This is a genomic window from Streptomyces sp. NPDC026500, assembly GCF_055567635.1.
This window is the reverse complement of the sequence record NZ_JBVHQB010000034.1, coordinates 1-57671: the sequence shown is the minus strand read 5'-3', so window position 1 is coordinate 57671 and position 57671 is coordinate 1. Positions and strand designations below refer to the sequence as shown.

Here is a 57671-nt window from a genome sequence, read left to right as displayed (position 1 = left end):
GACCACCCCTGCGTTGGAGATGTCAGCGAACGTGCGGGGGCCGCCGTCCTGGTGGATGGCCACCCCGACCACCACCCGCCCGTACAGGGGTGAGAGCCGATCCAACTCCAGGACCATCACCTCGACGAACCCGAAGCCCATGCCGGTCTGGCTGTGCCGGCTCATGTTGATGGTGCCGTCCGGCGACCGACTGTCGTAGTGCACGACATACGCCGGCGGCCCGTAAGGGGCGTCCGCCGGATACGTCGTCGCGATGATGTCGAGGTGCCGAGGCGGCTCCCCGTACGGACTCGGATCCCACTTCAGCCGCACCTCGACCTTGCCCAGCCCCTGGACTCCGCCACTCACCTTGCCGCTCCCCCTCAGGATCACCGCGAGAACCTTCCCGCACGATCAAGTATGTTCCCCTGATGACCCTTTGACGCATCCTTGGCGGTCAACATCCGACGCAGACCCAGGTCCGACCTGCCGGTCGCGAATGCCGCGAACCCGTAGCCCCTCCACCAGGATGGCGCGCGAGCCGCGTGCCGTGCATGATCAGTTCCCGAACTGGTCGTGCGCAACCGAGGTTGGAACTACGGGGGAATCAACATGAGACGTCGCTGGGTGAAGGTCCTCGCGATCACGGTGGCGGTGCTGGCCGTACTCTTCACCATCGCGGACCGCGTCGCCGTGCACTTCGCAGACAAGGAAGCCACGCACCTCGCAGCAGAGAAGTACGGCTACCAGAACACCACCGACGGCCACCTCAACGTGTCGGTCGAAGGATTCCCCTTCTTGTCTCAGGCGCTCAGCCAGACATTCGACCACATCAAGCTGACAGCGGGGCAGTTCACCCTCGACACCACGAACAACGCTCAGGGCGGCTACCTGCCCGTCAAGCAGCTCCAACTCGACCTGCATGGCGTGCAGGTGACCTCCCTCACCGCACGCAGCGCCGAGGCGAACCTCGCCACAGGCACACTGACCCTCTCGTACGAAGCACTGTCCGGCGTGGTCACCCGTCTGGCGGGCAACGGCGGCCCCATCCACATCTCACAGGCCCCGGGTTCGACCGGGCAGGCCGCGCGGCTCAAGGTCACGGGCACCGTCGGCGGGCGGGAGCTGAACAGCACGGGCACCCTGCTCGCCCAGGGAACGGAGATCTCCCTGAACCTCCCCGGTACGGAACAGCCAACGGCCACCTGGCGGGTTCAACTCCCCGAAAACGTGGACTTCACCGAGGCGCGTGCCACTTCGGACGGAGTGCAGATCAGCATGGTCGGCCACCTGGTGAACCTCGGCTCTTCACGCTTCACCAGGTAAGCCGGCCTGACCTTCCCCTCGTAGCGTAGAGAGGGAGTGTCTAATAAACGGCGGATCTGTTGATCATGGAGACGCCAAGTGAGTGAGAAGACGGTCGAGCACGAATCCGCGGCTGAGTCGGTCGGTGTGGCCACGTCGGACGAACAGTTGATCGCGATCACGGGAGCGCGCCCGGAGTGAGGGCATGCAACTGACCGGTGCGGGCGGGCTGCTGCAGCAGTTGACCAAGCGGGTGCTGGAGTCCGCTCTGGAGGGTGAGATCACCGATCACCTCGGCTATGACAAGCATGATCCTCATGGGAAGAACAGCGGCAACAGCCGCAACGGCACCAGAGCGAAGACCGTGCTGACCGACGTCGGGCCGGTCGAGGTCAAGGTGCCCCGTGACGTCGAGGGCAGCTTCGAGCCGCAGATCGTCAAGAAGCGGCAGCGCCGGCTGACGGGTGTGGACGAGATGGTGCTGTCACTGTCCGCGAAGGGTCTCACCCACGGGGAGATCTCCTCGCACCTGGTCGAGGTCTACGGCGCCGAGGTCTCCAAGCAGACCATCTCTACCAGCACCGACCAGGTGATGGAGGGCATGGCCGATTCCGTCTCGTCACCCTTCCCCGCGTCGAAGAACTCGCCGACGCGGTAACGCGGATCGCCACGTTCCTCGACGGCTACAGCCAGCCCTGACGCCAGGGCTGATTCAAAGTCCTGGTGATCACGGGAGTGCGCAGGTCGCAGCGGTGTGACGATCCGGCGGAAGGCCGCCACGCACGCAACGAAGTCCGGTTGACGGGGTGACCTTGCCAAGTCGCCCTGCCCATCCGGAGCTTCGTTGTCTGCGTGGCGGGTCACCGAGACACCGTCGTACTGATGGTGTCCCGCCGCGTGGTGTAGGCCGTGAGCATCTCCGCGGGGGTCCGGTACAGCACACACTGGCGTAGCGGCCCTTCGGGCACGCTCGGATCCTCGAAGTCGTCGGCCGGGTCCCAGGTCATGCCGATCCGGCGCATCACCGCCTGGGAACGAAGGTTGTTGACGGTCGTCGACGCAACCACCTCCGGCAGCCCGAGGGCCTCGAAGCCGAAGGCAAGGCACGTCAGGGCGGCCTCTGTGGCGTAACCCTGACCCCACGCAGAACGCATCAACCGCCATCCGATATCCACTCCCGCGAAGGGCATGTCCTCGTCCACCTCGTCCAAGCCGACGCGGCCGATGAACTCACCGGTCTCCCTTGCTTCCAGCGCCCACCATCCAAATCCTCGGTCGTCGAACTCGGCCTGCATGACTGCCACCGTGGCATCGCTTTGCTCCCGCGTCAGCAGATCCCCCAGGTGTTCTCGGACTTTGGGATCGGCGTTCATCGCCGCCCACGGCTCAAGGTCGGACTCCCGCCACCGGCGGAGCAAGAGACGATCAGTGCGCAGTTCAGGCATGCCCCACAGCTAACGCGATCAGGATCCGGGTGGCGATCGCTTATATCCAGCCGTGCAGTCCCCGCCAATGCCAGACCCGCTGCGTAGATCCTCACGGCCTGCACCACACGGCGGGACGCCATCGTCGTACTGCCGTGACCTGCACAGATTCATGAGCACCAGGACTTTGAAACCGACCTGGGCCTCCAACTGCCGGTCCCGCTCGTCGGGATCTGCGGACGGTACCGCCTCCCGGCGTGGGGAGACCGGCTTCGCAGCCGCGGCGCCGGCGTCACGGCGTTCGCGGTCCCGCGGCCGTGGGGACTGCGCGTCGACGACCGACCCGAATCGCAGACAGCTCACTCGGTCCAGTTCGAACTCTCGCAGCACCAGGTGCCGGCCGGCGTCGGCATCGTGTCGACGGACGCCTGGAATCCACCCTCGGCGGATTCCGGCAGTGTGGCACTGCGGGGCTTCAAGGCGCTCCTCTCCGTACTGGGCCTGCTGACGGCGACCGCCGGAGCCCTCTTGGGCATCGTTCGCACCTGCGTGTCTGCCTCAGTGCGCCGACGCGGCGCGTGGACCGTCTGGCTGTCCTACGCCCTGCTGTCGTGCGCGGCGCTGGCCACGACGGCGTGGGACGTGTACCAGGCTTCGTGGGCCGAGGTGTCCTGGCTGTTCACCCGCGGCGCGTATTACGGGATCTATCCCGAGGATCCGTCCTCGCCGATGGAACTGAAGATCCAAGGCGCGCTCCTCGGGGCCTTGTTGTTCGCAGTGCCCAGCCTCACGGTTTCCGCCGTGTACGCACTGCGCGTCGGCAGACCGCTACGGGCAACGCGCGTGCTGATGGTCACCGCGCCCGCACCCGTGCTTGTGCTCACGGCGTGGGTGATGGGCGGGCCGGACTGGACTTCGCCGGTATCAGGTTGTCTGCTGGCGGCATCGCTGGCGGCCATTCCGGTTTTCCTCTCCGTCCGGCTGGGACTCGCCGGACGCGCGGTACGCGGCTGGGCAACCACACTCGCGGCCACGGTCTGGGCTGGCGTGGCCTCGACGAACGCCCTGCAGTACGTGCCCTGGGAGTTCCAGCCACTCGAATCAGGTGTGCCGGCAACCTTCGTCTATCGCGCCCTGCTGGCGTCCTGGCCTCTGTCCTTCCTCTGCCTCACCCCATGGGCGGTGGCCCTCCTCCTGCTCCCGACGACGCTGCTGCCGTGGTGGTCACCACTGCGCCACTACCTTCTCGATCAACCGCCCACCGCCGTGCTGCTGGCGCATCTCGTCGGGCAGGACCCGGGCAATGTCTTCTTCACCGGTGTGGACGTCATCGCTCCTGCTTTGCAGGTGATGTGGCTGGCCACCGTCGTCGTGGGCAGCAATGTGCCCGGTGCAACTGCTGCTTCCGTGGCCGCGGTTGCGCCTGCCTTTCGACCAAGCCGCGCTGACCGCCTTCCTGCTGCTCGCCCAGGGAGCGGTGATGACGCTCGGGCTCGCGCTGTACTGGGAAATCCGGCTGGTCCACCGTGCCGACCTTCTGTGGTGACACATACGGAACTTCCGGCGGCTTTCCTCATTGGCCGCCCCGGTGAGTACCGTGCTGGTAGCGGCCGTGGCCGCGGCGGTCACTGTGCTGGTCGGCGCGTGGGCGGACAATCTCACGGCCCCCGCAGAACCCCGCCCGTCATCGTCTTCGAGCACACAAGCTCCCTGACCGTGCCGTCTGGGCCGTTTCTAATGGCTCTTGGACTGGCCGTCCGGGCGGCCGACCATGCGGGCGTCCAGGGCACGACCGCAGCGTCGCTGCAGACTCACCAGGCCCGTGTCGGCCCCTCCCCCACGAAGGGCACCACCAGGCGCCCCAGGATGTCCCCTTCGCAGCATCCCTGCCGGATACACCCTCCTCCCCCTGACCACTGGCCATGCGCAACCGAGCATCCTTGCTCTGCCTCATCGCAACAGCGAGCCGTATCGGCACACCATGCAGGAAGCCACCCATCCCGATCCTCCGCTCGGGGTCAGCTCACCAGGTCAGCGTCGACAACCACCTGTTCGTCCCCCACGATCAGAACGGCAGCCCCGGGCCAACTCGCCCTCCAACAACACGAACTGTGCATCGGAAAGCTTGGGAAGCTTCGCGGGCACCGACGACTTCAGGGCCGCTGTCCCGCCCTCGCGCCAGGCCCGGCGCCACAGTTCCACCGAACGTTCGCTCACCCACAGATCCCTGGCGATCACCGCAGTCTTCTCACCTCGGGAGAATCGCTCCCCCACCTCCATCCGGATCCCCTCACGGACAACCTGCCAGCACGTTCCCGAAACCAACGGCTGCCGGCCGCCTGCGACGCGCCGACCGCGATCGCGGTCTCATCGCTGGTGAGTCCCTTGCCGATCTCACGCCAGAACAACCGCTCCGCGTCGCGTCGCAGTGACGGCGTGTCCGGCGACTTCATCGGTGACCTGCCGGTCGACTCCGTCATCCAACCCGCTGGCCTGCCCATCAACACCTCCATGACCGAGGTGTTGCGACGACCACTCGAATTTGCCCTGTGACCCGCGTCGGAGTGATGTATCAACTCACCTCTCCGATAAGGGTGTTCTTCTCGTTCGCCTTGCCACAGGGCCGTCTCAGGGGTGTCCAGGACGAGCGGTGTCTCCTTCGACGTGGCTGCTGACCAGCCGACGATGCGGGGGGAGAGAGAAAGGGTCCACGACGAAGGAGACGTTGGCCACAGCCGCGAACGTGGCGACGTGGGTGAAGTCGGCGCCCCAGCACCGGTTCGGGGCCGGGGGGTTGCCACCTTTCCGGCGTGCCCTGCGATGTAGCGGCTGGGACGTCAGCCTCCTCGTCGGGCCACCCCGGCAAGGATCCATGCCTCGACCGCCTCGTACTGCCGGCGCTGTTCCTCCGCATTCCGCCGCCCGGAAAGCATGGTTCCTGCCCAGCCGAGCGCGAAGCCCAGAGGTATGGAGACCAGGCCGGTGGTGGTGAACGGGAACCAGTTGAAGTCGGAGTGAGGGAAGGCGGAGAAGGGGGAACCGGAGACCAGGTTGGTGCCGGTCATGAGGACGATGGTGACGAGCGTGCCGCCGATCAGGGTCCACAGCAGGCCCGTACGGGTGTAGCGGCGCCAGAAGAGGCTGTAGACCAGTGCCGGTGCCAGTGCCGATGCGCCGAGGGAGGCCGACAGCAGGGCCAGCGGCTGCAGGTTGTGGTGCTGCACGAGGGTGGCCAGCAGGATGGTGGGGGCGCCCACCGCCAGGGCGGACACCCGTGCGAGGGTCATCTCTCGGCGAGGGGTCGTCTCCTCGCGCCGGCTGGCGAACACGTCGTGCGCGAGGGTGTTGGCGCAGGCCAGGATCATGCTGGCGACCGATGCCAGCAGGGTGAGGAAGAGCGCCGTCGTGACCAAGGTGAACAGGAACGATTCGGCCGACGAGACGTCGGCCCCGAGCGCGGCACGCGACCCCAGAAGATAGGCGGTCCTGCCCGTAGGGTCGGCACCTGCGATCGTCGCGCGCCCGATCAACGCCGTCGCGCCGAAACTGACGATCATGGTGATCAGCATGAAGAGGGCCACGCACGGCACCGCCCAGGACATCGACCGGCGCACCTGGCGGGCAGTGTTCGCGGTGTACATGCGCATGGTGACATGCGGCAGGCAGGCGCCGCCGAGGACGACGGTCATCTCTGAGCTGATCATGTCGAGCCGGGGGTTGGGCCCGTCGGCGAACTCGAGACCGGAATGCAGGAAGGACAGCCCCACCCCGCTGTGTGCCGCTGCGGCGGAGAACAGCTTGCCCATGTCCCAGTCGAACTGCCGCAGGATCAAGGCGGCGACTATCGCACCGGAGCCGAACAGCATCACGATCTTCAGAATCTGGATGAGAGCGGTGCCCTTCATCCCGCCGATCGCCGCATAACTGATCATCAAGGCTCCGACGCCCACGATGCACCCGGTCTTGAGCGAGTCGCCGGAGAAGCCGAGGATGAACGCCAGCAGATCACCGGTGCCGGCGAGCTGAATGAGCATCATCGGCACCAGCGCCGCGATGGTCGCGGCGCACGCGGCGATGCGAACCGCGCGTCCGGGCGTCCGCCGCGCAAGCACGTCACCCATGGTGAACCGGCCCGCGTTGCGCAGCGGTTCGGCCAGCAGGAACATGAGCAACATGAGGGAGAGGGCTATGCTCAGCGCCAGAACCACGCCGTCGTACCCGTCGAGCGCGATGACCCCGCCCGTGGAGAGGACCGTCGCGGCGGAGATGTAGTCACCGGCGATGGCGAGGCCGTTGCGCATCGGCGACAGCGATCCGTACCCCGTGTAGAACTCGTCGAGGTCGTCTCCGTCGGGACCTGTCATCACGCACAGCAGCAGGATGATCGTGGCGACCGTCGTGAAGGCCATCAAAGACATCGCCTGCGCCGAACTGCTGAAACCGGTCAACGTCCGGCTCCCCGCTGGGCGTCCAGCTCGGCCTGCTCGCGGATCCGGTCCGCGATCGGGTCGACCCTGCGGCGCGCCGTGGACTCGTAGAGCCCGATCGCCACGAAGGTGACCGGAACCTGGATCAGCCCGAGCAGCAGCCCCGTGGACAGACCGCCCGAGACGGTGCCCCTCATCAGCGAAGGCGCGAAAGCGGACAGGACGAGGAAGAGGGTGAAGTACCCGAGCGCCGTGCACGTTGCCACGCGCCGGAGGGAACGGTAGGCAGTGCGCAGGACACGCAGGTCGCTGTGGTGGCCGAGTGCCGGATAGCGCGGCGTCGTTCCCCTGTCGGGCTCCGGATGCGGCTGCCAGGGGTAAGTGAGATACGAGGGGGACAAGTAGGGCGCGGGGCCGTGCGGCGCTGCCCGGTGGTGCGGCGGGTAGTCGGGGAATCCGAACTCGTCTGGCATCCCGTTTCTCCTTGTGTGACTCAGTGCGCGTGTGGGACCGAAGGGAAGCGGGGGTGAGCGCACGCTACTGGTACGCGTCAGGTTTTGGCGAGAGTAAGTACAGACCAATTGGCCATGGGGTGCCCGTGGGTTCGGTCGGCTTCCGGGCCGCGGTTCGGAAGCCTCTGGCGCGGGCTGCCGCCGAACGCGAGAGGCTGAGCTCGGGAACCCGGTGCAGCAGCCGGGAGCTCTCTGCAGCTGCGCAACTGTCGACGGCGAGGACGAGTGCGGTGGCGGGTGCCCTGCTGGTTTCGGCCGGCCCGTTCTGAGGCCGGCCGCTGATCATCAGGGTGAGACCTCCTCCAGCGGCTTGTGCTCCGACTCGACGCCTGGTGGATGACGCCGGCATCGCTGCCCCGCTCGTACTCAATGATGAACGGCGAGCCGTCAGGCGCCTGCCGACGACTGTGTCTCGGCCGCCGCACGGTACAGCCGGCGCAGCCGCACCACGCCCAGGTCGTGTTGGTACAGGTTCTCCCGCCGGTCGGCGTCGCCCGGCATGGACTCCAGCATGACGCGGTCCTGCTCCAGGACCTCCCAGTGGCGCTTCTCGATCAGCGTTCGGTAGAGGAAACGCCAGGAGGCGCGCTGCCAGTCCTCGACCCGGCGATAGCGCCAGAAGAAGACGCCACTGCGCTGCTCGTCCACCGGGCAGACCATGCCCACGATCCCGAATGGCCCGCCGGGGCCGGCCGACGGTGGGTACGGGATGGACAGGTCGGCCCAGTCCACGCCGGTGCGGCACAGTTCCACCCAGTCGAAGTTGACGCCGCGCTGGTCGGTCTTCTCGAAGAAGTAGCCGCGCCCGGTCTCTCGGATACGGAACTTGGCCGTCGTTTCACCGTCGAACATCGTGTGCGAATCATGATGGAGGAAGGCGCCGTGCATCGGGTCGAGCAGGTTCTCCACGGCGTAGCGCCATGGTGAGTTCCACTCGGCGTAGCAGAGGAATGCGTCCACTTCGGGATCCGTCAGTGGCTCCGGGAGCACCAGTTCGGCCGGCTCCGGGTGCTCTTCGTCGCCGAAGTAGGCGAGGATCGCGCCCGCGACCTCGCGTACCGGCAGCGAGGTGACCAGCTTCTTGCCCTCCAGACTGCAGCCCGGCAGCCCGGGGACGGAGGAGACCATCCCGTCGGGCTCGACCTCGACACCGTGGTACCAGCACGCCACCCGGTCGCCGAGGTGCTTTCCGAGCGACAGCGGTGCCCCGCGGTGCGGGCAGCGGTCGGCGAGCATGGACAGGGCGCCGTCGGAACGGCGGAAGAGCAGCCACTGCTCACCGAGCGCGGTCACCTTGCGCATCGCGCCGGGGGCGACGAAGTGCGAGGGGACGACGGGGTGCCACTGGTTGCGCAGGCCGGTGGCGTAGATGTGGTCAGCCGTGGCGGAGGACGACAGCGTCATGGTCAGGCTCCCAGTCGGTTCATCTCGGCGCGGAAGGATTCCTCGGTCCACGGTGTGCCATCGCCGGCGTGGACCTGGCGGGCGTTGAGTCCGCGCACCACGTCGCTCAGCTCGTGGCCCGCTTCGGTGAAGACTTCCTCGAGGGTTGCGGCCAGCTTGTACTCGTACGGGGTCGGCTCGCAGGTACGTGACTGGTGGACGTCAAGGTACGGCCAGGTGTCGCTCACGGTGTCTCCTGAAGGTGTGGGGGAATGTGTCACAGGTCGAGGACGAGGCGGCTCTGTGAGGCGCACCGCGAGACACAGATCATCATCGTGGCGCAGGTGGCGCGTTCGGCCTCGCTGAGCAGGAAGTCGCGGTGGTCGGGGGTGCCCTCGATCACCCGGGTCTCGCAGGACCCGCAGATCCCGTCGCGGCACGAGTTCGGTGCGTCGATCCCGGCGCCCTCGACGGCGTCGAGGATCGAGGTACCGGCGCCGACGGTGAGGGTCACGCCCGAGGTGCGGCACTCGACCTCGAACTCCTCGTCGTCACTGGAGCGTTCCACCATCGGTGCGGCGAACCGTTCCAGGTGCAGCAGGTCCTCGGGGCAGCGCGCCTCGACGGCGGCGAGCAGGGGTTCGGGACCGCAGGAGTACACCAGCGTGCCGTCGGGCAGGTCCGCGAGCGCGGCGTCCAGGTCGATGTGGCCCAGTTCGTCCTGCGGGACGAGCGTGACATCACCGCCGAGCGCGGCGAGTTCCGAGGTGAACGCCATGGACGCCCGTCCCCTGCCTCCGTAGACCATCCGCCACTCGGTACCCCTGCGGGTCGCCTCCCTGGCCATCGCCAGCAGCGGAGTGATCCCGATGCCTCCGGCGACGAACAGGTAGGCGTCGGCGTCCGCCAGCAGGAAGTGGTTGCGCGGTTCGGAGACCGTGACCGGCTGCCCGGGGCGCAGCTGTGTGTGCACGAACCGCGAACCGCCCCGCGAGGCGCGTTCGTTGAGCACGCCGATGCGGTAGACGTCCGGCACGCTCGGGTCACCGCACAGGCTGTACTGGCGTACCTGGCCCCCGACGTGGACGTCGAGATGCGCACCGGGCGTCCAGGCGGGCAGGGGTTTGCCGTCGGGGTGGGTCAGTTCGACGGAGATTACGCCGTCCGCCTCCCAGGTCATTCGATGGACGACCAGCTGCAGCGAATGCTCGCTCATGGCCTGTTGCCTCCTTACCGGCAGTACACGCGACCGGGCTACTGGCCCGGGATCCTCACGGGCGGGGTGAACGGGACCTTCATCGGTCCGAGTGCCGTCAGATCGACCTCGACGAGCGTGGGTCCTCCGGAGGCGATGGCTTCATCGAGCACCGGGCCCGCGTGCTCCTTGGAAGCGATCCGCAGATACGGCAACCCGCAGGCGCTCGCCAGCAGTTCGAAGTCGGGAGTGGCGAGGTCGACCCCGGAGCGGCGCTCGCTGTAGCGGTCCTGCATGTTGCGCAGGACTCCGTAGCCGCCGTCGTTGAAGACGATCAGAGTCAGCCGGGGCCGTTCCTGGGCAAGGGTGAGGAGCTCGCCGAGGTGGACGGCGAGTCCGCCGTCGCCGGCGATGACGACCGTGGGCGCGTCGGGTCGTGCGAGCGCCGCACCGATGCCCATGCCGAGCCCCTGTCCGATGCCGCCGCCGCGCGGGAAGACGTTGTCCCGCGGGTCGTACATCTCCAGCAGCCGGTTGCCCCAGCTGCTGGAGGGGATCGTGACGTCGCGGGCCACGACCGCCTCGCGGGGCAGCGCGGCGCGGATCGCGTCGCAGATCGCGGCCTGCGGTCCGACGTTGTCGTGCAGGAGCGCCCGCACCTCGGTGCGTACGGCGCCGACGCGGTCCGTCCAGCCGCTCTCCGCGGGCCGGGCGTGCGGCAGCAGAGCAGTCAGAGTGGCGGCGGCATCGCCGTGCAGCCCGTGGACGACGGGGTACACCCGGCCCAGCGCGTCCTCCTCGATGTCGATCTGGATGTGCGCCCCGGGGAGTTCCAGCGTGTAGTCGGCGGTCTCGTTCGAGCGGAAGTGCGTGCCGATGGTGAGCAGCACGTCCGCGTCGGCGAGCAGGGAGCGCACCGCGGGGGTGGTGGCGAAGTTTCCGATGACCTGCTCGTGGTCCTCGGGCACCGCGCCGCGCCCGGAGTTCGAGGTCAGCAGTCCCGCTCCCGTCGCCTCCAGCAGCCCTGCCAGCTCGCTTCCGGCGGTTGCCACACCGCCGCCTGCCCAGATCAGCGGGCGGCGGGCGGTGGCCAGAAGGGCTCCGGCTGCGGCCAGTTCACCTTCCGCGGGAGCCGGGACGGCGGCTGTGGGGAGCTCGGCCGGCTCATCGGTCTGCGCCGCGAACTGGAGGTCGATCGGCCACTCCACGCTCGCCGGGCCGCCCGGCGCGGTGAGCGCCGCGCGGGCCGCCTCGCGCAGGATCCGGCCCGCCTGCTCTGCGTCCGGCACACTCGCGGCGTAGGTGGAGACCGCGCTCAGCATGCCGAGCTGGTCCTTGGTCTCGTGGATGAAACCCCGTCCGCTGCCGAGGAATTCGCTGTCCACCTGGCCGGTGATGTGCAGGACGGAACTGCCCGCGCTGAGCGCTTCGATCAGCGATCCGGCCGCGTTGCCGGCTCCCGTGCCGGTGGAGGTCAGTGCGCAGCCGAGGGTGCCCCGGGCGCGCCCGTAGGCGTCTGCGGCGTTCACGGCGGACGCCTCGTGCCGCACCGGCACGAAACGCAGTTCGCGGTCGACGGCCTCGACGAGCGGCAGGTTGTGCACGCTGACGATGCCGAAGACGGTGTCGATGTCGAGTTCCCGCAGGACGGTGACGAGGAGATCGCCTCCGTTGTCGTAACGCATGGTGTCTCCTCAGAGGATGGAGCGGCCGACTCCGCCGCAGACGTCGATGCTGGTGCCGGTGATGTACGAGGCGAGGGGCGAGAGCAGTGTGAGAACCGCGTACGCGACCTCTTCGGCCCGGCCGAGGCGGCCGAGGGCTATGCCCCGGTCGGCGGCCAGTTCTGCCTGCCATTCCTCGTAGGTCTTCCCGGAGTCCGCGGCTGCGTGGCGCCTTGTCCACTGGCCGGTGTCGATGAGGCCGAGGCAGACGGAGTTGACCCGGATGCCCTCGCCGGCGAGTTCGGCCGACAGGGACTTGGAGAGGTTGAGAATGCCCGCCCGGGCGGCGCTCGTCGTGATCAGCCGGGGCTCGGGCTGCTTGGCGAGCACCGCGTTGATGTTGACGACGCTCGCCGCGCCGGAGGCGGCGAGATGGGGGCGCGCGGCCTGCAGGGGGTTGAGTACTCCGGCGAACTTCAGCTCCAGCTCGTCGCGCCAGTCCTCGGCGGTGGAGTCGTCGAGACCCTTCATCCGGGACTGTCCGGCGTTGTTGACGAGTCCGTCGACGCCGCCGAACTCCTGGGCGGTGCGGCGGACGAAGTCGGCAACGGCGCCCGCGTCGCGGACGTCGCAGACTCCGGTCAGCAGACGGTCGTGTCCGGCGCCGAGGTTGGCTGCCACCTTGGCGAGCCGGTCGGCGTCACGGCCACAGGTGGCGACGCGGGCGTCCTCGTCGAGCAACGCGCGGACCGTGGCCAGGCCGACGCCCGAGCTGCCGCCGGTGACCACGATGGTGCGGTCGGCGAGTCCCAGATCCATAACTCGTCTCTCCTGCAGTTCAGTTCATGGTGAAGCCGCCGTTGACGGCGATCACCTGTCCGGTCAGGTAGCGGGATTCCTCGCCGAGCAGGAAGGAGACGATCCCGGTGAGGTCGTCCGGCTGCTGCGGCCGGGAGATGGCCCGGTTCATGCGGTAGAGGTCGTGCCGTTCGGCGGGCACGGCCTCGGTCGCCTCGCACTCGGTGAGTCCGGGGGCGACCGCGTTCACGGTGATCCCCTTGTCGCCGAGTTCGCGTGCCATGGCCCGGGTGAGCGCGATGACCGCACCCTTGGAGGCGATGTAGTGGGCGAGGCGGGGAGATCCGTACAGTGCGGCGTCCGATGCGATGTTGACGATCCGCCCCGGCGTCGCGAAGAGCGGGTACAACGCTTTCGACACCAGCCAGGGGCTGCGGGCGTTGACCGCCATCAGCCGGTCCCACACCTCGATGTCGAGGTCCTGGAACTCCTTGCCGCCCACTCCGTTGGCGAGGGCCGCATTGTTGACCAGGCCGTACACGGGGCCGATCTCGCGTACGGCGGCCGCCAGCGCGGCCACTGAGGCGGGGTCGGCGACATCGCAGCGCACGAAGTGCGCGTCGATGCCCGCCGAGCACAGTTCCGAGACAGCGTGCTCGCCCCGTTCCCGTTCCAGTTCGGCGACGACGACCCGGAAGCCGTCGGCGCCCGCCCGTCGGGCCATGGCCAGTCCCAGGCCACGGCCGGCGCCGGTGACGACGACAGTGCGTGCGTCGGCTGGGGGCTGGTCAGCCACGGGTGACGCCGTGCATCGGCGAGTACTCGGGGTAGGTAGGCACCTGCGGCTTCTGCGTGCCGATGACGACGCAGAAGAGGGCGTCGGTGTCGCCCTCGTTCTTGAGCGAACGAGTCACACCGGCGGGGACCACGATCATGTCGCGGTAGCCGAGGGTGCGGTACTCGGCCTCGTCGGGGCCGCGGTGGATACCGACCTTGACCTCGCCCTCCAGGACGAAGAAGGCTTCTTCGACATCGTGGTGGGTGTGGGCCGGGCCTTCGGCGCCGGGCGGCAACAGCATGTTGGAGAAGGTGAACCCGCCGGACGGGAGGATCCGGCTGTCGCTCTCGTGGTTGCCGGTGGCACCTGAGCCGACGTACCGGATCTGGCCGCGGCGGAACTGTGCGCCGGCCTTCTCCTGGAAGGAAAGGGTGTCGAAGTCCGCCACACGGGAGGCCTTGGTGGCGATGAGGGAGTCGGTGTACGCGGAGAGGTCGTCGCCGTTGTCGTACGCGTCGGTGGTCAGAGGCATGGTGGAGGCTCCTATTCGGGGATCGATGCGGTGATACGGAGGTGGGAGAGCACCCAGGCGTTGAAGTGGCCCGGCTGCTCCTGGTTGGCCAGGTGACCGGCGTCCTTGACGATCACGTAGGCGGTCTTGTGGATGGCGCCGGCGATGACCTGACTCGCTTCGATGCCGGTGACCCGGTCCTGCTCGCCGCACAGCACGAGGGTGGGCGTGGCGATCGAGGGGAGTTCGGCGCGCAGGTCGGCGGCGGCCATGGATTCGGCTGCGTACGCGTAACCCGGCAGGCGTACCGAGGCGGCCATGGTGTCCACGACCCGGCGCACCAACTCGTCGGGGGCGCCGGGCGACACCAGCCGCGGTCCGCGGGCCTCGGCGAAGGCGCGCGGGCCGAGCTCTGCCAGCTCGGTGGCCCGGGCCCGCATGCCCTTCGCCTTCGTCTCGTCCGTGCCGGAGCCCGCACTGGAGTCGGCGACGATCAGCGAGGCGACGAGCTCCGGGTGGCGGGCGGCGAGCCGCAGCGCGATCACGCCGCCCCAGGACACCCCGAGGACGTGCGCGGTCGATGCGCGCTCACGGATGAGAGCGGCTGCCGCGTCCGCGAAGTCGTCCAGGCCGAGCGGGCCCTCCGGGTCGGGCGACTTGGCGTAGCCGGGCGCGTCCCAGGCCACGACCCGCACGTACGAGGAGAGTTCGGCCAGCTGCGGGGCGAACGCCACCGACGACGAGCCGATCCCGTGCAGGCACAGCAGCAGGGGGCCATGGTCACCGGCCTCTTCGACATGGACGTCGAACCGGACGACGTCGGCGCGGGCGTTCATAGGATCTGGCCCGTCTGTCCGGCGAGCGCGGCGAGACTGCGCAGGACCGCGTACGGCACCACCTGGCTGGTGGCCGGAGTGCCCGGGTCAGGCAGGTGGGCGACCTCGAAGCGGTACGCGCCGTGTGCGCCGGACGCTTCGATCACATGGCGTGTGTGGTGCGCCGCCGGGTCGGCTACGACCTGGACCCGCACAGTGTCCAGGTCGCCGACGGCCAGCGCGACCGACGCGGCCACGTTTGTCGACTTGGGGAACTTGACCGGGATCTCACGGGCGGTGCCCGTCATGACCACGACCGGTCCGGTCGCCGACCGCATCCGGGCCAGCAACTCCTCTTCCATCCAGGGCTGTTCGAGTGTGGAGGGAAGCTTCGTAGTGGTGAGGCGCACCTCGTCGAGCGGCCCCAGGGAGCGTGCCGCCTGGAGAAGGTCGAGACCGCCGACGGCACCGCTGGTGAAGTACACGCGGCCGGGTCCCGCCGCGAGCAGCCGCTTCGCGAGGTCCTCGTCGGTCAGCGCCCCGGTGGAGGCGATCAGCAGATCGGTGCCGGATTCCAGCACCCGCTCGCCCCACTCCCGTACGACGCCCTGCCCCGCGGCCTCGACGATCAGGTCGCAGGCCTCCAGGGCCTCCTCGAAGGTGGCCTGCCGTGCCGGTGCGGCTTCGCCAAGCGGGCGGTTGTCGACGACGCACACCAGCTCGGCGCCACCTACCCGGCCCTCGGCGAGGGCGGTGCCGACGACCCGGCCGATCGCGCCCCAGCCGACGATGCCTACCTTGCGTACGGTGCTCATGCGGTGGCCTCCTGCGCGTCGAGGGGAGCGAGCGGGCCGGGGTCCGGCGCGCCCGCCATGTGGCAGCGGATCTCCTTGGACGGCGGTCCCGCCGTCCCCCACAGGTCGGACAGGTCCGGCACCCGCCGCCAAACCCTGGCTATCCAGGCGTCCTCGACGACCTGGGCGACCTCGGAGGTGTACTCGCAGACCAGCCCGGACGGGTCGGTGAAGTAGGAGAAGGTGTTGTTCCCGGGGCCGTGTCGGCCGGGGCCCCACTGGGGGGTGATGCCGTGGTGGCGGAGCCGGCCGAGGCCCCGCATGAAGTGGTCGACCGAGGTCATCTCGTAGGCCACGTGGTTCAGGGAGATCCACTCGGCCTGGTTGAACGCGATGCAGTGGTGGTCGCTGTTGCAGCGCAGGAATGCCATCTGGTGCTCGGACCAGTCGGAGACGCGCAGCCCCAGTACCTCGCAGTAGAAGGTGACGGCTGCGTCGATGTCGGTGGTGTTGAGCACGGCGTGCGTCACCCCGACGGGCACAGCGCCGTCCCGGCCGCGCGGGACGACCGCCTCGACATGGGCGCTGATCTCGATGAGGCGCCCCTCGGGATCGGTGAACCGCAGCCCGTAGCCGCCGCCCGCCTGATGCAGCGGACCGGGCCCGAAGACAGGGACGATGCCGCGTGCCTCGAGGCGCCGCGCGGCCTCGTCGACCTCGGCAGGGGTCGCGACGGCGAACGAGAGGCGGCCGAGGCCGACCCGCTCCCGCTCGGCCAGGTGGAGGACGTGGTGCTCGTCGCCCGTGCCGCGCAGCCAGCGGGCGCCGGTGTCGGACACGACGGTCTCCAATCCCCAGACCTCCTCGTAGAAGTCGGCGGTCTCGGAGAAGGTCGGGGTGTGCAGCTCGACGTAGCGCAGTGAGCGGAGCCGGGCGATCGGACTGGGGGGTGGTTGGTGCATCAGTCTCTCCAGACGGACGGACGTGCGTGCGTGCCGGGTCAGTTGGCCCAGGGAAGCGGGTGGCCGGAGGTGCCCCAGTAAAGGGACTTCTGGCGCTGGTAGGCGCGGATCGCGTCGCGGCCCTTCTCCGTACCGAGGCCGCTGTCCTTCCAGCCGCTGAACGGGGTGGAGGCGCTGAACTGCTTGTACGTGTTGATCCAGACCGTGCCGGACTCGATCCGGCGGGCGATCCGCCAGGCGGCCTGGAGGTCACGGGTCCAGATGCCGCAGGCCAGCCCGTAGACGGAGTCGTTGGCCTGGCGGACCAGGTCGTCCTCGTCGTCGTAGGGCAGGGCGACCAGGACGGGACCGAAGATCTCCTCCTGGCAGGTGCGGGAGGTGTTGGGCAGTCCGTCCAGGACCGTCGGCAGGTAGTACGCCCCGTCCTGGTACCGCTCCCCCTCGGGCGCCGAGCCTCCGCAGAGCACCCGTGCGCCCTCGGAGCGGGCGAGGTCCACGTAGGCGGCGACGGAGTCGCGGTGGCTGTGGTGCACGAGGGGGCCGACCTGGGTGCTCGGCTCGGTGCCGGGGCCGACGCGCAACTTGCGGACGCGTTCGACGAGTTCACCGACGAAGGAGTCGTAGATCTCCCGGGCCACGAAGAGCCGTGAGCCGGCGATGCAGGACTGGCCGCTGGAGGAGAAGATCCCGAACATCACGCCGGCCAGGGCCTGCTCGATGTCGGCGTCGGCACGCACGATCGTGGGCGACTTGCCGCCGAGCTCCAGCGAGGCGGGGACGAGCTTCTGGGCGGCGACCATGGCGATGGACCGGCCGGTCTCCGTACCGCCGGTGAATCCGATGCGGGCGACGAGGGGGTGGCGTACGACGGCGTCACCGACCACCCGGCCGCTGCCCGGCAGTACCGACAGCAGGGCGGTGGGCAGGCGGAACTCGTCGAGGGCCCGGGTGATCAGTCGGCCGAGGGCGAGGGAGACCAGAGGTGTCCAGGCCGCCGGCTTGAGCAGAATCGCGTTCCCGGCGGCGAGCGCGGGCGCGATCTTCTGCGCGTCGCTGGCAACAGGAGAGTTCCAGGGGTTGATCGCGCCGACGACGCCGAGCGGCTCGTACACGCTCATGGTGACGTAGGAGCCGCGGGACGGCGTGACCGAGTCCTCGGCGCTCTCCAGGACTGCCGCCATGTAGCGGAAGGTGCCTGCCGCACTGAGCGCGAGGGCGCGGGTCTCGGTGAGGGTCTTGCCGGTGTCGGCGGTCTGCACCGCGGCGAGCTCGTCGGCCGACCGTTCGGTCAGCTCGGCTATGCGGTGCAGCAGCCGGGCGCGCTCGTGGGCGAGCAGGTCCCGCCAGGCCGGGTCCGCCGCTGCCTTCGCCGCGGCTTCGGCCGCTTCGTCGACCTCGCCCGCCGAGGCCGTGTGGACGGTGACGAGGACACGGCCGGTCGCCGGGTCGACGGTGTCGAGGGGCTCGCCCGCACCGCGTCGCCACTGGCCCGCGATCAGGATGTCGGTGGGGAAGTGCGGCACGGGTGTACCTCCGGGCGAGGTGGTGGGGGTGGGCTGCGGGTGCGAGCGAACTGGCGTGTGCCGTCACCCGGAACCGTCGAAGTGCTAGAAATCTAAGCGCATAACTATTCTTCCGCAAGGGCGCAGGCTGAAATCGTTGCCATCCACGCCTTGAGCAAGCCATCCGTCGCGTCGATGATGGACACCAAGTTGCCGGAAGCGAGATCCCTAAGCCCTTAACCATTGACCACCTAGATATCGGAACCTACTGTCTCCGCAACTGCTCTGCCCGCGGAAGGAACCCCTCCATGACGACTGTGGCCGGCAAGCCAGCCCTCGGCTCCATAGCCGCGAGACTTGAACGACTGCCGCAATCGCGCTGGCACGTCAAAGTCCGGTTCCTGATCGGCGCCGTGACCTTCTTCGAGGCGTTCGACCAGCTGCTGGCCGCCTCCGCACTGCCCGCCCTGATGAAGGAATGGCACCTGACCACCGGCCAGGCCACCTTCGCCGTGACCTCCGCCTCCATCGGCATGCTGCTCGGCGCCGTGGCCGCGGGCTGGCTGGGCGACCGGATCGGCCGGGTGCGCACTGTCGCCCTGGGCGTCGCCGTCACCGGTCTGGCCAGCCTCGCCGTCGCCTTCTCGGGCAGCATCGAGACCTTCTCGCTCTTCCGGTTCCTCCAGGGTCTCGGCATCGGTGGTGTCGTGCCCGTCGCGGCCACGTACATCAACGAGATAGCCCGCTCCGACAAGCGTGGCCGTTTCGTCCTGCTGTACGAGATGATCTTCCCGGCCGGACTGGCGGCGGCCACCCTGGTGGCCGTGTGGGTGGTCCCCAACTTCGGCTGGCGCGCGATGTTCCTCCTCGGCACTCTCCCGGTACTGATCGCCGCCGTGCTTCCGCGCCATGTCGCGGAGTCCCCCCGCTGGCTGCTGGCCCGTGGACGTACACAGGAGGCGGAGGAGGCCATCGCCCGCATCGAGGCCGAGGTCGTCCGCGCCACAGCCGAGCCGCTGCCCGCACCCGCCGCCGACGCGCCCGAAGAGGTCTCCCAGGGCCGCCTGCGCGACCTGTTCCGGGGCCGCTACCTTCGGCGTACAGCGGTCCTGTCGGGCCTGTGGTTCGTTGCCTACTACGTGAACCACGGCATCTCCACCTGGCTGCCGTCGCTCTACACGAAGCAGTTCGGCCTGGATCTGACCACCGCACTCCTCTTCACCCTGCTCAGCAACATCACCGGTCTGCTCGGCACGTTCGTCGTGGCCCTCCTGGTCGACCGTATCGGCCGGAGGCCCGCCCTGTTCGGCGCGCTCGTCGGCACCGTGCTCTCGCTGGGCGTGCTCGCCCTGCTCGGTGCGACCTCGGGCGCTCAGGTTGCCGTCTTCGCCTCGTGCACGACGTTCTTCCTCTATGCGATCAACGCGGGGCTGTACCTGTACTCCCCCGAGCTGTACCCGACGTCCAACCGTGCCAAAGGGGCGGCGTTCGGCGGCCTGTGGAACCGGCTCGGCGTCATTCTGGGCCCGGTGACCGTAGGCGCGATCATCGGATCCGGAGGCAGCCTGGGCCTCGTCTTCGCACAGCTCGCCGTGGTGGCCGCGGTAGGTGCGGCGATCGCCTGGTTCGCCGTCGAAACCAAGGGAAAAACGCTGGAGGAGCTCAACTCCTGACGCGCCCGGCAGCCCAGGCCAGGGGCCGGTGCCCCGGAGCAGTGATCACTGCTCCGGGACACCGGCCCCCAGCGTTTGCCCCAGGGCGCCGAGAAGCCCCGACAGCCGGCGCCGGTCTGCCGGCCCGAGCCCGGCGAGCAGCTCACGCTCCTGGGCGGACCGTGCGGCAAAGACCCGCCCGGACAGCGCGATGCCCTGCGGGGTGAGGCACAGCCAGACGATCCGGCGGTCATCGGCGTCGCGATCCCGCCGGATCAGGCCCACCGCCTCCAGTCGGTCCGCGTGCTGGGTGAGGCCGCCCGCGCGGACCTTACCGGCGGCCGCCACCTCGCCCATCGTCCGTTGGTAGGGTTCACCCGCGTCGCGCAGAGTGGCGAGCACCTCGTAGGCGGGCAGGCTGATGCCGTACTCGCGGACAGTCCTGCCGACAAGCCCCTGATAACGCTGGGCGCACTCGCTCAGCATGTCGAACAGGGACGAGGCGGAGTCGTCCGCACCGGGGGGCGTCGGCGCGGACCGCCGGGATTCCGGGCGCTGCGCTTCCGGGCTCTCGGCCTCCAGGCTCTCAGGGCGAGCGGGTACGCCCTCGCCCGTACCCTCGGTGCCGCGCACCTGCCGGCGAGCCGGATCCAGGGCATCACCGAAGGCGGCGCTCAGCACGTCCGTCAGCGCGGGAGCGAGTTCCCCGGTCGGGACTCGGAGCGGCCGCGCTGCCCGTGCTGCTCAGGAAGGTTGCCGTGCCGACGGCGGCAGCGCTGGTCGCCGTCGGGGTGATTCAGCGGCTGAGGCGACGTTCCCCCAGGTAATTCGGGCTGCGCAGCCCCTCCCCCGGTCCGGCCTATCACTTCAGCGGTAAGATTCTCAGTGCCATGAGAAGGTGGCGGGCGCTGTACGAGGGGATGGGCATGGCTGCATCGAGGCCGGCGGACCGGGACGCCGTCGCGAACGTGATCGAGGACTGGGCGCGCGAACGCCCCGAGCTGGACACCAGCCCGCTCGAGGTCCTCGCGCGCCTCCACCGCTCCTTCCTGCGCTACAACACGAGGCTGACCACATCGATCGAGCGTCATGGGCTGTCCGTGGCCGGCTTCGACGTGCTGACCGCCTTGCGGCGGTCCGGCGATCCCTACCGGCTGACGGCCGGACAGCTCGCGGACACCGGACTGGTCTCATCGGCAGGGGTGACGTTGCGGATCGACCGTTTGGAGAACGACGGTCTCATCGTCCGCGAACGGGACGCCGGTGACCGCAGAGTCGTCTACTCACGTCTCACCGACAAGGGCCTGACGACGGTGGACGCCGTCTTCTCGGAGCACCTCGACAACGAACGCCGGATGCTCAGCGGACTCTCGCCCTCCGAACGCCGCCAACTGGCGCGACTGCTGCGCAAGCTGGAGGTTTCGATCCTCCGTTCCGACGAGGAACCGAGCGACGCCACGGCGTAATCAGCGGTGAGCCGCCCATCATCCGATGAAGGCCGCAGTGGCCGCCACGAACGCGTCGGCATCGTCCAGCCACGGGAAGTGCCGTCCCCCGGACTGAACGACCACCTCGGCGTGCGGAAACAGACCACCGAACTCGGTCACCGCGGACGGACGCGAATTCAGATCGACCTCTCCCACCAGCAGGAGGACCGGCGCGGTGAACCGTGCGAGCGCCGCACGCGTGGCGTCCGAGTCGAAGGCACCCTCGGCCGCGAAGATGCCAGACGCCGACGACTCCGCGGTTGGTGTCGAGGTAGTCCACGAAGTTCCGTACGGCCGGGGTGCCGGTGCGGGTGAAGGGCCCGGTATAGGAGGTGGCGCCGCAGTTTCCCGTGACGGAGACGTCGGGGGCTCCGTCACCGGTGACGTCGCCGACGGCAGGGCCAGCCGCGGACCGGTCGGCGTCGGCACGCCAAGCCACACCGCACCGGACGGTCTGCGACCGGCAGGCGACACATCGCCGACAAGCCACCGCGCACGGGGCAGCGAAGAAGCGAGTCAGCCCTCCGGTGGCAGGATCCTGCCACCGGAGGGCGACACATCAAGGACGAATCACCAAACGCGGCATCAGCCCTTGTCCACCCACCGATCGGCAACAGCCTGACATTGACGCGAAGAAAGGCGCCGCGGCCTCGAGGATGTCGTTGGCCCGCGTCAGCTCAGCGTTCTCCGCCTCCAGCCGCTTCAGCTCGGCCGACTCCTCCGTCGTGGTGCCCGGACGGGTCTCGACGTCGATCTGGTCCTGCCGGACCCACTTGCGCAGCGTCTCGGTCATCGACAAGTCGACCGCGGACCGCTGGCGGGCCCGGTTCATCGCGAAACGCCTCGATGGTCTGCATGACGAGCCCCGCTCAGGCCGGCCGCCTTCGATCCTCCTCGACCAGGTCGAGGAGGTCGTCCTGGCCACCCTGGAGTCGGTCCCGGGCCAGGACACGCACTGGTCACGGGCCTCGATGGCCCAGCGCACCGGCCTGTCGAAGCCGACGATCGGGCGAATCTGGAAGCGGTTCGACCTCAAGCCCCACCTGCAGGACTCCTTCAAGCTGTCCACCGATCCGCAGTTCGTCGCCAAGGTCGTCGACGTTGTCGGTCTGTACCACCACCCGCCCGAGAAGGCGGTCGTGCTCTGCGTGGACGAGAAGAGCCAGATCCAGGCGCTGGACCGGTCCCAGCCGGTGCTGCCGATGATGCCGGGCATGCCCGAACGCCGCACCCACGACTATCTGAGGCACGGCATCACCAGCCTGTTCGCCGCCTTCAACATCGCCGACGGCACCGTCATATCGGCACTGCACCGCCGCCACCGGGCCATCGAGTTCAAGAAGTTCCTGATCCGGATCGACAAGGCGGTGCCCGCCGGGCTCGACGTGCACCTCGTCTGTGACAACTACGCCACTCACAACACCGCCGACATCAGGACGTGGCTCGGCAGACACCCCCGCTTCCACGTCCATTTCACTCCCACCGGCTCCTCTTGGATGAACCAGGTGGAGCGGTGGTTCGGCCTGCTGACCGACAAGCTCATCCGCCGCGGCGTCCACACCTCCGTGAAGGCACTGGAGGACGACATCACTGCGTGGATCAACGCCTGGAACGAGAACCCACGGCCCTTCACCTGGACCAAGACCGCCGACGAGATCCTCAACTCCCTCGTCAAGGTCGGAACCACCGGCCAGAAGACCGAGCAGAACTAACCCTCAGGATTTCTGGCGCATCACACTAGCCGCTGTTGGGACGGGACCGCTGACGAGCGCTGGCATTACGCCAACGCGCAGTGCGAACCTCTGACGTGCCTCTGAGTCTGGCCATCTCTTTCGTCCCCTGAACGAGCCGGCATGCCCCGGTGTCCTGGTCGACGAGGATGGGCCAGTTCCCCCCCCGTTACCTTTTTCGTGGCTCCGCAATGGGGCCTCCGGCCTTCGGGTCCGGCATGACTTCCCCCTCCTGTTGTTCATGATCCGGGGGGTGGTGTCACCGGACCCGGAGGCATCGACGGACCGCTGATGAGGGGCTTGAGCACCGGCTTCACCCAGGCTGGAAGAGCTCTCCGTAACGTGGATGTGGCAGCTCGGTGCCCAGGCAAGGCCGGACGAAAGCGTGATGGAGGGGCCTGCACGTGATCGACACCGGCGACATCGACGTCTTCCTCGGCCTGGACGTCGGCAAGGGCGAACACCACGCCACCGCCGTCACCCCGGCAGGAAAGAAGGCCTTCGACAAGCGCCTGCCCAACACCGAACCCAAGCTCCGCGAGCTGTTCGCCAAGCTGAAGGCCAAGCACGGAACGGTGCTGGTCGTAGTCGACCAGCCGGCCTCGATCGGCGCCCTGCCGCTGGCCGTGGCCCGGGACATGGGCTGCCCGGTCGCCTATCTGCCCGGCCTGACGATGCGGCGGATCGCCGACCTCTACCCCGGTGAGGCGAAGACGGACGCGAAGGACGCGTTCATCATCGCCGACGCCGCCCGCGCGATGCCCCACACGCTGCGGGCGATCGACGGCGAGGACGAGACCATCGCCGAGCTGGAGATGATCGTCGGCTTCGACGACGACCTGGCGGGCGAGGCCACCCGGGTCACCAACCGGCTCCACGGCCTGCTGACCCAGATCCACCCGTCGCTGGAACGGGTGCTGGGGCCGCGGCTGCAGCACCCGGCCGTCCTCACGCTGCTGGAACGGTTCGGCTCCCCGACCCAGATCCGCAAGGCCGGCCGACGCCGCCTGGTCACCCTGCTGCGGCCGAAGGCCCCGCGGATGGCCGAGCGACTCGTCGATGACATCTTCGCCGCGCTGGACGAGCAGACCGTGACGGTCCCCGGCACCGAAGCGGCCGCACTGATCGTCCCGAGCCTGGCCGCCTCACTGACGGCCGTGCTCGACCAGCGCAAGCTGCTGGCCGGGCGGATCGAGGAACTGCTGGAGGCCCACCCTCTTTCGAAGGTCCTGACGTCGATGCCGGGAGTCGGCGTCAGGACCGGAGCCCGGATCCTGATCGAGGTCGGCGACGGCAGCACCTTCCCGACCGCCGGCCACCTCGCCGCCTACGCCGGACTCGCCCCGGCAACCAGGAGCTCAGGCTCCTCGATCCGCGGCGAACAGCCCTCCCGGAGAGGAAACAAGCAGCTCAAACGGGCCTTCTTCCTCTCCGCGTTCGCCGCCCTGGGTGACCCGGCCTCACGGGCCTACTACGACAAGAAGATCGCTCAGGGCAAGCACCACACCCAGGCCCTGCTCTGCCTCGCCCGACGCCGGGCCGATGTCCTCTTCGCCATGCTCCGCGACGGCACCTTCTACGAACCGCAGCTGTCGGCCGCAGTCACCTGACCTGCGGGTCTGCGAGGAGAACGACTCGATCAGCCTCGACGTCGAAGCCGAGCACCGAATGGCCGGAGTCGCCCTCCGGGTCCATCAGCACCGGCTTGCCCAACCGTCGTCCGATCGCCCGGAGAAAGCCGCAGAACACGTCAAGCCGATCCTGGCCCTGCAACTCCCGCAGGTCGACGTCGAAGTCGACTTCATCCTCGGCATGGAAACGGAAGATCGCCAACACATCGTCCGTCAGCCAGACCCGCAGATCCGGGCACTCGGCATCCGCCGGGCGGGACAGCACGGCCTCCGCCCGGGGCACCGGAAGCACCATCTCTCCCTCGGAGTACTGGCACTTCCAACCCTTCTCCGCGACGAGATCGAGGACCGCCTGCCAGTCCTCCACCGAGGCATCCGGGACACGCACGTCCGGCAACGACCCCACCAAGTCCGGATCGAAGAAGCACTTCACGTCATCCCACAGCCGGTCAGTCACCCCGCCATGTTGCCCGGCCCCCGGGTTCAACGCAGCCCTGTTTCCCATGACCAAAGACATAGGGGCACCCCCCCCGATGCGGATCTGGCGCCCTTGTTCGTCTTTCGCCGTGGGATACGAGGTGAAGCCATAGATGCCCGTAACAGCCGGGGTCGCCCACAGGCCGAGATTGAAGGCCCACTCGTCCCAGCGGTCGGTCAGAGTTCGGCCGAACTCTTCCGCACGTCTCCGTGCTTCGTTCTCTTCCAAGAGATCCCCCTCACTGCTCTCCAACTCTTGAGAGAGAAGACGCTACGGGACTGAGCCAGGCAACGGAACGAGACCTACCTCTGTGCACATATCTCTGTACTTGGCGGTGCACAGAGAGCGCGGACACCGCGAACGCTTCCCGCCGGACATCGTGATGCAGCAGACTCATTCCCCCACGGCCTTCGCGCTGGTCAAGTGCCTCTTTGTCGGACCACAGGATCAGACGGAGGCCGTGTTCACGTCCCCGGAATCCCCGTACGAGCGATCACGTTCGGGGCATCGTTCGAGGTCAGAGCATAAAGAAAAAGCTGCTGCGCTGCGAAGCTGGCCGACGCCTGCCTGCAATCAGGACTTGCGGGCCAGCCCCGCGGCGATGAGGTGTTCCCAGACGGTGAGTTCCCTTTCGGCGCCGTCGTTCCACGGCCTACCGACCCGTTCGGGGCGCCATAGCGTGGCGGGGACGACTCCGGGGTCGAGGATCTCCAGACCGTCTAGCAGGTGCGCGATCTGCTCGTCGGTGCGCCAGCGGCCACGGCCGAATGTCTGTTGGAGGACTTTCTCCGCCTCGGCCGTCTCCGGGTTGTTGCCGGAACGGAAGTGGCTGACGAAGAAGTAGCTTCCGGAGGGTACGCGGTCACGCCAGTAGCGGACGATCCCGGCAGGGTCCTCGTCGTCGTTGACGTGATGAAGGACGGCACTGAACACGACAGCCACTGGGCATTCGAAGTCGATCATTTCCCGGGTTTCCGGGTGATTATAGACGGCCTCGGGATCGCGGACATCGGCCTCGACGACCCGGGTCCGGTCGTTCTCCTCCAGCAGTGCACGTCCATGGACAAGTACTTGGGGGTCGATGTCCACGTAGACTCCGGCGCGTGCCGTTGCGCGACTTGGTGAACGTTGTTGGCGGTCGGCAAACCACTGCCCAGGTCAATGAACTGGGACACGTCGGTGGTCGTCGCGATCTCCGCGACTGCCCGGGTCAGCGCCGAGCGGTTGGCGGAGGCGATCGCCACCGAGCCGGGAAGGTCGCGTTTGAATACATCGCCGATCTCCCGGTCGACGGCGTAGTTGTCCTTGCCGCCCAGCAGGTAGTCGTAGACACGGGCGATGCTGGGCCTGGTGGCGTCGATCGAGGTGCCTTCGCTCGTCATGACGACCATCCTCCCTTGCGAGAGGACCCGCTGCCCAGCACTTTGTTCCATCGAACGGGTAAGTCGATGTCGACGTTCAGCCCGGTTTTCACCCCGCTGCCGATGGACGGAGCTGCTGTCGGTCCGGGTCAACGCCTCCACCGCTTCCTGAGTGGCGCGGTCGTGTTCGGTGCGCTGCCGGCGGCGATGCTCGGCCAGCATTTCCCGGGCAGCCCTGGCGTCCGCTTCGTCACCATGGCCGGTCAGCGGTCGATGAACCCGCTTGAGAGGTCGTTTTCTCGCGATGTTCTATTAGGACTCCGTTAGGTCTTTCTAGTCGGTGCGTGATGCTGACCGGCCGGGTCGGGGTCACGTTCCTGGACACCAGTCCGCGGGTCTCCAGGTCCGCGAGGCGGCTGGAGAGCACTCGGTGGGAAATGCCGGCAACGGCTTCCTGGTACAGGCTTGTCGGGCGGTCGCATCGCGACAGCGCGCCATCTGATCTGGAGGAACGCCCCAGAAGTCAGTGTCCGGGGCCCTGGCGGATCAGCGCTACGGGCGGCGTTGGGGCATGACCACGCAGGCGAGGCCGCCAAGGGCGATGTCGACGATAGGCTCTGGCTTCGTCCAGCTGTTCCGCGTTCATCTGACCTGCCGGCCGTCCGGAGTCGTGCCGGTGACGGTAGTGCGTGCGTGTCGCGTTCTCATCAGCACGTGGTCACAAGGGACCGCAGTGCCGGCAGTTGCCGCCCGGGACGCGGTGCGCGCCGACGCCCGTCTCCTGGGTCGGGCCGTTGGTTCAGACGTGACCGACGCAGGCAAGACAACCTGTGCACTTGGCTGGGGCAAGTCGCCCTTTTGGCCAGGCGGGCAGATTTCCGCAAAGATGCACCAACTATGCATTCTGGCCCCTATCCTGACTCTCCATCCGTTTGGCTCAGTGATGGTGTGTACAGGCGTGTTTGGGTACGGGGGGTCCGATGCCGCTGGTTTTCGTTCATGGGGTGGCCAACCGCTTCGGCGGAGAACTCGTGGCGGAGAGCGCGACCCGCGACGCCTATATGAGACGTTTTCTGCTGAGGCCGCCTCTGTGGCCCGAGGGCGTCGAACCCACGATCCACAACCCGTACTGGGGAGGACTCGGCGCCAGGCTGGCCTGGGGCGGTGCCAGCGTTCCAAAGCCCGGAGAAGCAGTCGAGGAGCTGGGCGTGGACGAGTCCGCGCGGATGGCTCTAGCAGCAGCGGTCGCGGCGTTCGTGCCGGCCGGGTCCGACGAGGACAATCCGCTTCTGGCCACCGCGCAGGTGCAGTTGACCGACGCCGTCGACTTCCTGTGCACCGCTGTCGCGCTTGAGTCAGACACCGGTGCGCTGGGTGGGGTGAGTGCTGCATCGCTCGCGGAGACGTCGGCGGCCGTCATCGGGTACGCACTGCGCCATCCTCGGCCCGACTGGCTGGACTCCACAAGGGACGACACGCAGTTCCTGACTCGGTTACACCGGGCCGTGACGCAGGATGCAGCCGAGCGGGGCGACGCCCCGGTCACGGCACTCAGCTCGGCTGACGGCGACAGTGCGACGGGCTGGGAGCAGCTCGGGGTGGACAAGGTCTGGGGCGGCTTTCGTGAGATAGGAAACCGCATCCGCCGACGCGGAGTGAACCGTGCTGTCGAGCAGCCGGCCGACCGTCTGCGTACCGCCCTGGTGCCGAAGATTACCGAGTTCCTTGGCGACGTCTTGGTCTATCTCGGACAGCAGGGGCGGACGGCGTCCAAGGACACGATCGCGACCGGGATCGCGCGGGTTCTCGCGGATGCCTGGGCCCAGAGGCGCGATGACGACCCGCTCATGGTGATCGCGCACAGTATGGGCGGCAACATCGTGCACGATGTGCTGACGCACCACCCCGCCGCGCGTGAGGTGGTCATTGACACGCTGGTCACGGTCGGTTCTCAGGTCGGCTTCTTCGAGGAACTGGGGCTGTTCGGTACACACCCTGGCGTTCCCGGGCCCACGGCGGTTCGGCTTCCGCGACCGCGTTCCGTGCGTCGTTGGATCAATGTCTTCGACTACAACGACCTGTTGTCCTTCAGGCTCGCGCCGATCATCGACGATGTCGAGGACTGTGCCTACCGCACCGGGCAGGTGCGGGCCCACAGCGCCTACTTCCTCCAGCCGCGGTTCTACGCGCATCTCGCCGATCGTCTGGGGCAGCAGCGGTGACGTATTTGGTCGAGCCGCCGGCAGCCGGCCCCCATGGGCCGCTCGTCCATGCCCTGATCATCGGGGTGGGGGGATACCGTCACTTGCCCGGTGGCTCGGAAGAGGTCGACCATGACACGGTCGTGACCAGGCAGCTGCAGTCGCCACCGCGGTCGGCTCTGGCGTTCGCACGCTGGGTGCGCGACGAGATGCGTCATCCCCGAGCGGCCCTGGGCAGCGTCGACGTCCTTCTGTCCACCCCCAAGCCGCTGGAGGACCTCGACGCCACGGAGCTGGAGTTGCCGGACACGGACGCGGTTGTCACAGCGGTCAAACGCTGGAAGAACCTGTGTTCCAGTGATCCCTCCAACGTTGCGGTGTTCTTCTTCTGCGGCCACGGGATCACGTTGAACAGCCAGTTGCTGCTCCTGGAAGACTTCGGCGGCGATCCAGACCGCCTTCTGTACTCAGCTATGGACCTCGACCACCTGGTAACTGGCATGAGTGCCTGCCGTGCCTCGACGCAGTACTTCTTCATCGACGCCTGCCAGGAGATCCCGCGTCAACTGCGCGGCTTTCTACCGGGGCAGACCGTCCCCCTCCTCAACGCCATCCTGACGGAGGACGTGCGAGAGGAGTGGGGCGTGGTGAGCTCCACCCGCTTGGGCCATGTGGCATACGGCCGGCACGATCGCCTGACCCTGTTCACCGAACAGGTCCTGGCAGCAATGCGCGGCCAAGCGGCCATGGAGCGGAACGGCCGCTGGCTCGTCTCCTTCAGCGCGCTGCACGAGGCCGTCAGCACGCTGACCAGTCGTCATTCCCCCAAGCAGCGCACACCGCAGTTTCCCGATTCCCGTCTATCGGGTACGCGGCCCCTACATGTATTGCCCGGGCCTCCGCAGGTGAACGCCGGTGTCTGCTGTAACCCAGCGACTGCCACACCCCGGGCCCGCGTGCGCATCGCGCCGACCCGCGCAGCGGGCGCTGCAGGCGAGCGCACGGCGCCGGATCCCGTACTCAGCGACGGCTGGTGGAGGACGCCGCTCACAGCAGGCATCCACGGGGTGTCCCTCACATTCCCCGAGGGGGGATACGCCATGACGCCGCCCTCTCCCAACTGGGTCTCCATCACGCCCTTCAACCCCGACCACACCGTCGACGTGCGGGAGAGCTGGTGATCCGGTGAGCGTGCTGCACATCTCTGTGGACGCCACGGCCGCCCGGACCGGCGCCCTGATCCCCGTCGAGATCACCGGTACGGCAGAAGGGCAGCCGGACCGCAACCTGGTTGTCACCGCGGGCCGGAGCCAGAAAATTCAGCTGCCTCCCGGCATGTATGTCCTCCGTGCCACCGCCCCGTCGGGTGGGCGCTGGTCCTCGACGGTGGTCCTGGATGCCCGCCTGTCGGTCAGCCTCCTGGAGCCCGTGGCGGGAGAGAGCGCCGCAGATGCGTCGTTGCGCGCCGCTCCCACTGGCAACCGCCACCTGCCAGGTCACCCGCACCAGGACGTGAAGGGGGCGCTGGCCGATATTCAGACGCAGCCTGTGAACGTCGTGACGGCCTTTCTGTGCGACCTCGACCATCTGCTCGCACCCGCCGAGCAGGTCGTCCCGGGCGACAGCGCGTCGTTCCGGGTCGCTCTAGCGGCGCAGCAGCGCCCCGTCTACTGCGCCATGGCGTGCCGTGGTCGTCCGGTGTCCTTCGTTGCCGTGCCGCCCGAGGCTGCTGTACGGGTGCAGGAGGACGGCTCGGGCGACACGTCACGCTGGCGTTCGACGGTGCAACTGGCGGACGCTGGCGCCCAGACGCTGCTGAATCACATGACCGGCCAACGCGCGTTGACGGCCAGCCAGGTCGCTGGCGTGGTGGTGGAAGCAGCACTGCGGCAGTCGGGCGAGCGGGGCGCGGATCCCAACGTGGCGTGCGTGGCGGGCTATTACGCGCTGACCGCCGAAGTACGTGATCTCGATCTGAGCTGGTCGGCGACGGCCGTGGCCTCGTTCGCATGGTCCGCGGACCTCCTGGTGATCCGGGCGGCGCTGCTTATCCGCCGCCGTGGTGCCGAGGGCGTCGCCGAGGCGCGGACCCTTCTGCTGCAGGCGGGCGAGCTCCCGCTCGGCCTGCCCCGCTTCACACAGGGACTGCGACTTCTGTACAGCCTGCTCCGACGGGTCGTGGCGCATGAGGAAGCGTCAGCGGTGATCGATCCCGCCGCGCACGCGACCCTGATGGTGGTGGAGCGATACCTGCGTGCCGCCGACTGGAGCCGGTCGTTCACCACCTTCGAGGGGGCCAGCCCCGCCCGTCCTCAGGCGCGTGAGGACAGGCTGCCGTTCGCTCACAACGGCTCGGAACTCGGCGTCATCGGACGGCGCGAGGTCAGGCACGTGTGGGCCCACTCCGCGGACGCCGTGGCGAGAAGCGACCGCGGCCTCGCCCTGCGGCATGTGGATCGCATGGAGTACCGCCAGGCGGCCGCGGATTCCACGTCGGCTGTCGTGCAACGGGTGAGTGCCGGACAGCTCACCTTCGATCTGTCGGAGCACAGCGACCGCGACGACGGCACCTCTGTATGGCTGCTGACCGCCCGCGCGCGTACAGACAGCGGTGGCTGGGCCGTGGTGTTCGTAGGCGACGGAAGCGGTCCAGAGCCAAGGTATGCGCAGTACATCATTCCTCTGGAGCCGACCCCATGGACTCGCGGCGCGACAGGATCCCTGGTCATGGGCACAACCAGCCAGCGCCTCGACTGGTACGCCGCCGAAGAGCTGGTCACCGACCTGGACACAGTCGGCAACCGCACCGCACTGGAGCGGTCTCTGGCACGGGCCTCCTCTCCCGCGGTCCGCAACCGGCTGCGCGACGCCCTGGCGGAGTGGCCCAATGAATGAGAACGAACATGTCGCGCCAGCACGCCGTCGTCTCCCTCGCCTGAGGCGGGCGCTGGCCACCGTCTACAGGGCCCTGCGAGCCTGGGTGCCCAGTACGTGGCGTCTTCGGCACACCGTACGGCTCCCGGTGGTGACCGTGGGCCAGCATGAAGGCATTCACGCCACCGTCGGAACACTGACCCTGCGCCGGGTCCGCGGCACACGCCAACGTGCGGGAACACCGGCGCTCCTGGTGAATGAGGGCGGGCTCACCTCGACGGATGAGGCGTTCGAGGTCGCCAAGAGCAACGCCCTCGCGTGGTCTACCGGACCGCGTCCGCGTCGGCGTCGTGGCACCGTCGTATGGACTTGGACCGACGCGCACGGGCAGCCCGTGCCCTCTGTGACGGGGAACTCAGCCGGTGCGGCGTTCGCCGTCGGCCTGGCCTTTCTCTATGGGCTGTCCCGCGGCGCCCGCAGGCCGGTCGACGGCCGAGCCGTGATCAGCGCGGCGGTGACTGAGGGCGGCCTGCTCAGGACGGTTGCCGGACTGGATCACAAGGTACCTGCGGTGGGGGAAGCCGGCCATCGCCTCGTCGTGGCGCACGACGACGGGCTGGCGGCCCATGCGGCCCGGCACGCCGGCCGTCCCCACACGGACACCGCCGTCTCCGTGCACGAGGCGGTCGGACAGGCCGTTCTGCGGCGCAGCCGGATCGTTCCGCTCCTGGCCCTGGCCCTCGTCGCCGCCGGCCTTGGCACCGGTCTGCTGCTGCGCAGCAACGACGCCGCCCAGCGCAGCGAGCGCGCCACCACCATCCAGCAACTGGCCGACCGGTCCCGGATCGCGGTGGGCGCTGCTCCCGACACCGCGGCGCGGCTGGCGCTGCAGGCCGCGGGGACCGACCCAGAGAGCATGACGGCACGCACCGCGCAGCTCAACGCGGCCTACTTCGATCCTCGGCTCACGGCCGTCCTCGACGCCGGTGCGTCCCCGCAGGCCGTCGCATACGATTTGGACGGAACCGCCCTGGCAGTCGCGTCGCGCTCCGGTGTGGCGCTGTACTCCACATCTGGTCACCGGCGCCTGGCCCGCATGCCCGCGATCCGCGGCACCGTGACTGCCCTCGCCTTCGCTCCCGGCCATCGCCTCCTGGTCGCCACCGACCAGGCCGTTGTGGGGCTTTGGGCACCGAGCCGTGGGCAAGGTGGCGCCCGGACACCCTTGAAGGTGCTGTTCCAGGGCGGGGGCCGGGTCCAGGCGATCACCGTGTCCCCCGACGGATCCCTCGCCGCCTGGGCCACAACGGGCGACGGCACCTACACGGCAAGCCTGGCCGGCACCGCCCCGGCAGTCCGGGCCGCGCCCGCCGATCCACGAGTTACGTCCCTTGCCCTCCCCACCGACGGCCAGCTCGTCATCGGGCGCATCTCCGATCGACAGAAACCCGCCCTGCTGCTGTACGACCTGGCACACCGTCAGGCCCAGCCCCGCGTGCTGCTCAGGCGGGGCACGCTGGAGCTGACGAATCAGGCCGCCACGGCGCTGGTCGTGGCGGATTCGGGCCACCGACTAATCAGCGCTCACTTGGACGACTCCCTCCGCATCTGGGACACCGCCACCTACAAAGTGCTGAAGGAAATCTCCGTCCCGGGCAGCGCCGTGGCACTGGCCCTGTCTCGCGACGGCCGTACGGCCACAGTGGCGGCGCAGAGTTTCCCGGCCGTCGGCACCATCGACCGCCAGGCTCCGGGAGCTGAAGTCGTCATGGTTGACCTCTCCACCGGCCGCCAGCTGGGCGCACAGTACGCCGCCGACTACGCCTGCCTCACGGCGGTCCTGGCAACGGCACCGGGCGGCGACGAGGCCGCCGTCGTCACGGTAGCCGGGAGGGTCACGTTCTGGCAGCGAACAACCCAACCGCCTCCTCGGGGAGCGGTCCACCGCATCGTCTCCGACCCGTCCCACCCCGCGTCCGTCCTTGTGCTGCACCGCCCCGGAACAGTGTTGCGCTACCAAGCTGCAGCGCTGAGCCGGTCACCCGCGCGGGTCGTCGACGCGAGCACATACGGTATGGGCCTGGACATGGCTCTGTCCCCCGACGGCCGTATCCTCGCCGTGAGTCACCAATCCGGTGCCATCAGCCTGTGGAAATACCCACAGGGCACCCCCCTGGGCAAGGCCCTGGACACCGGAGCCGAGCACGGGGCGAACCATCTGGTATTCGCACCGAACAGCCGTACCCTCGCCGCGGACGACGAAAGCGGCCACGCCATCCTGTTCGACCTGCGCAGCCATCGCCGCAAAGGCGCGATCACGGACTCCGACACCGCGGCAATCAACGCCCTCGTGTTCAGTGCGGACAGCCGCTCGCTGGTCATCGCCCGCGGCGACGGCGCCACGCATGTGATCGACTCCGCGACCGGACGGCCAGTGTGTGAGGTGACGATGAGTCCCGCCGCTAGCACTGTGACCCGCCACGGCGACGACTACCTCATCGGATTCACCGATGGCCATCTGGGCCGCTACGACCAGTCTCTGCGCCTGGTGGGCGCCCTTGGGGGTGCGCCTCCGCAGAATTACGTGGTCGAGGCTACCGAGAGCCCCAACCATTCCCTGATCGCCACTACCGGGCCGCAGCAGGACGGCGCCCTGACCGACACATCAACCGGCGCAACCGTCCTTTACCTGCCCGCCAATGAGTCTCCCGACAGCAACAGCGACCAGCTGTCCACGTCCTTCATCTCCAATGGCTTTTCCGCCGACGGCCGCTACGCCGTCTTCGGTTCGGCTCGTGGCCAGTTGACGTCCGTCGCACTGCAGGGCGCACGGCTGCGCGACCGCCTCTGCACCCTCGTGGCCCCTGCGGCGAAGGAGTGCCGATGACCGCTTCACTCGAGCAGGTCCGGGCCCTGTTGCGAGACATGCTCGAGGACGTCCTCGGTGCCGACCACACCACCGTGGCCGCCCGGCTCTGCGACGACGGCTGGTGGTTTGACGCCTGCCAGGCGGCAGTCCGCGACAAAGACCTTTGGCTGGACGCCTCCACAGCCGCCTCAACCGACCATGAGCCCCCTGCGACCAGCCCGCAGCCGGCAGCGGACCCCACCCGCGGCGGTAGCCTCGCCCTGCGTCTCATCGCACATGACCGCCCCGACTGTCTCGCCCGGGCCCGCGCCGTCCTTTACGCCGGACAGGCTGTGCGCGCTAGTCGCCGCGGGCAACCGGACGAGCAGCACCGTCAACTACAGGCGGCCACGCACGCCTGGAACGAGCAGCGCCCACCCGGACACCTGACGCCATCGAACCCCGCCCCAGCAGCAGAACCCCCAGCACCGCAACCGGACCTCACCCACACCGCGCGCTCACAGCTGTACATACGAGAACTCGTCCACCTGCTGGAACATGGCCCGCGCACCATCACTCGCAGCAGCCCCACAACATTACTGCTGGACCTCCCCACCGGCCCCGCTCTGCGCACCCTGATCCTGCACGACGTCGACGACCCCGATGAGACGATGCTGCCCGACATGACGGCGATGCTCTTCGCCGAAACCGGGGACCTGGCATCACACCTGCAAACCGCCTTCGACTGGATCCGCGCCCAGGAGCACTTTCCGCGCGGACATGGCGTGCGCTGGGCCGTGCGCAGCCCAGGAGGCAGACCGGTCCTCGACTTCTCCGCACCACATCCGGAAGCGGCCTCGGCGGTGGCCCTCGCCCGCCTGTTCCCGCCCCGGCGCCTCTTCATCGCCCGCCTGGGATGGGCCCCACAGGACGCCGATGCCCGGATCGTCGTACACGCGGGCATGACACCTGCCGGAACACTCATTCCGCCCGCAGACCCAGCGAACGCTGCCACGGCCCTACCCGCAGGGCACACCCTGCTCACCGCCGCCAACCCCGTGAACACCGACAGGCCCACCTCGCCGAACGTCCGAACAGCCCACACCGTCGCGCAGGCCGTACGGCAAAGCCGTCTGCTGTCACGGGGCCGCCGCTGGGCCGCGGTCGGCTTCGTACTCACCCTGCTCGCCGCCGGGCTGTCCACGGCGGGAGCCACGATCCTCTCCCGGCAGGACGACGACCAGCGCATCCACCTCGCCGCCGACGACTACAGCCAACGCGCGGTCCAGAACGCCGTGGACGCGCCCCGCACCGCGCTGCGGAACGCGTTGGCGGCCCAGGTCTTGGCCCCCGGTAGCGTGGCCGCCCGTTCGGGACTCATCAACGCCGTCAACCGCAACCTCAAGATCAAGCGCCTGTTGCCGGCCCGCACTTCCAGAATCACCGCGCTTGCCCTGGACCGGACCGCCCGCGACGCCGCCGCCGTCGGAGCCGACCGGCGTCTGCGCGTATGGGACACCTCGTCCGGCACGGAAATGACTGTGCCGCGGTCGGTCAGATCTGGTGTACGGGCCATCGCCTTTCCCGCCGTGGCCGGCCCCCTGCTCATCGCGACCGACCACGCCGTCACGCTCTGGAACCCCGCCACGCCACACGCACCCGCGCGCGAGCTGGCGAGCGCCACCCAAGTAAGCACCCTTGCGTACTCCTCTGACGGGCACACCGCCGCCTGGGGAAGCCGCGACGGCGACGTCACCGTGATCGACACCGAAGGCAACGCTCCCCCGCGCGTGCTCCCTGCCGCCCACGGGCACATCGACGCCCTCGCGCTGGACAGCGGCGGAGACACCGTCGCCTGCGCCGGCGCCGACGGATCCGTGGCCCTGTGGACCTGGCGCACGGCCGACCGCCCCGCTCACACCAGCACCCGTCTCCAAACCCCCTTCACCTCGCTCGCCTTCGCCGGCAAGTCCCACTTGTACGCGATCGGCCGCACGAAGCTCTACATGATGTCCGCGCGCAACGCCGAGCCACTCCACAAGCCGCTGAACGTTCCTCAAGGCACCACCGTCGCCTACCGCCCACAAGCACACACGCTGGTTCTCCCCAGCGACAACGGCGCGAAGGAAGTGAGCGAGGACCCGAGCAACAACCTGGGCCGCGACGACGACACGGACGTGTCCGACGCCGACGACTTCGTCAACTTCGGCACCCATCTGCAGTCCGTGCTCGCACTCAGCGGTGACGACAAATTGGCGGCCGTGCCCACCGGAGAAGGGTCGATCGCCGTCTACGACACCGCGTCCCACCCCGACTCCTCGGTCCAGCTGGGCGCCATCAAGGCGGTCCACGCCGTACCCGGGACCCGCAAACTCCTTTACGTGAGCGGCGATTCCGGCAGGCCCAGCCAGGTCACGGTGTACGACACCGGCCAGAAGAAGGCGGTGTCCACCCCTGTCACCGACCATGGCCGCCTGCTCACCGTGACCGGCGGCTCCGCCTTCAGCGCCCGCCACTCGCTCCTGGCGGTGGCGACGTTGGAAGGGAAACTGCTGCTGTACCGGTTCAGCCTGGGCCGACTCGGCTCACCCACCGTGCTCGACGGCCCGGCGGTCGAAGGCTCGGGGCGGCAGAACGGCGTCACCGCCCTGTTCGATGACAAGGCCGGGCGAGTCATCGGCGTGTGGCGCGACTCCCTGATCGTCTACACCATCGGCCGATCCGCCACCTCCACACGGACCCCCCATTACCAGATCGACTTCACCGAGTCCATCGGCTCCGGCGCGATATCCACTGATGGCACTCAACTGTTCCTCGGAGGCAGCCGAGGCCTGTGGTCCCTGCCTCGCCTCCGTCAACGCTACAGCTGGACCAACCGCAGCACTCTGTCCTCACGGTTCATACTCAACGTAAAACCCCTGCCCGGCGGGGCCGCTGCAGCCATGACGTTCAGCGGCTCCGTCGGAACGTACGAACGCGCCAAGGGGGCCACGACTTGGACCGAGAACATCCTCGTCGGCAAAGGCCGGACCACCGAGGTACTCGCCGTTGGCCCACAGACCGTTGCAGCCGCCGGCGTCACTTCACTGCGGCTCTTCGACTCCCGCCAGGGAGAGCCTCTGGCCACCCTTCGCATCGGCAACGTCTTCACGGAAGGCGCCTGGTACAACAAGCCGAATCTCCACCTCTTCGGAGACGTGGCGGGGGTGGGCGCCCAAATACCGCTTGATACAGGTGAGCTGTTCCGCCGGGCCTGCTCCCTCCTCGGAGGACAAACGGCAGCAGGCCGTGTCCACGACGTCTGGTCCTCAGCCCCCGATAAAGTCAAAGACCAACCTCTTTGCGATCCGTAGGACGGGTCCTGGTCGACGGCGCTCGCCACCACCTCGACCTGATCCAACGCGAGGCCGCCCGCAGCGGCCGCCCCGTCAACGTGCTCCTTGACTTCGTGCACGTCACCGAGTACGCCTGGGCGGCGGCGCACACGTTTCAAAAGCCCGGAACCGCTGAGGCAGATGCCTGGGTCGACGTCCATCAAAAGACGATGCCTGCAGGCCGAGCCGACCGCGCCACCAGGCACCGACCGCTTCTAGTCCGCTTAGCTCGGCTGTCTGGATCCGGTTCCGGAGCTGGGCCGTGATGGCGGTGAACCATGACGTAATCTGGCGCATCACGCGTCAGCCCTGCGGGTCGGCAGCTGGTGCGGCGACGGCTCGGGCTGCCGTCCGGCCGGTTCCGGGGTGGCTGTCGATCCTTGACAGGCTGCCGAGGTCGAGTCGGCTGCGGGCACGGGTGACGGCGACGTGGGCGAGGCGGGCGTCGGTGTCGCTCACAGGTTCCGGAATCGGGCGGCCCCGGTGGTCGTGCTGGTCGGTGTCTTTCGGCTCCGGGAAGTCGTCTGCGATCTTCACGGTGAGCCATTCGCGCCCCTTGGCCTTGTGGCGGTGGAGACAGTGACGTCGGCGGTCGACTCGTCGGCGAGTTCATTGACGGCAGCGAGGATGGCCTCCAGCCCTTTGTCGACGAGATCGACAAAGGGCTGGAGGTCACGGCCGGCCGGGTTGTAGGCCGCGTGCACGATGGGGTCGGTGACCAGTTCGCACAGGATTTTCGCCTGCGCCTTGGTGGAGCAGGAGTACAGGTCCTTCGAGCCCTGCCCGCGACGCAGCTTGACGACGAGCTTGCAACCGCCGGGGACCTGGTCGATCTCGTCCGGCAGGAACGTCGCCGGAGTGGAGATGCGGTGCCTGTTGACCACCTGGCCGAAGACCGCCTTGTCGATCGAGGCTTTGGCCGCGGCCGGCGGCGGGAGCAGTGTGCTCACTCCGAGGCCCGTCAGTTCCTCCCCACCGGCCTACTGCAGCTATGACCCGCCGTCAACAAACCACCGCTAGTTCGGAGGCTCCGGGACTCGCCGCTGCACGTCGTAGGGGGCCTGTCGATGCCAGACCCGTCCCCACTCCCGGGCAAGAAGTACACCGACCACGAGAAACAGGACCGATCCGGGCCAAATGAGGTGGGGCACCTCTACAAGTGTGGAGATCGGGGCGGCCACCCAACCGCAAGGCGCCAAGGCAAGCACAACAATGCGCCCTGCTCGCCCAGGGAACCTGGCCACATCCGCCAATGCCGTCGTCCTCCATGTTTGCTCCTCGAACTGCGAGCGGCAGTGTACGCGCGGTTGGCGGAACGGCTTGGAGGTTGGCCTCATCCTTATCAGGTCGATCGCGGTCCCCCTGGAGGTCCGAGGGATGTCAGCCTTGCGAGGATGGGGTGACCGTTGGAGGCCGCGCTCGTCCGGGTCGGTCCGTCGCTGTTGGTGTCAGTTGCTGATGTCAGGCGCCAGGGCCTCTCTTGACAGACCGCCCATCGCGCCCAGGTACGTCGGAAGAGCGTTCTGACAAACTGCCCGCTTTGTGAAGATCGTCCTGCGCGCGTCCTTTCCGGTCTGGTCGCTTAACTGTCACGTGCCAAGGTCAAACCCAGCGCCGAGGCACGATCACCCACGGGCTCTGGGACCACGTCACGCACGACGGGCTGGCCGGGACGTCACTGGGCTTCGCCGTACTCGGGAGGCCGATGGTGCCCGGCATACCGTGGTGGATCGGCCCTGCACAGGCGTCCACGCTGGTCGGAATCGTCGGCTCGGTCTGGGCGACCGTCCCCGTCGGGGGTCGCGGGCTGCTGAGGCGCTAACACGGCTCGCCTCCACTGGGCATCGTGCGGCCCGTACTGTTCTGGGCGCCGGTGGCGGTGAAGACGACGCTGGGCGCCGTCGCCTCCGCCCTGTTCCCCGATGGGCGTATCCCGGTCGTCTTCTTCGAACGGTTCCTGTGCGTGTTGCGGGCCCGTTGGTGCTGACCGCGACTGTCGTCGTTCCGCTTGCGGATTACGTAACCAGATACGTGGTTCTACGGAGGTCCGTTCCCTCCCGGCCATCTATGTTCGACGAGTCGAATGGCACGGCGGTGTGAGGGGACTGAGTGACAAGCAACGCCCATGGGATGCGGGGCAGTTGGATGACGCTGCTGGTCGCGGGGACTCTGCTGGCCGGGTGTTCGGCCCAGGGGACGGACAACCAGCTTTCGCGGCAGAGCGATTCGCCCTCGGCCGGTACTTCGCCGCGCGCCTCGGCCAGTTCCTCGCCGGTCAGGGGGGAGACCCCGTCGGCCGGCGCGTCCGCCGCCTCTTCCGTCTTCACGCCCGATGCCTCCCTCGTCCCCCGGACCTCGAAGGACGGGCGCCGGCTGGCCGAATCCGTCGTGCTCGCCCCGGCCGGCTGGGGGCGGAGTTTCGTCGCCCAGACTCCGGCCGAGAGCACCCCGGGCACCTGGGCCGCGCTGAACGAGGACTGCCGCTGGCAGCGTGAGAAGCTCTCGCGCGGGATGCTGGCGAGCACGTCCCGCTACAGTCGGCTGCCGGCCGGCGCAGGCAAAGGCGCGGTCAAGGTGACGGCGGTCGCCACCGTGCATGCCTCCGTCCTCGGCGCCGACGAGCAGCTGAGCACCACCCTCGAAGAGGTGCTTCGTTGCCCGGAGCAGCGGCCCCGGTCCGACGAGCGGATCACGGGTCTCATGTCGCTCGGCACGCCCTTCGGCGCCCGCGAGCAGGAGTACGCCGACGACTCCGTACTCGAGGCCGGCGATTACGTGGAGAACGGCGGTGCCGCACAGCCGTACCGGTGGATGGTCGCCCGGCTGGGCACGGTCGTCGTGGCCGTCTCCGTGACGGGCGCGAAGGGCAACACCGCGCAGGAACTCGAACAACTGGGGAGCAAGGCCCTGGCTCAGATGCTGACGCGCATCGAGCAGCGGCTGAAGGGGAAGTGATGGAGCCGCTGCGAACTTCGGATCCTGCCAGGCTGGCGGGCTACCGGCTGCTGGGACGGCTCGGTGCGGGCGGTATGGGGGTGGTGTACCTGGCCCGCTCGGCCGGCGGAACTCTGGTCGCGCTGAAGGTGATTCAGGCCGAGTACGCCGAGGACCCCGATTTCCGGGAGCGATTCCGGCGTGAGGCGGACACGGCCCGCCGGATGACCAGCCCGTGGGTGGCGTCCCTGGTGGACGCGGACCCCGAGGCGGCACAGCCCTGGCTCGCGACCACCTTCGTCCCCGGTCCCTCGCTCGCCGAGGCTCTCGCCGCGCACGGGCCGCTGCCGGTGCCGAGCCTGCGGGTGCTCGGGGCGCGGCTCGCCGAGGCGCTGCGGGAGCTGCACGCGGCCGGTCTCGTGCACCGGGACGTCAAGCCGGGCAATGTGCTGCTGGCGCTCGACGGCCCACGGCTGATCGACTTCGGTGTGGCCCGCAATTTTGAGGACGCTGCGCTCACCTCGACCGGTGTCGTGGTGGGCACGCCGGGGTTCCTGCCACCGGAACAGGCGCGGGGCGGGCGGGATCCGGGACCGGCCGGAGACGTCTTCTCGTTGGGCTGCGCGCTGGCCTTCGCCGCGACGGGGCGCCTTCCGTTCGGCACCGGGTCGATCGACGCGCTGCTGTACCGGACGGTGCACGACGCGCCGGATCTGGAGGGTGTTCCGGCGGAGCTCGCCGAGGTGGTGAGCAGTTGTCTGGAGAAGGACCCGGAGCTGCGGCCTACGGCCGAGGCTCTGTCCGAGGCCCTCACGGTCGCCGCGCCCTTGTCGCCCTCGTCGCCCGCCTCGCCTTCCGACCCGCGGGAGGCCTTGCGCGTCGTACGTCCTCCAGAACCCGAGGACGACAGGATTCCCGGCGAAACGGAGTCGGCCCCCGGCGACGAGGCCTGGCTGCCCGAGCCGTTGGTCAGGCTGATCGCGGAACGGTCGGCCGCCGGGCTCGCGCTGCCCTCCATCGACGAGACCGAGGTCGACGCCGCGTCCGTCGGCACCGCTGCGACGGACACGGCGGCCGCGCAGCCCGCGGTCCGTGCCGTCGGCAGACGCCGTTTCCTCCTGCTGGCCGGAGGCGCGGCGGTGGTCACGGCCGGGGGCGGACTGGCCGCGTGGGCGGCGCTCTCCGGTGACGGCGAGAACGACAACGCCGCCCCGAACTCCAGCAGTCCCGTGTACACCCTCGGTCTGCACGCCGACCTGAGCGGCGATCAGAAGGCGGTCGGCCGGGCTCAGGAGCGGGGGCTGCGGCTGGCGGTCGACGAGTTCAACTCCCGTTCGGACAGTCCCTTCGTTCTCGCTGTGAAGACGGTGGACGACGGTGGCGATCCGGCCCGGGCACCCGAGGCGGCCGCGAAGCTCGTCGCCGACCGTTCCGTGCTGGCCGTGATCGGGCCCACCACGGACGCCACCGCCCTGGCCTCGCTGGCGGCGTACGACGCGGCCTCGCTGCCCCTGATCGCGGTGTCGCCCGGCGCCACCGTGCTGGGCGTGATGGGCAGCCGGTCCTTCCTGCACGCCCGGGTGACGGACGCGGTCCTGCCGTTCTACCTGGACGCGTATGTGCGCGGCACCGCGAAGTCGCGCACGGTCGGGATCGTCGACGACCGGGCGGCGGACGCCTACGGCTGGGAGATCAGCAGCACCCTCGCCAACATCCTGCGGAAGGAACGGCAGCCGGCCGTGCCGAAGGTGGTCAGCGCCCTGCGCACCGACTTCGGGCCGACCCTGGATGCCCTGCTCGACGGGGGCGCGGACTCCGTGGTGTTCGCCGGTTACCACGACCGGGCAGCGCTGCTGGCCCGGGAACTGGGCAGCCGTGACTTCCCAGGGGCCAGGGCCGCCGCCCAGGGGGTGCTCGACGCACGGTTCCTGTCCGCCGCGGGGGACGCGGCCGACGGCTGGGTGATCGTCGCCCCGGTCATGGACGCCACCGTGGCACCCGAGGCGAAGGCGTTCAGGGCCGCTTACCGCAAGCGTTTCGACGCGGAGCCGGAGCGGTACGCCGTCGAGACGTACGACGTGGCGCAACTTTCCGTACGCGGTCTGCGCTCGCTGACCGCCGGGCGCCGCACCCGGCAGAACCTGACGACGGCGCTGCGCTCGGCCACGTACAAGGGGATCAGCCGGAACCTCGCGTTCGACAAGACGACCGGGGCCCTGGTCATCGACGGCAGCGGGGTCTACCTGTGGAAGGTCGACGGCGGCCGGTTCGCGTACCAGGGCGTGGCGCCGTACCAGGTGTCCACCTGATGGGGCGCCCGTACCAGGTGTCCACCGGGTGAGGCGCTGATGCAGCCGTTGCGCGGCGCCGACCCGGCCAGGATCGCGGGCTACCGGCTGCTGCGCCGGCTGGGCGCGGGCGGCATGGGTGTGGTGTACCTGGCCCGCTCTGCCGGAGGCGCGCTCGCCGCGGTGAAGGTGATCCGTGCGGCGCACGCGGACGACGCGGGGTTCCGGGCCCGTTTCCGCCGTGAGGTGGAGACGGGGGGCCGAGTCGCCAACCCCTGGGTGGTACCGCTGCTCGACGCGGACCCGGACGCGGAGTCGCCGTGGCTCGCCACGGCGTTCGTGCCGGGGCCCTCACTGGCGGAGGCGGTGGAGGAGTGCGGGCCACTGCCGTACGGGACCGTCCGCGTCCTGGGCGCGCGGCTGGCCGAGGCACTGGACGCGGTGCACGGGGCGGGGCTGGTGCACCGGGACGTCAAACCCGGCAATGTGCTGCTCGCCGTCGACGGCCCCCGGATGATCGACTTCGGTATCGCCCGGATGCCGGAGGACACCGCGCTCACCGCCAGCGGGATGGTGGTCGGCTCCCCCGGGTTCCTCTCCCCCGAACAGGCGCAGGGCAGGGGCCGGGAGATCGGGCCGGCCAGTGACGTCTTCTCGCTCGGCTGTCTGCTGGTGTATGCCGTGACGGGCGAGCGCCCCTTCGGGCATGGCTCCGCGGCCGGGATGCTGGTGCGCACGGTCCATGACGAGCCGGAACTGGACGGCGTACCGGAGTCGTTGCTGCCACTGCTGCGGGGGTGCCTGGCGAAGGAGCCCGGCTCCCGGCCGGCCGTGGCTGAGATACGTCGGGCCCTGGACGGTACGGGCGAGGACGGGGGCTGGTTGCCGGAGCCCCTTACCCGGCTGATCGCGCGCCGTTCGGCCGCCGTGCTCGCTTTGCCCGCCGTCGACGCGACCGAGGTGTCCGGAGCGTCCGGAGCGACGGTGGCCGACGCAGCGCCCGGCGATGAGACGGCCGTCGGTCCGGCAGGCGCCACGCGCCGCCGCTTCCTGGTACTGGGCTCGGCCGCCGGGGTCCTGGCGGCCGGCGGAACGGCAGCGTGGTGGACGGCGAACCGTCCCGGCCGCACCTCGGCCCAGGGAAGCGGAACCCGGCTCCCCCGCCTGGTAGTCGCCCTGCACGCCGACCTGAGCGGCAGCGGCCGTACGACGGGCCGCGCCCAGGAGAACGGCGTCCGGCTCGCCCTTGACCACCTCAACTCCCGCGCCGGGCGCGGCTTCGACCTGGCGCTCCAGGTGCACGACGACGAAGGCAGCGCGACCCGGGCGCGGCAGGTCGCCCGGCGGCTGGCGGCCGACGACCGGGTCCGCGCGGTGCTCGGGCCGACCACCGACGCCTGTGCGAAGGCCACCCTCGGCCTCTACCAGCAGGCACGGCTCCCGATGGTCACCGTGTCGGTCGGACTGAACGAGGTGGACCCCACCAAGTACCGGGTGTACGCGGCCACCCGCCCCGATGACGCGACCCTGGCGGCGCCGGTCGTCGCGTACCTCGTCCGCACCGCCGGGGCCCGCAGGACGGTGCTGATCGACGATGCCGCCGAGGGCGACTTCAGCTGGCGTCTGTGCGCCGACGTCGACGAGGCCGTCCGATCCGGGCAGCGCGCCACGGTCCGGCGCACCCTCGCCGCCGAGGACGGCGCGGACCGTGACTTCCGGGCCCTCGCGGAGTCGGTGACGGATGCGGGAGCGGACGCGGTGGTGTTCGGCGGCGGGTACGCGCGGGCCGCACAGCTGGCCCGGGCGCTGCGCTCCGCCGGCTACTCCGGTGCGCGGCTGGCCGGCCAACGCGCCCTCGATCCCCGCTTCCTCACCTCGGCGGGCGACGCCGCCGACGGATGGGTGTTCGCCACCGCCTTCCTCGATCCGGCCCGGGTGACGGCCGCGAAGTCCTTCGTCGCCGCCTACCGCGCCCGCTTCGACACCGCACCGCCCTGGTACTCCGCCGAGGCCTACGACGCGACGCTCTTCGTGGCCCGCGCCATGACGGCCCTGGGCGCGTCGCGCGCGGAACGGGGCGCGATCATGGGCCGGTTGCGCGAGACCGACTACCGGGGGATCACCAAACGGCTGCGCTACGACGCGTCCACCTACCGGTACGCGGACGCGATGTACCTGTTCCGGGCGACCGGAGGCGCCTTCCGCTGTCTCGGCGACTACCGGGACGCCACGGCCTGAGTTTCATTGTTCACGCGCGCGCCGGTCCAGGACCGTGCGCGTCATGAGGCCCGCCAGCGCCGAGCGGGACGACACGGAGGTCTTCCGGTAGATCGCCGAGAGGTGGGTCTCGACCGTACGGCGGCTGAGGTACAGCTTGGTCGCGATGGCCTGGTTGCTCAGTCCTTCGGCGACGAGTTCCGCGATCTCCCATTCACGTGCGGTCAGTTGATCGAGTTCCGTGGGAGCGAGGGGTGCCTCCTCGGCTTGGGGACGCACGAGCGCGGCCAGGTCGGACAGCAGGCGCGCGCCGCCGTCGTCGGCGATACGGCGGGCCCGCTCCCACATCGCGACGGCGCGCGGACCGTCGCCCGCGGCCTGTGCCTGGGTCGTCGCCAGCAGCAGCGAGTACGCCTCCCAGAGCCTCGCGCCGGAGGGTGCGTACGCCTGCGCGGCACGCTCGAAGAGGTCTGCGGCCGCGCGGGCGTCACCCTGGTGCTGGGCGAGCGCCGCCTCGGCCCGCAGTGCCGCCCCGCGCTGGCCGTGCAGCCCCATCCGGTCGGCCTCCTCGACGGCTCGTGCGGCCCAGCGCGCGGCCTGCTCGGTGTCGCCGATCGCGAGGGCGGTGCTGACGAGGGTGTCCAGCTGGCCTGGGCGTATGGAGGGTTGCAGCCCCAGCAGTTCAGGACCGCCCGCCCTCAGGATGGCGTCCTGCGCGCGGTACTGGTCGCCGCTCACGAGCGCCGTGTGACCGAGCACGCAGCCGGCCAGCGACGCCCACCAGTGGCGGCTTCCGCCGGCCGCGGCCACGGCCTCCTCGGCGGTCAGCAAGGCCCCGGTGTCGCCCAGGGGGCGGTGCGGGAGCAGGATCAGCGCCTTGAAACACAGGGTGAAGGCCAGGAGATCGCTGCTGCCGATGGCTCGTGCGACGGATTCCGCCTCCTCCGCCGACTCCAGGGCGGACGGCAGCCGACAGGTGTTGAGGTGCACGAAGGCCTTGCTGCTCAGCAGGTGTGGCATGACGTGGACCTGGCCGCTTCGACGGGCGATGTCCAGCCCCCGGTCGGCGTGACGTTCCGCGTCGGTGTAGCGCTCCAGCAGGGCTTCCGCCCAGGCCAGCCACACGAGTGACTCGCACAGTTCCGTGAGGTTGGGGTCGGTCAGACCGTCGGCGAGCCCGGCGGCGGCATCGGCGAACCGGCGGGCCGCCTCCGTCTCCCCTTCGTAAGCCTCGCCCAACGACCCCAGCGCCAGGGCCCCCATCTCACCCATGAGGTCGCCGTGGGAGCGGGCCGTCGCGAGCGTCCGCTCGAGGTCGTCGCGTACGTCGGGGTAGGAGACGGTGTTCAGGGCCGCCATGCCCAGCGCGAGCCCCAGGGAGACCGCTTGGCGGGGCTCAGGACCAGGGCTGCGGACCAGTTCCCGTTGCAGCAGGGCGATCGCTTCCGGGGAGTGTCCGAGGTGCCGTTCCATCATCGCGCACAGCGCTATCGCGTCCCCGCGCAGCGATGCGTCGTCCGGCCCGGACCTGCTGATCAGCGTGTGGAGCAGATCGCGGCTCTCCCGCAGGCTGCCGCCCACACCGAGGGCTCTGGCGCGCGCCAGCGTCAAATCCCCACGCTGCTGGGCGTGGGCGGGTGCCTCCGGCATGAGTCGGAGGACGACCTGCAGCAGATGAGCGGCGGTAGCGGGCGCCGTGTGGGCGAATTGGGCGGCCGCCTCGCTCAACACGGCCGCCGACACCGGATCCCAGCCGACCAGCGACCTCTCGACATGATGAGCCCGCTCGGCGGCGGAGGCTCCTGCCCGCGCCAGTTCGTCCGCCGCGCCCCGGTGGATCTCGGCACGGCGCGGTGCGGGGGTGTTCTCGTAGACCAGTGCCCGCAGCAGCGGGTGGCGCAGGGTCCAGCGCCCGTCGGACCCCCTGCGCAGCAGATCCCGTCGCGCCAATGCACCGATGCAGTCGTCGAGTTCCTCCGCCGTGTTGGGTCCGGTCGTCAGGCTCAGCATCGCGGGCGTGGCATGGTCACCGAGGACCGCCACCGCTTCGACGGTACGGCGCTGCGCCTCGGTCAGCGCGGTCAGTTCGTCCAGCAGCAGCGATCCCAGTCCGCTCGGCACGCCGGACGCGGTGTCGTCGTGGACCCGGACGGTGGTGCCGCGCGACGACGCGCCGTGCCGGTAGGCGTGCATGAGGGAGAGGAGATAGAGCGGGTTGCCCTCGCTGGATTCATAGATCTTGCTGGCGTCGCCCGGTGGCAGGTCGGCGGCCAGCGCCTCGATCGAGTCCTGCTCGGGCAGCGGCCGCAGCGGCATGCGCAGTACGGCTCCGCTGTCGACGCCGCGTGTCAGAGCGGCGGCAAGCGAGTGTGGCGTCTGTCGTTCGCGCCGGGCCACGACCAGCAGCACCCGGCCTGACGCCCGGTGTCGGATCAAGTGGTCCAACAGCTCCAGGGACGCGGGATCCGCCCAGTGCAGGTCGTCCAGGGCCATCACCAACCCGCTCCGCTCCCCGAGCCTGCTCAGCACTTCCGTGACGGCACGATAGAGGCCGAATCGATCGCGGTTGCCCGTGCCCGACGCGGCGCCGTGCACACTGTCGGCGCCGTACAGCACCGGTGCCGCCGCCTCGGGTACGTCGTGCGAGTCGAGAAAGGCACGATCGACGTCGGCGAACGCGTCCGTGAACGTCTGGAACGGAGTGTGCCGCTCGTACTCCGTGGCCCTGCCGCGCAGCACGGTCAGCCCACGCGCCCGCGCACAAAATTCGCTCAGCAGCCGACTCTTCCCCATACCGGCGTCTGCGGCGACGTCGACCACGGCGGGGACGCCGCCCTTCCCCAGACCGGCGATCACCGAGTCGAACCGCCTCAGTTCCTCGGATCTGCCGACCAGCGTCGTCGCCGTCCCGTCCAACGCTGACACCAGCGCGTCTCCATTCTCCACCGAGTTTGCATGATCATTCCAGAGCGGTCCCCTGGGCGGCCGCGCCCCGGCCATCAGACCTGGGCCGGTGCGTTCCCGCTGGGTGAGTCCTCGACGCGGGTGGCCTGGGCCCGCCGGAGCACTCCTCTCAGCCCCACCAGCGCGGCGGCGGTTCCGGCTCCGACGGGAACGACCGGCCAGTACGCGATGCTGTTCCCGAAAGCGGCGCACCCCATGAGCACGAAGCTCGCCGCCGTCCCGACGAGGAACCCGAACGCCACCGCCGGGGACCGGTCCCGCCGCACCAGCCGCACCCGGCCGCCGAGGCCGGCCAGGTACGCGGCAGCGGCCAGGGCGAGGGCGATCAGGTACCCCATGATCAACGGGTAGAGCATGAACAGTGCCATGTCCCACCCACCGGGATGCCAGCCGGGCCACACGCCACGCCCGTCGATCTCCACGACCCGCCCGTGCCACAGGCCCGCCTGGACCCGCTGTCCCTCCTGGAGGTCGTTCGCGGAATCGTCCGGAACGCCGTCCACCGTCTTCCTCTCGTCACCGACGCGCAGTTCGATCGTGTACTTGGTGGTGACGATCCACACGCCGCTGCCGCCGTCCTGGCCTCCGCCGTCTCTCCCACTGGTCGTGTGGGACGTCAGCTTCGTAATGGTGGCCTCGGCCGTGTGCAGCGTCCCGTTCGACCGTGCGTGCGCGACGCCCGTCTCCTCGTAGGTGCGCATGGCGAGCAGCAGGATCAAGGCAGCCATGACCAGGCGGAACACCCAGCGCAGCGCATGGCCTCGCACTGTCCTGGGCCGCCTCGCGCCCGGACTCGTCCGCGACGTCGTGTCCCCGGTCTGCTCCTGCGTCATCGCGCCCCCTCGCCTTCCGGTCGGGAACAGACGAAAGCCGCCCCACCGGATCACACGCCGCACAGCTGACCATGGTTGCGGTCGACCACCCGGCCGTGACCGCGTCACGGATGGCAGATGTCCCAGGCCGCCGACCCGGTGAGTGAGGGGTTCGGGGTGGACCGGTCCGCGTCGCACTGTGCGCGATCCTGCCACGGGAGCAGCCGGTACGCGCCGATCCGCTCCGTCCCGAACCGCACGTCCGCGTCCCTGCGGTGGCCAAATCCTGTGTCTTCCGCGGCAGTTCCCCGCCGACCTGTCCCGCGAGCCGCGCGAGGCCGAGCTGCTCTCCGGCCGTCTCGGCACCCAGCGGTTCTCCCCTTACTGACCCCGCGATGAACCACCGCTAGAGTCGCCCGGTGGCCGCGGACGGCAGGGGCATCGAGACGAGGAGCCCGGACGATGGGTCCGCTCACGCCCACGCACCCGCGCCCAGCCCGACACCCATGCACGAGTGGACCGGTGAACTAGTACATCGAGCAGCAGAACCAGCCGCTCTGACATGCGCCAGGTCAACACTGCGGATCCGTGCTGACATCCGAGGTCAGAGCAGTCCCAGATTCGCTTCACCACCGGGCCGAAGCCCGGTGGACTGCGAATAGTCCCGGTAGCGGGCGACGCTCTCGCGTCGTCAGGCATCGTCCTTGCTTCGTGTGGCCGCCCACACAGCGATCCGAGTGCGTGAGCGCAGGCCCAGTTTGTCGCGGATCTTGTCCAGGTGCGTGGCGACGGTATGCGCCGAAAGACCCAGCTGCTCGGCGATCTGGCGGTTGGTCAGCCCCTCGGCGACGAGCTCAGCGACCATGAACTCCCGGCCCGTGAGAGGGAACTGGTCCACGACGACCGCCGTGGCGTAAGACGCCGAGCGAGGGTTGCCGCTTCCCCTCCGCAGGGCGTATGCGACGAGCCGGTCCCCGCGCAGCCGACGTCCACCGCTGACGGCCGCGTCCTGCGCAGCTGCCGACAGCCCTGCCCGCGCACGAGCCGCCGTCAGTTCCACTCGCTGGCGCCATGGGTCCTCCGGCTCGGTGTCCAACCGGCGGCGTGCAAGTGCGCTCGCCTCGTACAAGCGCAGCGCTCGCCGCAAGTCACCGCGCTCGGCGGCCACGAGGGCCAGGCCCTCGACCGGGTACAGCGCGTGGAAGCTTGCTTCGGGGACGATGCGGAGCACCTCGCCGAACAGTTCCTCGGCGTTGTCCAGACGGCCCAGGGACAGCCGTACGGCGCCGGCGGTGTGCAGGGCGGCGGCAGCCCGGCTCCAGTGAGCCTGCTCCTTGAGCACCGGAAGGCAACGAGCCATGAGCAAGTCGGCCTCGGCCTCCGCGCCCGCCTGGAGCAGAGCCCAAGCCAGGTGATGGGTGCACCATGCGGTGTCCTCTCGTCGGCCGAGCGCACAGACGATACGCAGGCACTCGCGCAGGTCCTCGACGGCGGCGGCGAATTCACCGCGGCACAGCCGTGCTGCCGCCCGCGCGTCCAGGGCATTGGCGAGACCGGCGGGGTGGTCGCGCGTGCTCTCCTGGCGTACCGCCTGCTCACCAAGGCGTAGTGCTCCGGCCAGGTCGGTCTGCTGACAGGCGACACGGGTGGCGAGTGCCGCCACCGCACCGTCGAGGGCGGGCCCGGCAGGCAGCCGCAGAAGTTTGTCCAGTAGCGAGCGGGCAGCCGAAGGCTGTTCATGCTGGTAGTACACGCGGGCCAGTTCCAGGGCCAGCCGGTCGCGCGAAGCGCCACCGCCGCCTCCGGTGTCGGCCAAGGCCGCCGCGAGATTGTCCCGTTCGCCGGTGAGCGGCCCAACAGCCTGGTCGGCGAACACCTCGCCACCGCCCCGTTCCGTGAGTCTGTTCAGCCAGTCGAGGGACTGCCGCCGTACGGCGTCCAGCTCGCCCGACGCGATCAGGTGTTCCATGGCGCAGGCGCGAACGGCGCTCAGCTGCCGGAACCGCGCGGGATGTGCGTTGTCCGGCAGCCGTACGATCAGCGACTTGGCCTCAAGTGCGCACAGGATGCGGAGAACTTGTCGGGGGGCGACGGTGCCGCCGGCGCAGACTGCCTCCGCGGCCCCCGCGTCGAATCCTCCGACGAGTACCGCGAGGCGCCGGAAGACCGCCTGTTCCGTCGGCTCGAGCAGTCGATGGCTCCAGGCGATCGCGGCGGTCAGTCCGGTGTGACGACGGGGACCTGTCCGGCTTCCGTCGGTCAAGAGCGACAGCTGGAACGGCCGGTCGTTCAGTGCGGCAAGGATGTCGTCCAGTGGAAGGGTGCCGACGCGCCGCGCCGCGAGCTCGATGGCGAGCGTCAGACCGTCCAGGTGACGGCATATCTCGGCGACAGTCGCACCGTTGCCACGCCCGAGGGTGAAGCCAGGCACACAGCCGGCGGCACGTTCGACAAACAAGCGGACGGCATCCGAGCGCAAAAGGGCGTCAGGGTCGTCCCCGGTGCTTGTCGGCGGCAGAGACAGCTCGCCAACCCGGAACACCGTCTCTCCGGGAACCCGCAGCGCCTCCCGGCTGGTGGCCAGGATCCGCAACCGGGGGCAGTGGCTCAGCAGGGTCGCGGCCAGCCGAGCGCACGGCTCCGCCAGATGTTCGCAGTTGTCCAGGATCAGCAGCCGGGAGGTGTTGCCGATCGCACGGACCAGAGCGTGGGTGCCGGGCCACTCCGCTCGCCTGCCCACGCCCAGCGCGCTGGCCACGGACTGCGCGAGCGGAGCGTCGTCGTGCAGCGACTCGAGTTCGATCAGGTCCACCCGGGCGTAGCGCTCAGGCAGCCCTTTGGCGAACTCCAGCGCCAGCCGCGTCTTGCCGACGCCACCGGCACCGGTCAGCGTGAGCAAGCGCGACGTCCTCAGCAGGGTGCGCAGGACGGAGAGTTCCTGCCGTCGCCCCACGAAGGAGTCGAGCGCTTGCGGCAGCCCGCGACCCGAGCCCGGAGGGGAGACATCCGGTGCGGTTGGCCCTTCCCTTCCGGAGCCTTTGTGCATCGAGCGTTGTCTGAACGCCCGTTGCCGGCACGCACTGGAGCAATACCGAGCCGGCCGACCGCCGTGCGATCCGGCGGTCAGCGCCGCTCCGCATAACTCACATGTCCTGTGCCGGGTCATCCCCGGTTCCTGGCCGCGGGCTTCCTGGGCGAAACCTTCCGGTCTCATCGGCTCGGCCGCCCTCGGGAGGGTGCGTCAGGGCGTTGCGACGGGATTGACACCGAGTATCACGGTGCCGGTTACTCCCTTGCCGAGGTCACTGCTCGCCTGGGTGATGCTCAGCAGGGTCGAGGACCCGCCGTTGCGGTATATGCCGTCCCTTGCGTTGAGGGTGCGGGTGGCCGTGTTGTTCCGGTACGGGGTCAAGGCGGCGATCTTGGTGTTGTACGTCTCGGGGAAGTAGAGCTGGCCCGTGTGGGATACGTGGCCTCCGTGGTACGTCCCGTTGGACACGGTTCCGCCAGCATGGGTTTTGACGTGGATGTGGAGTGCGCGGCCGACGTACCAGCCGGGATAGACGGTGGTGAATTCCGCGACGCCGGCGGAGTCGGTCAGCTGCACGCCTCGCAGGAATGTGGTGTCCGGTGTTGAGCCGCCCGCGGCGTAGCCGGAGTAGACACCGAGCGCGTCGCAATGCCAGATATCGACCGCCGTGTTGGGCAACGGGAAGCAGGTCGCGATGTCGACGACCGTCACGCGGAGGGTGAGTGGGACGCCCGCCTTGCCCTCGGTGATGTTCCTGCGGACCGTTTCGAGGTCCAGATAGTAGGGGCCTTCGGTCTGCTCGGGTGTCAGGACACAGGCAGCGGTCGGTCCGGCGGCGGCTTGGGGCCTGTTGCCCTGGTCTGCGGCTGCTGCGCGCGAAGCCGGGATTCCGAGAGCGGCCACGCCGAGGGCTGCGCCGCCCAGGGTGGTGAGGATGGATCTGCGGGTGGCGTCGGCCGGCTCCGCGGGGTCGTGGTGGGGGGTTTCAGTCATGCCGCCACGATGACCCGTGCAACGGTTTACCGGATCGGTCGGACGACCGATGAATCGGGCGCGTTACGAAACCCACCGCGTCGCCCGGACCTGGCCGGATGCCGGCCGCAGCCGGGCCCTGCTGGCCCCGGCACGGTCGACTTCGTATCCGGGGTCCGCGACGAGGCCAGGTGCTGGCCGGTCTCGCCCGGCACCGCATCGCCACCACCAGGCAGCTGCGCCGGAGGCTGTCACCGGCGCGCGATGATGCTGCCGGCCTCAGCCGGTGGGAACTGCGTGCCGGTGACCGCGCAGCCGGTGCAGGCCGACGAGGACGCCGTTCGGGATGCGATCCACCGGTCCAACGAGTCGACCTGGACTGCCCGGACCCCAAGAACTCCTAACAAAATGATCTTTGCTCGTCCGGCTTCGGAGTGCCGCGTCGACCTTGCCTCTCTGTCGCCGTCGCCCTGTCAGGTCGCGGGCAGCGATGGCAGGGGCCGGGTGGCGAGCTCCTGTGCTTCGGCGCGCGTCATGCCGAAGCACAGGAGACGGTGCCGCCGAGTCGACGGGAAAGCCGTTTGCCGAAAAGCTGGACCCCGACGTTGCCGTGATTTCGGCGAGCGGCGCGAACATGTCCTACGCCCATCCCAGCTGCGCGAAGACCACCCTGCTGGGCAAGTACTGCCTCGACGGGGCCGTCAGCCACAACGTGACCTGTTCGATGGGCAAGGGATTCCCGTACACGGTCTGGGACACCACCGAGTCGATCGTGACCACCGCCACCAACGGCGACGTGCGCTTCATCTCCGACGGCACGAACTGGCGGCTCCTGGCCAGTACGACGACGGCCTACGAACTCGGGCGTGAGGAACCCCACCCGCTGCTGCGCTCGATGGTCGCCAACGCGCCGTGGAACCGACGCCCGGCCGACCGCTTTCCGGCGGTCCGGCTTGACCGCGACCCGGACCTTGAACCACTCGCCTAACCGGAGGTGGCGCGCCCCCTGCGCGCCCGCCCCCTCCGTGCACGGCCTCACGTCGAGCGACCGCTCCCGTGACGTCACCGTCAAGGTGACCGCCAAGAAGACCGGCTGCACCAGCGGCACCGCCACGAACAAGGCAACCGACACCAGGTGCCCACCAGCAGTCGGGCCTCAAGCACGTTCTACTGGTGAAGAAGCAGTATTCGATCCATGCACTATTCGCGCAGCGGTCCGCGGCAGATGGTGCGCACAGCCCGCCGTATCGCCGGTGCGAGGGCCACTGACGAGCCTTCCTGGGCCGTTGTCCAGGGGCGACCCTCACCCGGCCTCTGGTGCGCCGTAGGAGAACTTGTACCCGGCGAAGTCGGCGACATGGACGTACCCAATGCGCTGGTAGAGGGCGTTGCTGGTGGCGTTGTCCGGGTCTGTGAACAGGACAACGTCAGTCGCCCCCGCGGTCAGCGCGGCCCTGCTCGCCTCGACCGTCACAGCTCCCGCGTAGCCGCGGCCGCGGAGGTGGGCCGGGGTGTAGACGGGGTCCACCCGGACCATGCCGCCGACGACCGAGGTCGAGGCCGCCATCGAGACGGGGGTGCCCTCCGGGGTCTCCCAGAACGTGAAGTGCCTGTCGCCGAAACGCGAGCCCTCCCAGGAGCCGGCGTCGATCAAGTCGATGGAGGACTGCTCCCCGACGTCGACACAGAACTCACGGCACCAGCGCACGATCTGCTCACGGTCCTTACCGTCCGTGAGGCGGCCCTGGTCCTCCGGGCGCGGCTGCGGTGGGGTGAGTGTGCCGAGACGGTAAAGATGCGTCCGCCAGAAAGGTACCGACGCCGCGCCCGTGTGCTGCTGCCATGACTCGGCGAAAGCGCCAGCGGTGTCATGGTCCGCGATAACGTTGGCGGGTGAGTGGCGGAGGCCGGCCAAGTGTGCAGCGAGGGTCTCAACCTGCTCGACAGAAAGGGGTGTGAGGCCCAGTCGTCCGAGGGGAGTGAGATAGAAGATCGCGCGGACCTCGCCCTCTGACTCCAGTCGGCCGAAAACGGCGGCTTCGTCGTCGGGATCGGCCGCCCTGCGTATCCGCAGCTTCTCGATGTCCGTCAGCGGCGTGTTGTGCAAGGCGGCGCGCGAGCAGAGGAAGTCCCCGGCTCGGGCGAGGAAGTCGTCGACGTCTTGGGTGAGGTGCCAGTCATCCGGGAGCATGCTTCATGATCCCGGACGATCTCGACTCGGGCGCCGCATTTTCAACGCCTTTCAGCCATGTGCCGTCCCCCTCGTCTGGCGCGGGCGCGTACGAGTCGCGCAGGGGCGCTGGCCGGGGGTGAAACTGGAGCGTGTCTCCTTGCCGGGTTGGTCAGTTGATCGGATATACCTGTCTGGTTAGTGATCACGGATGCGATGCGGGACCGGATCGAGTCGCTGCTGCCGGCCGATCCGGTCCGTGGTCGGCGCTGGGCCGAACACCGCTGAACCCTGGAGGCCATCGCGTGGAAGTGCCGCACGTGCTCGCCCTGGCGGGACCTGCCCCACGAGCTTTGTGCAACCTGTTCGTGTCAGGCAGTCAGTCAAGGGCAGCGAATAATGACCGTGAGGTAGAGCAGGCGTAACGACTGCTTTTGAGGTTTTCGGGTCTACTCCGTGACTTCGCAGGCCGCGAGGTAGTCGGCCCAGCTGTCCCGTGCGAAACGAGCCCATCACAGCGCGGTATCGGGATGGATGCCGAAGAGGTCGCTCGCGATGATCGGAGGGAGGTCGGCGACGGCTTCGATCATGGCGGTGTTGCGGGCGCTGATGCCCGGCAGGCCGTGTTGACGCATGAGCGAGTGAATGCCGTCAGCAGAGCGTGGTCGGCTGGGCGGGCGTCCGGGTAGCGGGTACGTGGGGTGGTCGCCCTTGGGTTGGTCGAGGATCGAGATGTGGCCGATAGGACGGCTGGTCTGTTCCTCGATGAGGCGGGCCAGTCTGGGCGGGAGAAGGACCGGGTCGCATGCTCTCACCGCAAGGGGTCCAGGCCATTGCCCAAGGCGTCCACGCAAGGCCGTTGCCCAAGCCCTCCCAGGGACAGGTGTCCACTTCATCGGGGCGCAGGACGCACGTCTCAGGGAGTTCCTGCTCGCATCGGAGCAGGGGCACTTCGAGCGGGGAAACGAGAAAGCGTTCTGCGCGCTCGGTCTCTGCGGCCCGGGCGCTGCGAATGTCGTCCGGCGTGTACCCCCTCGATCCCCCGCTGGTGGGGCTCGTGGCAGACCGGCCACGGATCGCGCGCCAACTCCGCGACGTGCAGGGGCGAGAGCACCGAGGGTGCACTGCGTCATGGTGCCAGGTACGCCGCTGAGTTGCCGGGCCCCCTACAGTGCCCCAAGAACCCCGTAGACGCGACCACCCATTCTCCCTGACAGGTCGTCAGGGTCAGCTCAGGGTTGAGGCGGGGACGTCACTGATAGCGGTTGCCCGGTCATGGCCAGCACTCTGTGGTCATGTTGAACATGACCACCGATGGCCGCCGCCCGTCTCTGGCCCACCGCGCCGCGCTCACTCTCGCCGGTGCCGCTGCGCTGGCAGGGCTCGCGGGGACATACACACCGAGCTTCGCGTACGCGGAGTCCAGTTCGAACACCACCGAGTCCACAACCGACTTCAGCGACTGCCCCGCCCTTCCGGCCGGGGCCGACCCCGCGCGCTGGCGGTGCGAAGTGCACACTGCGGCACCGCAGTTGACGATGGGGAACGCCACTGTGGCTCTCGCTCCGATCACCATGACGCACGCCGAAGGGCCGTTGCCGGACGGAACGAAGGCACAGGTATGGGGTGCGATGCACAGCACACCCACCGCCGTTCCGGGCGGGCTCACCGGCACTGAGGCAGATGAGCACTCGCGGCTCCTTCGGCTGGCGATCAAGCCGGAGTACGGTGACCGATCCGACTTCTATACCGGGCAGTTCAGCCTTCGCCTCAGGCTGTTGAGCCCTCTGCTGTCGCACCGATGCACCATCGGAGCGAGCGCGCCGGTCGACTTCCAGCTCAAGCGGTCGGGGCCCTCGCAATGGCTCTCGCAGGATCCGCCGGTGATCAAGTTCTCGGCCTACGACGACGCCTTCAGCGCCCCCGCCGCCGAACACTGCGGGCCCCTGACAACTCAACTCAACCGGCAACTGGGGCTGCCGGCTTCGAGCGGAAATCTGATGACCTACGACGCGATCTACACATTCCGAATGTACGACCAACTGCCGGCCGCGTAAGGTCAAACGTCCACCCTTCGCCCTGCCAGGCCACCGGCCCGGTAGACCACCCACCGCTCCGCGTCTGCCCGACGACCGCGTGAGACGCAAGCACGCACGGGGTTGCGCGGAAGCCGATCTCTCACTCGGTGGTGTGAACTTCCTGGCCACACCCGTAGCGGCTCATCACCACCGTGCGTTTGGGCTGTTGTGTCCGCTCCAGAATCCGTGCATATCTCGCTCTGGCTGCTCAACCACTTCAGCACCTTCACACTCGCCGTCGTCACCGTCGGTGGGACTGTCCTCCTCGCTGTGGGCGGCAGTGTGCTGTTGCGCCGCAAGTACCCCTCGGTGGCCCGTGGCGAGCACAACGAGATGGTCGGGGTGACGCTCGGCATGTTCGGCGCCTTCTACCTCTGATCTTGGCCGGTGCTCCGCCCTTCAGGGCGGGGGTGAAGGCCATCCTTGGCCCGGAGGCGCGAAGCGCCGGAGTGCTCTGCGCCTCCGGGGTGACGGTCAGACGGGGCGCTGCTGGTTTTCGATGTACTGCTTGACGACGGTC

At 69.1% G+C, this 57671-nt stretch carries 44 protein-coding genes and 7 pseudogenes (1 of these 51 running past the window's edge); 22 read left to right on the top strand and 29 right to left on the bottom strand.

The window, feature by feature from the left end; all coding sequences use genetic code 11:
- A protein-coding gene (locus tag ACZ4N5_RS38895; RefSeq protein ID WP_467761725.1) for a TerD family protein crosses the window boundary here: on the bottom strand, positions 1-348 show its 5' portion. The gene continues 183 nt to the left of window position 1, outside the view; the window shows 348 of its 531 coding nt (coding positions 1-348); it begins with the start codon at positions 346-348; the stop codon falls past the left edge of the window.
- A gap of 243 nt (positions 349-591) precedes the next feature.
- On the opposite strand from ACZ4N5_RS38895, the gene ACZ4N5_RS38890 reads away from it, so the two are divergent.
- Together ACZ4N5_RS38890 and ACZ4N5_RS38885 are read left to right on the top strand one after the other, a co-directional pair.
- Positions 592-1305, top strand: a complete 714-nt coding sequence (locus tag ACZ4N5_RS38890) for an LmeA family phospholipid-binding protein (protein WP_467761724.1) — start codon at positions 592-594, stop codon at positions 1303-1305.
- Positions 1306-1486: 181 nt separating this feature from the next.
- Positions 1487-1891: pseudogene (locus ACZ4N5_RS38885) on the top strand (transposase); the annotation flags it as partial.
- A gap of 253 nt (positions 1892-2144) precedes the next feature.
- Here ACZ4N5_RS38885 and ACZ4N5_RS38880 read toward each other — a convergent pair.
- The gene (locus ACZ4N5_RS38880) at positions 2145-2729 is read right to left on the bottom strand and encodes a GNAT family N-acetyltransferase (protein WP_467761723.1); all 585 of its coding nucleotides are present in this window, start codon (positions 2727-2729) and stop codon (positions 2145-2147) included.
- Positions 2730-4098: 1369 nt separating this feature from the next.
- Here ACZ4N5_RS38880 and ACZ4N5_RS38875 point away from each other — a divergent pair.
- On the top strand, positions 4099-4254 hold the full coding sequence (locus ACZ4N5_RS38875; RefSeq protein ID WP_467761722.1) for a hypothetical protein: 156 nt from the start codon (positions 4099-4101) through the stop codon (positions 4252-4254).
- Between the two features lie 530 nt (positions 4255-4784).
- Here ACZ4N5_RS38875 and ACZ4N5_RS38870 read toward each other — a convergent pair.
- A pseudogene (locus ACZ4N5_RS38870) lies at positions 4785-5033 on the bottom strand (helix-turn-helix domain-containing protein); the annotation flags it as partial.
- Positions 5012-5161 (bottom strand): annotated as a pseudogene (locus ACZ4N5_RS38865) (IS30 family transposase); the annotation flags it as partial. The pseudogenes ACZ4N5_RS38865 and ACZ4N5_RS38870, both read right to left, overlap by 22 nt.
- On the opposite strand from ACZ4N5_RS38865, the gene ACZ4N5_RS38860 reads away from it, so the two are divergent.
- Complete coding sequence (locus ACZ4N5_RS38860; protein WP_467761738.1) at positions 5094-5261, top strand: hypothetical protein; 168 nt, start codon at positions 5094-5096, stop codon at positions 5259-5261. The pseudogene ACZ4N5_RS38865 and the gene ACZ4N5_RS38860 overlap by 68 nt on opposite strands.
- A gap of 284 nt (positions 5262-5545) precedes the next feature.
- Here the strand turns inward: ACZ4N5_RS38860 and ACZ4N5_RS38855 are convergent, their stop codons facing one another.
- The 13 genes from ACZ4N5_RS38855 to ACZ4N5_RS38795 all read right to left on the bottom strand — a co-directional run bounded on the left by ACZ4N5_RS38855 (position 5546) and on the right by ACZ4N5_RS38795 (position 18070).
- Positions 5546-7126, bottom strand: a complete 1581-nt coding sequence (locus tag ACZ4N5_RS38855; RefSeq protein WP_467761736.1) for a sodium/solute symporter — start codon at positions 7124-7126, stop codon at positions 5546-5548.
- Positions 7127-7152: 26 nt separating this feature from the next.
- Positions 7153-7608, bottom strand: a complete 456-nt coding sequence (locus ACZ4N5_RS38850; protein ID WP_467761721.1) for a DUF485 domain-containing protein — start codon at positions 7606-7608, stop codon at positions 7153-7155.
- Between the two features lie 426 nt (positions 7609-8034).
- Positions 8035-9051 carry a Rieske 2Fe-2S domain-containing protein gene (locus tag ACZ4N5_RS38845; protein ID WP_467761720.1) on the bottom strand — a complete coding sequence of 339 codons (1017 nt, stop codon included), beginning with the start codon at positions 9049-9051 and terminating at the stop codon, positions 8035-8037.
- Between the two features lie 2 nt (positions 9052-9053).
- On the bottom strand, positions 9054-9278 hold the full coding sequence (locus tag ACZ4N5_RS38840) for a recombinase-like helix-turn-helix domain-containing protein (protein WP_467761719.1): 225 nt from the start codon (positions 9276-9278) through the stop codon (positions 9054-9056).
- Positions 9279-9307: 29 nt separating this feature from the next.
- The gene (locus tag ACZ4N5_RS38835) at positions 9308-10246 is read right to left on the bottom strand and encodes a PDR/VanB family oxidoreductase (RefSeq protein WP_467761718.1); all 939 of its coding nucleotides are present in this window, start codon (positions 10244-10246) and stop codon (positions 9308-9310) included.
- A gap of 38 nt (positions 10247-10284) precedes the next feature.
- Positions 10285-11910, bottom strand: coding sequence for a thiamine pyrophosphate-binding protein (locus ACZ4N5_RS38830; RefSeq protein ID WP_467761717.1), 1626 nt, complete (start codon positions 11908-11910; stop codon positions 10285-10287).
- A 9-nt stretch (positions 11911-11919) separates the two neighbouring features.
- Complete coding sequence (locus tag ACZ4N5_RS38825) at positions 11920-12708, bottom strand: SDR family oxidoreductase (protein ID WP_467761716.1); 789 nt, start codon at positions 12706-12708, stop codon at positions 11920-11922.
- 19 nt (positions 12709-12727) lie between these two features.
- On the bottom strand, positions 12728-13483 hold the full coding sequence (locus ACZ4N5_RS38820) for an SDR family oxidoreductase (protein ID WP_467761715.1): 756 nt from the start codon (positions 13481-13483) through the stop codon (positions 12728-12730).
- Complete coding sequence (locus ACZ4N5_RS38815; protein ID WP_053930186.1) at positions 13476-13997, bottom strand: cupin domain-containing protein; 522 nt, start codon at positions 13995-13997, stop codon at positions 13476-13478. Before ACZ4N5_RS38815 ends, ACZ4N5_RS38820 begins: the two co-directional genes overlap by 8 nt.
- Positions 13998-14008: 11 nt before the next feature.
- A complete protein-coding gene (locus ACZ4N5_RS38810) occupies positions 14009-14812 on the bottom strand; it encodes an alpha/beta fold hydrolase (protein ID WP_467761714.1) in 804 nt (267 codons plus the stop codon).
- A complete protein-coding gene (locus ACZ4N5_RS38805) occupies positions 14809-15606 on the bottom strand; it encodes an aspartate dehydrogenase domain-containing protein (protein WP_467761713.1) in 798 nt (265 codons plus the stop codon). The genes ACZ4N5_RS38810 and ACZ4N5_RS38805 overlap by 4 nt, the downstream gene beginning before the upstream one ends.
- Entirely contained in the window at positions 15603-16547 is a 945-nt protein-coding gene (locus ACZ4N5_RS38800) for a VOC family protein (RefSeq protein WP_467761712.1), read from the bottom strand. Before ACZ4N5_RS38800 ends, ACZ4N5_RS38805 begins: the two co-directional genes overlap by 4 nt.
- A 38-nt stretch (positions 16548-16585) precedes the next feature.
- Positions 16586-18070, bottom strand: a complete 1485-nt coding sequence (locus ACZ4N5_RS38795) for an aldehyde dehydrogenase (protein ID WP_467761711.1) — start codon at positions 18068-18070, stop codon at positions 16586-16588.
- A gap of 287 nt (positions 18071-18357) precedes the next feature.
- On the opposite strand from ACZ4N5_RS38795, the gene ACZ4N5_RS38790 reads away from it, so the two are divergent.
- Complete coding sequence (locus ACZ4N5_RS38790) at positions 18358-19722, top strand: MFS transporter (protein ID WP_467761710.1); 1365 nt, start codon at positions 18358-18360, stop codon at positions 19720-19722.
- A gap of 45 nt (positions 19723-19767) precedes the next feature.
- Here the strand turns inward: ACZ4N5_RS38790 and ACZ4N5_RS38785 are convergent, their stop codons facing one another.
- Positions 19768-20382 carry a MarR family winged helix-turn-helix transcriptional regulator gene (locus ACZ4N5_RS38785; RefSeq protein ID WP_467761709.1) on the bottom strand — a complete coding sequence of 205 codons (615 nt, stop codon included), beginning with the start codon at positions 20380-20382 and terminating at the stop codon, positions 19768-19770.
- A gap of 245 nt (positions 20383-20627) precedes the next feature.
- Between ACZ4N5_RS38785 and ACZ4N5_RS38780 the strand changes: the two genes are divergently transcribed.
- From ACZ4N5_RS38780 to ACZ4N5_RS38770, 3 genes are all read left to right on the top strand, one after another.
- Positions 20628-21167 carry a MarR family winged helix-turn-helix transcriptional regulator gene (locus ACZ4N5_RS38780; protein ID WP_467761708.1) on the top strand — a complete coding sequence of 180 codons (540 nt, stop codon included), beginning with the start codon at positions 20628-20630 and terminating at the stop codon, positions 21165-21167.
- Between the two features lie 677 nt (positions 21168-21844).
- Entirely contained in the window at positions 21845-22900 is a 1056-nt protein-coding gene (locus tag ACZ4N5_RS38775) for an IS630 family transposase (protein WP_467761707.1), read from the top strand.
- Between the two features lie 422 nt (positions 22901-23322).
- The gene (locus tag ACZ4N5_RS38770; RefSeq protein WP_467761706.1) at positions 23323-24528 is read left to right on the top strand and encodes an IS110 family RNA-guided transposase; all 1206 of its coding nucleotides are present in this window, start codon (positions 23323-23325) and stop codon (positions 24526-24528) included.
- Here the strand turns inward: ACZ4N5_RS38770 and ACZ4N5_RS38765 are convergent.
- From ACZ4N5_RS38765 to ACZ4N5_RS38755, 3 genes and pseudogenes are all read right to left on the bottom strand, one after another.
- Complete coding sequence (locus ACZ4N5_RS38765; RefSeq protein ID WP_467761735.1) at positions 24521-25006, bottom strand: hypothetical protein; 486 nt, start codon at positions 25004-25006, stop codon at positions 24521-24523. The two genes, ACZ4N5_RS38770 and ACZ4N5_RS38765, sit on opposite strands and share 8 nt — an antisense overlap.
- Before the next feature lie 594 nt (positions 25007-25600).
- Positions 25601-26409, bottom strand: a pseudogene (locus tag ACZ4N5_RS38760) (SAM-dependent methyltransferase).
- A 229-nt stretch (positions 26410-26638) separates the two neighbouring features.
- Positions 26639-26851, bottom strand: coding sequence for a winged helix-turn-helix transcriptional regulator (locus tag ACZ4N5_RS38755; protein WP_467761734.1), 213 nt, complete (start codon positions 26849-26851; stop codon positions 26639-26641).
- A 517-nt stretch (positions 26852-27368) separates the two neighbouring features.
- Here ACZ4N5_RS38755 and ACZ4N5_RS38750 point away from each other — a divergent pair.
- The 6 genes and pseudogenes from ACZ4N5_RS38750 to ACZ4N5_RS38725 all read left to right on the top strand — a co-directional run.
- Positions 27369-28610, top strand: coding sequence for a lipase family protein (locus tag ACZ4N5_RS38750; protein ID WP_467761705.1), 1242 nt, complete (start codon positions 27369-27371; stop codon positions 28608-28610).
- A 122-nt stretch (positions 28611-28732) separates the two neighbouring features.
- Positions 28733-29770, top strand: coding sequence for a caspase family protein (locus ACZ4N5_RS38745; protein WP_467761704.1), 1038 nt, complete (start codon positions 28733-28735; stop codon positions 29768-29770).
- Positions 29771-29780: 10 nt separating this feature from the next.
- The gene (locus tag ACZ4N5_RS38740) at positions 29781-31484 is read left to right on the top strand and encodes a hypothetical protein (RefSeq protein WP_467761703.1); all 1704 of its coding nucleotides are present in this window, start codon (positions 29781-29783) and stop codon (positions 31482-31484) included.
- Positions 31485-32034: 550 nt separating this feature from the next.
- Complete coding sequence (locus ACZ4N5_RS38735; RefSeq protein WP_467761702.1) at positions 32035-34350, top strand: WD40 repeat domain-containing protein; 2316 nt, start codon at positions 32035-32037, stop codon at positions 34348-34350.
- A complete protein-coding gene (locus ACZ4N5_RS38730) occupies positions 34347-37664 on the top strand; it encodes a hypothetical protein (RefSeq protein WP_467761701.1) in 3318 nt (1105 codons plus the stop codon). Before ACZ4N5_RS38735 ends, ACZ4N5_RS38730 begins: the two co-directional genes overlap by 4 nt.
- A gap of 5 nt (positions 37665-37669) precedes the next feature.
- Positions 37670-37882, top strand: a pseudogene (locus ACZ4N5_RS38725) (ISKra4 family transposase); the annotation flags it as partial.
- A gap of 106 nt (positions 37883-37988) precedes the next feature.
- Here the strand turns inward: ACZ4N5_RS38725 and ACZ4N5_RS38720 are convergent.
- Positions 37989-38386: pseudogene (locus ACZ4N5_RS38720) on the bottom strand (3'-5' exonuclease); the annotation flags it as partial.
- A gap of 1145 nt (positions 38387-39531) precedes the next feature.
- Here ACZ4N5_RS38720 and ACZ4N5_RS38715 point away from each other — a divergent pair.
- The 4 genes from ACZ4N5_RS38715 (at position 39532) to ACZ4N5_RS38700 (ending at position 45145) form a co-directional block, all read left to right on the top strand.
- On the top strand, positions 39532-39672 hold the full coding sequence (locus ACZ4N5_RS38715) for a hypothetical protein (protein WP_467761700.1): 141 nt from the start codon (positions 39532-39534) through the stop codon (positions 39670-39672).
- 122 nt (positions 39673-39794) lie between these two features.
- Entirely contained in the window at positions 39795-40640 is an 846-nt protein-coding gene (locus ACZ4N5_RS38710) for a hypothetical protein (protein WP_467761699.1), read from the top strand.
- On the top strand, positions 40640-42928 hold the full coding sequence (locus ACZ4N5_RS38705; RefSeq protein WP_467761698.1) for a bifunctional serine/threonine-protein kinase/ABC transporter substrate-binding protein: 2289 nt from the start codon (positions 40640-40642) through the stop codon (positions 42926-42928). Before ACZ4N5_RS38710 ends, ACZ4N5_RS38705 begins: the two co-directional genes overlap by 1 nt.
- Before the next feature lie 39 nt (positions 42929-42967).
- Entirely contained in the window at positions 42968-45145 is a 2178-nt protein-coding gene (locus ACZ4N5_RS38700; RefSeq protein WP_467761697.1) for a bifunctional serine/threonine-protein kinase/ABC transporter substrate-binding protein, read from the top strand.
- Positions 45146-45148: 3 nt separating this feature from the next.
- On the opposite strand, the gene ACZ4N5_RS38695 is transcribed toward ACZ4N5_RS38700, so the two are convergent.
- The 5 genes from ACZ4N5_RS38695 to ACZ4N5_RS38675 all read right to left on the bottom strand — a co-directional run bounded on the left by ACZ4N5_RS38695 (position 45149) and on the right by ACZ4N5_RS38675 (position 52924).
- The gene (locus tag ACZ4N5_RS38695; RefSeq protein WP_467761696.1) at positions 45149-48049 is read right to left on the bottom strand and encodes a helix-turn-helix transcriptional regulator; all 2901 of its coding nucleotides are present in this window, start codon (positions 48047-48049) and stop codon (positions 45149-45151) included.
- Positions 48050-48123: 74 nt separating this feature from the next.
- Positions 48124-48816, bottom strand: coding sequence for a hypothetical protein (locus ACZ4N5_RS38690; protein ID WP_467761695.1), 693 nt, complete (start codon positions 48814-48816; stop codon positions 48124-48126).
- Between the two features lie 209 nt (positions 48817-49025).
- Positions 49026-49160 (bottom strand): hypothetical protein, encoded by a 135-nt coding sequence (locus tag ACZ4N5_RS38685; protein ID WP_467761694.1) that lies wholly within the window; start codon positions 49158-49160, stop codon positions 49026-49028.
- A gap of 431 nt (positions 49161-49591) precedes the next feature.
- Positions 49592-51799, bottom strand: coding sequence for an ATP-binding protein (locus ACZ4N5_RS38680; protein WP_467761693.1), 2208 nt, complete (start codon positions 51797-51799; stop codon positions 49592-49594).
- Between the two features lie 342 nt (positions 51800-52141).
- Positions 52142-52924, bottom strand: a complete 783-nt coding sequence (locus ACZ4N5_RS38675) for an intradiol ring-cleavage dioxygenase (RefSeq protein ID WP_467761692.1) — start codon at positions 52922-52924, stop codon at positions 52142-52144.
- Between the two features lie 613 nt (positions 52925-53537).
- Here ACZ4N5_RS38675 and ACZ4N5_RS38670 point away from each other — a divergent pair.
- Complete coding sequence (locus tag ACZ4N5_RS38670) at positions 53538-53891, top strand: hypothetical protein (RefSeq protein WP_467761691.1); 354 nt, start codon at positions 53538-53540, stop codon at positions 53889-53891.
- A 315-nt stretch (positions 53892-54206) separates the two neighbouring features.
- Here ACZ4N5_RS38670 and ACZ4N5_RS38665 read toward each other — a convergent pair whose 3' ends face one another.
- Positions 54207-55094: a GNAT family N-acetyltransferase gene (locus tag ACZ4N5_RS38665; RefSeq protein WP_467761690.1), complete on the bottom strand. Its 888-nt coding sequence runs from the start codon at positions 55092-55094 to the stop codon at positions 54207-54209.
- A gap of 165 nt (positions 55095-55259) precedes the next feature.
- Here ACZ4N5_RS38665 and ACZ4N5_RS38660 point away from each other — a divergent pair.
- Positions 55260-55433: pseudogene (locus tag ACZ4N5_RS38660) on the top strand (transposase); the annotation flags it as partial.
- A 152-nt stretch (positions 55434-55585) separates the two neighbouring features.
- Here ACZ4N5_RS38660 and ACZ4N5_RS38655 read toward each other — a convergent pair.
- A complete protein-coding gene (locus tag ACZ4N5_RS38655) occupies positions 55586-55708 on the bottom strand; it encodes a hypothetical protein (protein WP_467761689.1) in 123 nt (40 codons plus the stop codon).
- A 660-nt stretch (positions 55709-56368) separates the two neighbouring features.
- Here ACZ4N5_RS38655 and ACZ4N5_RS38650 point away from each other — a divergent pair.
- Complete coding sequence (locus tag ACZ4N5_RS38650) at positions 56369-57130, top strand: hypothetical protein (RefSeq protein ID WP_467761688.1); 762 nt, start codon at positions 56369-56371, stop codon at positions 57128-57130.
- Positions 57131-57337: 207 nt separating this feature from the next.
- Entirely contained in the window at positions 57338-57529 is a 192-nt protein-coding gene (locus ACZ4N5_RS38645) for a hypothetical protein (RefSeq protein ID WP_467761687.1), read from the top strand.
- The last annotated feature ends 142 nt before the right edge of the window (positions 57530-57671 follow it).

Bases quoted from the DNA above. Each gene is read 5' to 3' on its own strand.
- ACZ4N5_RS38655 (WP_467761689.1), bottom strand. From the start codon at position 55,708: ATGCGTCAACACGGCCTGCCGGGCATCAGCGCCCGCAACACCGCCATG.
- ACZ4N5_RS38890 (WP_467761724.1), top strand. From the start codon at position 592: ATGAGACGTCGCTGGGTGAAGGTCCTCGCGATCACGGTGGCGGTGCTG.
- ACZ4N5_RS38690 (WP_467761695.1), bottom strand. From the start codon at position 48,816: ATGGCTGCCTTGATCCTGCTGCTCGCCATGCGCACCTACGAGGAGACG.
- ACZ4N5_RS38830 (WP_467761717.1), bottom strand. From the start codon at position 11,910: ATGCGTTACGACAACGGAGGCGATCTCCTCGTCACCGTCCTGCGGGAA.
- ACZ4N5_RS38845 (WP_467761720.1), bottom strand. From the start codon at position 9,051: ATGACGCTGTCGTCCTCCGCCACGGCTGACCACATCTACGCCACCGGC.
- ACZ4N5_RS38700 (WP_467761697.1), top strand. From the start codon at position 42,968: ATGCAGCCGTTGCGCGGCGCCGACCCGGCCAGGATCGCGGGCTACCGG.
- ACZ4N5_RS38800 (WP_467761712.1), bottom strand. From the start codon at position 16,547: ATGCACCAACCACCCCCCAGTCCGATCGCCCGGCTCCGCTCACTGCGC.
- ACZ4N5_RS38775 (WP_467761707.1), top strand. From the start codon at position 21,845: ATGTCGTTGGCCCGCGTCAGCTCAGCGTTCTCCGCCTCCAGCCGCTTC.
- ACZ4N5_RS38780 (WP_467761708.1), top strand. From the start codon at position 20,628: ATGGCTGCATCGAGGCCGGCGGACCGGGACGCCGTCGCGAACGTGATC.
- ACZ4N5_RS38805 (WP_467761713.1), bottom strand. From the start codon at position 15,606: ATGAGCACCGTACGCAAGGTAGGCATCGTCGGCTGGGGCGCGATCGGC.
- ACZ4N5_RS38825 (WP_467761716.1), bottom strand. From the start codon at position 12,708: ATGGATCTGGGACTCGCCGACCGCACCATCGTGGTCACCGGCGGCAGC.
- ACZ4N5_RS38670 (WP_467761691.1), top strand. From the start codon at position 53,538: ATGTCCTACGCCCATCCCAGCTGCGCGAAGACCACCCTGCTGGGCAAG.
- ACZ4N5_RS38730 (WP_467761701.1), top strand. From the start codon at position 34,347: ATGACCGCTTCACTCGAGCAGGTCCGGGCCCTGTTGCGAGACATGCTC.
- ACZ4N5_RS38855 (WP_467761736.1), bottom strand. From the start codon at position 7,126: ATGTCTTTGATGGCCTTCACGACGGTCGCCACGATCATCCTGCTGCTG.
- ACZ4N5_RS38850 (WP_467761721.1), bottom strand. From the start codon at position 7,608: ATGCCAGACGAGTTCGGATTCCCCGACTACCCGCCGCACCACCGGGCA.
- ACZ4N5_RS38815 (WP_053930186.1), bottom strand. From the start codon at position 13,997: ATGCCTCTGACCACCGACGCGTACGACAACGGCGACGACCTCTCCGCG.
- ACZ4N5_RS38705 (WP_467761698.1), top strand. From the start codon at position 40,640: ATGGAGCCGCTGCGAACTTCGGATCCTGCCAGGCTGGCGGGCTACCGG.
- ACZ4N5_RS38665 (WP_467761690.1), bottom strand. From the start codon at position 55,094: ATGCTCCCGGATGACTGGCACCTCACCCAAGACGTCGACGACTTCCTC.
- ACZ4N5_RS38835 (WP_467761718.1), bottom strand. From the start codon at position 10,246: ATGAGCGAGCATTCGCTGCAGCTGGTCGTCCATCGAATGACCTGGGAG.
- ACZ4N5_RS38750 (WP_467761705.1), top strand. From the start codon at position 27,369: ATGCCGCTGGTTTTCGTTCATGGGGTGGCCAACCGCTTCGGCGGAGAA.
- ACZ4N5_RS38880 (WP_467761723.1), bottom strand. From the start codon at position 2,729: ATGCCTGAACTGCGCACTGATCGTCTCTTGCTCCGCCGGTGGCGGGAG.
- ACZ4N5_RS38790 (WP_467761710.1), top strand. From the start codon at position 18,358: ATGACGACTGTGGCCGGCAAGCCAGCCCTCGGCTCCATAGCCGCGAGA.
- ACZ4N5_RS38650 (WP_467761688.1), top strand. From the start codon at position 56,369: ATGTTGAACATGACCACCGATGGCCGCCGCCCGTCTCTGGCCCACCGC.
- ACZ4N5_RS38810 (WP_467761714.1), bottom strand. From the start codon at position 14,812: ATGAACGCCCGCGCCGACGTCGTCCGGTTCGACGTCCATGTCGAAGAG.
- ACZ4N5_RS38675 (WP_467761692.1), bottom strand. From the start codon at position 52,924: ATGACTGAAACCCCCCACCACGACCCCGCGGAGCCGGCCGACGCCACC.